Genomic DNA, 55,675 nt, shown 5'->3' with positions numbered 1-55,675 from the left:
CTGGGCCGTCAGGCCCTGTTCAACTACGGCGCCCTGACCTCCTTCCGCGTGGAAGGCGGCGGGGTGCGCGGGCTGGACCTGCATCTGGAGCGTCTGAACCGTTCGGCGATCGAACTGTTCGGCGAGGCTGTGGCGGAAAATCGCCTGCGCGATCAGATGCGGACGGCTCTGGCCGGACGGACCGAGGCCTGGCTGCGCATCAGCCTGTTCTCCAGCGAACTGTCCCTGCGCCAACCGGACTGGATCGGCGCGCCGCAGGCGATGATCAGCGTCTCGGCGCCGCCATCGCCCCTGCCGGACGGGGTGCGCCTGCAAAGCCAGACCTATGCCCGCGAGGCGCCGCATCTGAAGCACGTCGCCACGATGGGCCTGTTGCGCGCGCGGCGCCGGGCGCGGCTGGCGGGTTACGACGACGCCCTGTTTACGGACCAAGCGGGCCGGATTTCCGAAGGCTCGCTGTGGAATATCGGCTTCATCGAGGGGGATGCGGTGGTCTGGCCGGATGCGTCCATGCTGGACGGCGTGGCCCAGGCCCTGATCCGCGAGGCGCTGGACCGCGCCGGATCGCCGCAGCGGACCGAGGTCGTGCGCCTGTCGGACTTGTCTCGCTTCGACGCCGCCTTTTTGTGCAACAGCGCCACGCCGGCTGCGGAAATCGTGGCCGTCGACGCCTATGACTTCCCCGGTTCGCCGGGCGTAATTCAGCGTATCGGCGAGCATTGGCGATCACAGCCGCGTCAGAAAATCTAGGCCGTTCATTTCGCACCTGCTAAACGGACCCAAACGATGGGGAGGCCGCCGGCCATGCGTATCGGACTTTATCCGGGCACCTTCGACCCGGTGACCAACGGCCATCTCGATATCATCGGGCGGGCGGTCAAGCTGGTGGACCGCCTGGTCATCGGCGTGGCCCAGAACGACGACAAGGGCCCGCTCTTCTCCACCGCCGAGCGGGTTGAGATGATCAAGGCCGAGGTCGCGCGCTTCAACGCGGACATCGAGGTGCGGCCGTTTTCCAGCCTTCTGATGCACTTCGCCGAGGAACTGGACGCCAGCGTCATCGTGCGCGGCCTGCGCGCCGTCGCCGATTTCGAGTATGAGTTCCAGATGACGGCGATGAATCAGCGCCTCAACAGCGACATAGAGACGGTGTTTCTGATGGCCGATCCGCGGCATCAGGCCATCGCCTCGCGACTGGTGAAGGAAATCGCCCGGCTGGACGGCCGGATCGACAGCTTCGTCAGCCCGGCGGTCGCTGCGAGCGTGTTGGCCAAGGTCAAGAAGGGTTGAGGTCGGGTTTGAAGATCAAGTCTGTGATGACGCTGGCGGCGGCGACCGCGCTGCTGGCCGGTGGAGCGATGGCCCAGTCGGGCGACTGGCGCACCGTATCGTCCGAAAATCTGTGGGTGATCGACACGGCCAAGGGGCGCGTGCTGGTGGAGTTGGAGCCGCGCGTGGCGCCGAACCACATCGAGCGCATCCGCACCCTGACCAACCAGGGGTTCTATGACGGGCTGAAATTCCACCGGGTCATCCCGAACTTCATGGCTCAGACCGGCGATCCCCAGGGCACCGGGGCCGGCGGCAGCGAACTGCCGGACCTGAAGGGCGAGTTCACCTTCCGGCGCGGCCGCGACAGCGGCTTCGCCCCGGTCGAGAACAGCGGCGCGGGCCTGCGCGGCGTCATGGGCTCCATCCCCATCGTGACCCAGCCGGACGCCCAGATGTTCGTCACGGCGGACTTCAAGACTTCGGCGCAAGGGCTGTTCTGTCCCGGCGTGGCGGGCATGGCGCGCGCCGGTTCACCCGACAGCGCCAACAGCCAGTTCTTCCTGATGACGGGCCAGAACGATAATCTGAACGGCGGCTACACGGTGTTCGGCCGGGTGGTGCAGGGCCTGGATGTCGTGCGCGCGCTGAAGGCGGGCGACGAGGCCCAGGACGGCGCCGTCGGCCCCGACGCCGACGTCATGACGCGGGCGCGTCTGGCCTCGGCCATGCCGGAGGCCGAGCGTCCGACGATCCGCGTGGCCGTGCCCGGTTCTGCCCCGTTCAACGCCGCCGTCGAGGCGGCGAGGGCTGAGAAGGGCGCATCCTTCAACATCTGCGACGTCCAGCCGCCCGTGCAAGGCGGCTGAGCGTCGCGCGTCGCGCCGGGGAGGGGCGAGGCATGAGGCAGGGATTTCGGATCACCGGCGCGGCCCTGGCGGCTGCGCTTCTGGCGGGCGTGACGCCGGCTTCGGCTCAGGACACGACGCCGTCGCCCAGTGAGGCGGCTCCAGCGATCGCCGCTGACGACTGGCGCACGGCGGCGCCCGACAATCTTCTGGTCATCGACACCAACAAGGGCCGCATCCTGGTCGAGATGACTCCCGAGGCGGCGCCCGGCCACGTAGCCCGCATACGCCTGCTGGCCAAGGCGGGCTTCTATGACGGCCTGCCCTGGCACCGTGTCATCGACGGCTTCATGGCCCAGACGGGAGATCCTCTCGGCACCGGCGAAGGCCAGAGCTGGCATCCCGATCTGAAGGCCGAGTTCACCTTCCGCCGCGACGCGCAGACGCCCTTCGTCGCCGTGGCCGCCCCGGCGGGCGCCCTGATCGGCTTCGTCCAGTCCCTGCCGGTCCAGACCCAGCCGGACGCCGTGATGGCGACGACGCCTGACCGCAAGGTGCACGCCTGGGGTCTGTATTGCCCCGGCGTCGCGGGCATGGCGCGCGATGACGCGCCCGACAGCGCCAACAGCCAGTTCTTCCTGATGCGCCATCCCTATCCGGCGCTGGACAAGCGCTACACCGTCTGGGGGCGGGTGGTGTCCGGCCTCGACGTCGTGCGCGCCCTCAAGTTCAGTCCGAACCCGGACGGAATCGTCACCGATCCGGATCGCATGACGCGCGTGCGCGTGGCGGGCGACCTGCCCGAGGGCGAGCGCCCGACGGTGCGTGTCTTGAGCACGAGCAGCGCGCCGTTCCGCGCCCTGGTCGAAGACACGCGGGCGGCGCGGGGAGCCGACTTCTCGGCGTGCGACATCGAACTGCCGGTCGAGGTGAATTAGTCGCTTCAAAGTCCGTCTCCCCTTGTGGGAGAAGGTGGCAGGCGCAGCCTGACGGATGAGGGGTTGTTGGACGCTCAACCCATCGTCAGCATAAGGCGTGGCGAGACCCCTCATCCGGCCCTACGGGCCACCTTCTCCCGCAAGGGGAGAAGTGCGATTACTGGTCGCCGCCAGGGCTTCCGCCGCCGCTCCCTGCGGCGCGCTTGCGTCGGCGCCGTCGGCGCGGCTTCGGCTGACGGTCTTCGCGCATCTTTTGCAACAACAGGCCTTCGCGCAGGCCGCGGTCGGCCACGCGCACCCGTTCGCACGGCCAGGCGCGCTGTACGGCTTCCAGAATCGCCGCGCCGGCCAGAACCAGATCAGCGCGGTCCGGTCCGATGCAGCTTTCCGCCGCGCGTCCGGCGGGACCGAGGGCGATCAGGCGGTCGGCGGCCTTTTCGCAGTCGCCGCGCGTCATCCACAGACCGTCGACCAGATCGCGCTGATACCGCCTCAGACCCAGGTGGATCCCGGCCAGGCTGGTGATGGCGCCCGAGGTGCCGACCATATGGCCGCGCCCGGCGCCGACGCGCGTCAGGAAGTCGGGGCCTTCGGGGCCGCCCGCAGCGATGGCGGCGCCGAAGTCGGCGACCATGGCCTCGTACCATTCGGGCGGGCTGCCCTCCGGCTCGGGGTGGCGTTCGGCCAGGCTGACCACGCCCAGCGGCGCCGACATCCAGGCTGCGGTCTCGAAGCCGCGCGGCCCCTTCATCAGCCAGGACAGTTCGGTCGAGCCGCCGCCCACGTCGATCACCAGCACCGCCTCGGCGCGGGGGTCGAACAGGTTGAGGCAGCCCGCCACCGACAGGGCGGCCTCTTCGGCCGGATCGATGATCCTGAGCCGCAGGCCGGTGCCGTGTCGCACACGCTCGACGAAAGCGGGGCCGTTCTCGGCCATGCGGCAGGCCTGGGTGGCGACGGCGGTCAGGCGCTTGGGGTCGACGCCCTTGCGCACCAGGCGTTCGGCGCACAAGGCCAGGGCGTCATAGGCCCGGTCCATCGCCCGATCGTCCAGACGACCGGTGCGCGACAGGCTCTCGCCCAGGCGCACGATGCGGCTGAAGGAATCCACCACGCGAAAGCCGTCACGCGACGGGCGCGCGATCAGCAGGCGGCAATTATTGGTCCCCAGGTCGAGCGCGCCGTAGAGGGGCGATTCTCGATCGAAAGGCCCGCTGTTGCGGGGCCTTCGAGGCAGGGACCGCGTGTCGCGCCGTCCGGGCGCGCCAGGGGTCTCCGGCATGGGCCGAGTTCTCATGTGGGCGGTCCGAAGCGGCGCCCGTCCGGAACAGGTTAAACCGCACTGGCCTGTTGCGCCAAGCCGTGATGTGCGAGGGCCGTCCTTGAGACTCCTAGCGGCGGCGTGGACTGAGGATGTCGCCCAGCCGATCCGGCGTGCCCGGAATCCGCTCAAGCCGCGGGTAGCGCAGCCCGTCGTGATAGTCGAAGTCGACGGTGCGATAGCGGTCTGCGTTCTTGAGCAGCAGGCGGATCGGCGCGTCGGCTCCCTTGGCGGCCGTGACGGCGTCGCGCAGTTTTTCGGCCGAGGCGGCGACGTCGTTGACGGCGACCAGCTCCCAGCCCGGTCCGATGTCGGCCTCGAAGGCGCGGCCGCCCCAGCGGACGCCCGTCAGCCTGTTCGACGAGGACAGGGTGAAGCCCAGGGAATACTGGAAGTCGTTGGCCCAGCCCGACTGGATGCGCTTCTCCTCGGCGGTCAGGCTGTCGGTGTAGGTCAGGCGGTAGCCGCCGCGCGCCAGCCCGTCCAGCGGGGCCTTGGCGTCCGGCCCGTTGGCGTCGAGGCGCGTGCGCAGGAAAGTCGCCCAGTCGTGCGGATGGACGGCGTTCAGGCCTGCGACCACGTCCTCGAACACATAGCCGCGCGGGGCCCAGGAGCCGTCGTCGCCGCCGAAGAAGCCCTTGGCGAAGTCGTCCAGCGACTTCTTCCCGTCGGTCGCCTCGCGGATCAGGGTGTCGGCGTCCAGCCAGATCAGCAGGGCCTCTCGGTAGTAGTCGCCGGTGCCGCGCATCCACGAGGAATAGGGGTTCGAGGTGCGATAGCCGAGCAGGTTGTGGTTGTTCGTATCCTGCAGCGGACGCCATTCGCGTCCGGGTTGGTTGTCGTAGAAGGCCGCGACCTCGGCGAAGCTGGTCAGGATGTCGGTCTTGGAGGCCAGCCCCGAGCGCGCCGTCAGCACGTCGCCCCAGTATTCCGTCTGGCCCTCATAGACCCACAGAAGGGTGTTCTGGGTCGGTATGTTGTGGTTGGCCGTCAGTTCGTCGGCGGGGCGCTGGCGCTTGCCGTTCCAGGCGTGGGTGAACTCGTGCGGCAGAAGGCCGACGGCGCCCAGGCTCTTGCCCCAGTTGGTGAAGAAATCGGCCGGGACCGAGTTCTCGGACGAGCGGTGATGCTCCAGCCCGATGCCGCCCAGCTTGGCCGTCGCCGCCAGCAGGAAGTCGTAGCGGTCATAGGGGCGGGCGCCGAACAGACGGTCGGTCTGCGTCACCAGATTTTCGAACCAGCCCAGTTGCTCGGCCGTGGGGGCGAGGTCCTTGGCCGTATCGGCGACGATGTTCAGGTGGACGGCGCCTTCGCCGTTCCCCCGGCGCGGGTCGATGGCGATGCGCTGGAAGTGGGCGCCGCCGAACAGGGGGCTGTCGATCAGGGTGTAGAGGTCAGTCGGCGCAAAGGTCGCCAGGCCATCGACGAAGCTTTCGGTGTCGAGGGCGACGCCGTATTTCCAGCCCTGCGGCAGGCGGATCGACGGGGCGAAGGTGATGCCGGTCGAGCGGTAGCCCGCCGGATAGAGCAGGGCCTTCTCCCACTGCAGATTGACCATTTCGGGGGTCATGACGACGCGCCAGGCCGAGTTGTCCGGCTGGGTCAGCCACTGGAAGTCGACGGTGATCTCGCTGACGCCCTGCGGCACCTCGATGTGGAAGGCGTAGGGATCGATGGTGTCGCGCAGCCAGTCGATGCGCTGTCCGCCGCCTTGGACGGTGACGCCGGAGAGCAACTGGATCGGGCCGGTGGCGGCGTGGTTGCCGGGCAGGAATTTCGGATAGAGCAGGACCAGAGGGCCGGGCGTGACCGGAATGGTCTGGCGCACGCGGACGATCTTCTTCTCGACGTCGGTGGCGTCGACCTCATAGCGGATGACGCCGGGATAGGCCTCGGCCGTCGGCGCCGGGATCGGCGGCAGGGCGCGGGGCAGGGCCAGGGGCGTGTTCTGCGGCGTCGGCGCGGCGGGCGCCAGCGGTCCGGTCCAGTCCTGGGCGAGGGCGGTCGAGGCGGCCGAGGTCAGCAGCAGGGCGAGGGCGGCGGCGGGCAGGCGTCGAGTCAGGGTCATATTGTTCTCGTAACCCTTCTCCCCTCGGGGGAGAAGGTGGGCGGCGGAGCCGCTCGGATGAGGGGGCGGTTTCAGCAGGCAGAACGGCTGACGGAGGCGCGCGAAGCGGACGCTCCCCTCATCCGTCTCGCTCCGCGAGCCACCTTCTCCCCCGAGGGGAGAAGGCGGTTTTGACGGTGTTCTCTATCGACGACGCGCGCTTAGGATGTCGCCCAGCCGGTCGGGCGTCCCCTCGATCCGCTCCAGGTGCGGGTAGCGCAGGCCGTCGTGGTAGTCGAAGCGCACCGTCTTGAAGGCGTCGCCGTTCTTGAGGATCAGCTCGATCGGCTCGGACGTGCCCTTGGCGGCGGTGACCGCCTCCTTCAGCACATCGGCTGAGGCCGCGCGGCCTCCGACGGCGACGACTTCCCAGCCCGAGGTCAGGCCCTGTTCGAACGCCGGGCCGCCCCACAGGACCGAGGTGATTTTGTTCGACCCGTTCATCATGAAGCCGAGCGAATAGGTGAAGTCGTTGCGGCCCAGCTCCTTATACAGGGCGCCCATGTAGCCGGAGGGCTCCTCCTTGAAGACCAGGCGGTAGCCGCCCCGTTCGATGCCGTCGAGCGGGCCGCGCGAGCCGGGGCCGACCGCGTCCAGCCGTTCGCGCAGGAAGGCGGCCCAGTCGTTCGTCTGCACCCCGTTCAGCGTCGAGGTCACGTCGGTGAAGGTATAAGGGGCCGGGTCCCAGTTCCCGTCCTCGACGCCGAAGAAGGCGCGGGCGAAGTCGTCCAGCGACTTCTTCCCGCCCGTGCGCTCGCGGATCAGGGTGTCGGCGTCCAGCCAGATCAGCGAGCCTTCGCGATAATAGTCCTCGCTGCGCTGATAGCTGCTCCACGGCTGGGGGCGGCGCTGGCTGATGATCGGGTCGTTGGTGGTGTCCTGCATGGCGCGCCACTGGCGGCCGGGGATGTTCTGGAAGCTGGCGGCGGTCATGGCCAGCACGTCCAGAGCCTGCTGCTTGCTCATCAGCCCCGCGCGGGCCGTCAGGACCAGACCCCAATACTGCGTCTGGCCCTCATAGACCCACATCAGAGAGTTCTGCAGCGGCTCGTTCAGATTGGGCGTCAGCTGGTCGGCCGGGCGGCGCCATTTGCCGTTCCAGCTATGGGTATACTCGTGACCCAGCAGGTCGCGATCGGCCAGGGTCGCCTCGCGATCGGTGAAATACTTCACATCGGCGCTGTTCTCGGACGAGCGGTGGTGCTCCAGGCCGATGCCGCCCAGCTTGTCCGTCACCGCCAGCAGGAAATCGTAGTGGTTGAAGTGGCGCGCGCCGAACAGACGGTCCGCCTGCTGAACCAGATTGCGGTGCAGTTGGATATGCTCGTCGCTCGCCTCCAGCATCTTGGCCGTGTCCGCCACCACGTTCAGGCGCACCGGCGAGCGGCCGCCCGGATCCAGGTCGATCTGGCGATAGTGGGCGCCGGCGAAGACGGGGCTGTCTGCTAGATGCTCCAGCGTGATGGGCGCGAAGGTCGCCAGGCCGTTCTCGAAGCTGACGGTGTCCAGAGCGGCGCCGTAGTTCCAGCCTTGGGGCAGTTTCAGCGTCGGCTGGAAGGTGATCTGGCGCGAGTAATAGCCCGCCGGATACAGCAGGGTCTTGTCCCACTGGACGTTGACCATTTCCGGGGTGACGGTGACGCGGCCCTGGGCGCCCTCGATGGGCGTCAGCCACTGGAAGACGGCCTGGACCTCGGTGACGCCGGCGGGAACTTCGATCTGATAGGCCCAGGGCTGGACAGTGTTGCGCACCCATTCCAGCCGCTGTCCGTCGGCGGTGAAGGTCAGGCCGCCGACGTTGGCGACCGGGCCGACCGGGCCGTGATGACCGGGAATCCACTGCGGATAGAAGAGGATCAGCGGGCCGGGGCCGCTGACGGGAATGGTCTGGCGCACCTGGATCAGGCGGCGGTCGATGTCGGTGGCGTCGACATCCAGCCTGATGACGCCGGGATAGGCCTCGTCCTTGGCTGTCGGGATCGGCGCCAGGGCGACGGGCAGGGCGGGCGTGCCGACCTGCGCCAGAGCCGAACCGGCGCTGAACAGCAAGGCGGAGGCGCAGGCGGTGACAAGTAGGCGGGTGGCGGGACGCATCATCAGGGGGACTTTCCGGCAAGGCGGCGAGGACGCCGCAGATCACTGCGCGTCGAGGCTATGGTCAAGCCCGACGTGGGCGGATGAATTCGCCGTCATGTTTGGGTCGTCTGCGCGCAGACGGATTTCGCCGGCTCCGATTGCGTACTAGCGTGACGGCGGCATCACAAGGCGAGGGAGATCACATGGACGGGAAGCGGATTCTGGCGAGCGTCGCCGCTGTGCTGGCGATCTCGGCGCCATCGTCGACAGGCGCGGCCCAGATGGCGCCTGATCGCGCCCGCCACGAACCCGTGATCGAGACCGGCGACGTCGACCGCTTCTATGCGCTTTACGACAGCGCCGCCGGGCGGCCGACCGCAGATCAGCTTCAGGCTTATCTGGATGAGGGCTCCACCGGTCTGACGCACCTGGCGAAGGTGCGCAGGGTGACGGGCGCGAGGATGGCGGACGCCATGGCTGCTCGGCCCGAAATCTATGTCGAGGCGCGGGCCTGCGCCGACCACCTGCCGCGCGTCCGTGCGCGGGTCGCCGAGGGGCTGGCCCGCTTCATCGATCAATATCCCGAGGCGCAGTTTCCGTCGGCGACCTTTGTGATCGGCCGTGGCCGCCCGGTCGCGGTCGGCAGTCCGGTGGATGGAATCCAGGTGGGGTTGGAGGCGCTCTGCGCCACCGACTTCATCAATCCCGATATCGAAGACCGGTTCGTGGGGGTTCTGATCCACGAATATGTTCACACCCAGCAGGCGCCCGAACTGACCGAGAAGGAGCAGTTTACGGTGCTGGAGGTGTCGATGGCGGAGGGCGTCGCGGAGTTCGTCACCGAACTGATGATCGGCGCGCCGGCCTATGCCTATCTCGCGCCGCAGACTCGAGGTCGCGAACTCGAGATCGAGACCGCCTTCGTCGCCGATCAGGACAAGACCGACCTGTCGGCCTGGGTCTACAATTCGACGCCTGAGAAGCCGGGGGACCTCGGCTACTGGGTCGGCTACCGGATCGCCAAGGCCTATTACAGGAACGCGCCGGACAAACGCGAAGCCTTGCGGCAGATCCTGCAGATCACGGACGTCAAGGCGTTCATGGCGGCGAGCGGCTGGCGGCCCGGCATGGACCTGAGTTAGCCCGCCGGATTCACTTCCAGCAGTTCGACCGTGAACCGCAGGGCCGAGTTGGCCGGAATTTCCGTCCCCATCCAGCGCGAACCGTAGGCCAGGTCGGCGGGGATGACGAACTCATAGGTCTCGCCCTCGCGCATCAGGGCCACGCCCTCGGTCCAGCCCTTGATGACGCGGTTCAGAGGGAAGGTCGCCGGCTCGTTGCGCGAATAGGAGCTGTCGAACTCGCGCCCGTCGATGAAGGTGCCGCGATAGTGGACCTTGACCCTGTCGGTCGCAGTGGGTTGCGCGTCCTCGGGGTTGGCCTTGCTGACGAGGCGATATTGCAGGCCGGACTCGGTCGAGGTCCAGCCGCGACGCTGGCTGTTCCACATCAGATAGGCGGCCTGGCCGACCTCCCAGTTCTCCTGGGTCGCGGGGCCGACCGCCTCTCGCAGGCCGGGATAGCCGACATCCGGCGTCGAGGCGCAGGCGGCCAGAGACAGGGACAGCGATAGGGCGGCGAGAGCGGGCAGGGCGATGTGCTTCATAAGGCTAGGCTTATCACGCTGATCGAAACTGTCGACTGGGCGTGTGAAGGGCCTTTATTTCGCCGAAGAAGGGCGTATATATGCGCGCTCCGCAGATTCCATGAATCCCGCGCGAAAGCGCCGAGGCCCGGTTTGTCGCCCTCCGACCGGTGCGAAGGCGTCGCCCCTCCCCAAGGGGGCGGATACATCCAGGCGTCCTGATCCGCTCGCGGATCGAGGGTGGACGCCGAGAGACATTTACGGTCACGGATCGCCGGTCGGCGCGCCGTGGCTGCTGCATTGAGAGCGGGCCTCGCAAGGGGCCGCGATTGGGAAAACAGAATGGCCAAGTCCACCGACGGTCTCGCCTTGGGTAAGATCGCTGCCGCCACGTCGTTCACCGGCAAGAAGCGCATTCGCTACAGCTTCGGGCGCATCCCCGAAGCCGTGCAGATGCCGAACCTGATCGAGGTTCAGCGCGCTTCTTATGAGCAGTTCCTGCAGCGCGAGTCGCGCCCGGGTCTGCGTAACGACGAGGGCATTGAAGCGGTCTTCAAGTCGGTCTTCCCGATCAAGGACTTCAATGAGCGCGCCGTCCTGGAATACGTCTCCTACGAGTTTGAAGACCCGAAGTACGACGTCGAGGAATGCATCCAGCGCGACATGACCTATGCCGCGCCGCTGAAGGTCAAGCTGCGCCTGATCGTGTTCGAGACCGAGGAAGAAACGGGCGCCCGTTCGGTCAAGGACATCAAGGAGCAGGACGTCTACATGGGCGACATCCCGCTCATGACGGACAAGGGCACCTTCATCGTCAACGGCACCGAGCGCGTGATCGTCTCGCAGATGCACCGCTCGCCGGGTGTCTTCTTCGACCACGACAAGGGCAAGACCCACTCCTCGGGCAAGCTGCTGTTCGCCGCCCGCGTGATCCCGTATCGCGGCTCGTGGCTGGACTTTGAGTTCGACGCCAAGGACATCGTCTACGTCCGCATCGATCGTCGCCGCAAGCTGCCCGCCACCACCTTCCTCTATGCGCTGGGCATGGACGGGGAAGAGATCCTCAAGACCTTCTACGAGACGGTTCCGTACGAGAAGCGCGGCGAAGGCTGGGTCACGCCCTACAAGCCGGAACGCTGGCGCGGCGTGAAGCCGGAGTTCGACCTGGTCGACGCCGACACCGGCGAAGTGGTCGCCCCGGCCGGTCAGAAGATCAGCGCCCGCGCCGCCAAGAAGCTGGCCGACGGCGGCCTGAAGTTGCTGTCGCTGGCGGCTGACGCCCTGCTGACCAAGTATCTGGCTTCGGACGCCGTCAACTTCCAGACCGGCGAGATCTACGCCGAGGCGGGCGACGAACTGGACGCCGCCACGATCGAGCTGCTGGAAGCCAACGGCTTCACCACCATCGACGTGCTGGACATCGACCACGTCACGGTCGGCGCCTACATGCGCAACACCCTGCGCGTGGACAAGAACACGGGCCGCGAGGACGCGCTGTTCGACGTCTATCGCGTCATGCGCCCGGGCGAGCCGCCGACGCCGGAAGCGGCCGAGGCCATGTTCAACTCCCTGTTCTTCGACGCCGAGCGCTACGACCTGTCGGCCGTCGGCCGCGTGAAGATGAACATGCGTCTGGAAACCCCTGAGGTTTCTGACGAAATCCGCGTCCTGCAGAAGGACGACGTGCTGAAGGTGCTGCAGATCCTGGTCGGCCTGAAGGACGGCCGCGGCGAGATCGACGACATCGACAACCTGGGCAACCGTCGCGTGCGTTCGGTCGGCGAGCTGCTGGAAAACCAGTACCGCGTCGGTCTGCTGCGCATGGAACGCGCCATCAAGGAGCGCATGAGCTCGGTCGATATCGACACGGTCATGCCGCACGACCTGATCAACGCCAAACCGGCCGCCGCCGCGGTTCGCGAGTTCTTCGGCTCGTCGCAGCTGTCGCAGTTCATGGACCAGACCAACCCGCTGTCGGAGATCACCCACAAGCGCCGCCTCTCGGCGCTTGGCCCGGGCGGTCTGACGCGCGAGCGCGCGGGTTTTGAAGTCCGCGACGTTCACCCGACGCACTACGGCCGCATCTGCCCGATCGAAACGCCGGAAGGCCCGAACATCGGTCTGATCAACTCCCTGGCCACCCACGCCCGCGTCAACAAGTACGGCTTCATCGAAAGCCCGTACCGTCGCGTGGTCGAAGGCAAGGCGACGGACGAGGTGGTCTACATCTCGGCCATGGAAGAGGCGAAGCACGTCATCGCCCAGGCCAACATCGACCTGAAGGACGGCGAGATCGTCGAGGAGCTGGTGCCGGGCCGTATCAACGGCGACTCCCAGCTGCTGACCAAGGAAACGGTCGACATGATGGACGTGTCGCCGAAGCAGGTCGTTTCGGTCGCCGCCGCCCTGATCCCCTTCCTGGAAAACGACGACGCCAACCGCGCGCTGATGGGCGCCAACATGCAACGTCAGGCCGTGCCTCTGGTGCAGTCGGACGCGCCGCTGGTCGGCACCGGCATGGAAGCGGTCGTGGCCGTGGACTCCGGCGCTGTGGTGATCGCCCGTCGTGACGGCGTGGTCGAGCAGATCGACGGCACCCGTATCGTCGTGCGCGCCACGGGCGAAGTGGACGCCGGCCGCTCGGGCGTCGACATCTATCGTCTGTCGAAGTTCCAGCGCTCCAACCAGTCGACCTGCATCAACCAGCGCCCGATCGTGCGCGTGGGCGATGAAGTGAAGACCGGCGACGTGATCGCCGACGGTCCGTCGACGGACCTGGGCGAACTGGCTCTGGGGCGCAACGTCCTGGTCGCCTACATGCCCTGGAACGGCTACAACTTCGAAGACTCCATCCTGATCTCCGAACGCATCGTGCGCGACGACATCTTCACCTCCATCCACCTCGAAGAGTTCGAAGTGATGGCGCGTGATACGAAGCTTGGGCCGGAAGAAATCACCCGCGACATTCCCAACGTCGGCGAGGAGGCCCTGCGCAACCTCGACGAGGCGGGCATCGTGGCCATCGGCGCGGAAGTCCAGCCGGGCGACATCCTGGTCGGCAAGGTGACGCCGAAGGGCGAAAGCCCGATGACCCCGGAAGAGAAGCTGCTGCGCGCCATCTTCGGCGAGAAGGCTTCGGACGTGCGCGACACCTCGCTGCGCCTGCCGCCCGGCGTCGCCGGCACCATCGTCGACGTGCGCGTGTTCAACCGCCACGGCATCGACAAGGACGAGCGCGCCATGGCCATTGAGCGCGCCGAGATCGAACGTCTGGGCAAGGACCGCGACGACGAGCTCAAGATCCTTGAGCGCAACGTCTACGGCCGCGTGAAGCCGCTGCTGCTCGGCAAGACCGCCGTGTCCGGCCCGAAGGGCATGGGCCGCGGCGAGGTCACCGAAGAGAAGCTGGCCGAAGTGTCCAAGGGCCTGTGGTGGCAGGTCGCCCTCGATGACGAGAAGGCGATGGGCGAGCTGGAGGCCATGAAGAAGCAGTTCGAGGACGCCCGTAAGGCCCTCGACCGTCGCTTCGAAGACAAGGTCGAGAAGCTGCAGCGCGGCGACGAGATGCCGCCCGGCGTCATGAAGATGGTCAAGGTCTTCGTGGCCGTGAAGCGCAAGCTGCAGCCGGGCGACAAGATGGCCGGCCGTCACGGGAACAAGGGCGTCATCTCCAAGATCCTGCCGATCGAGGACATGCCGCACCTGGACGACGGCACCCACGTCGACATCGTTCTGAACCCGCTGGGCGTGCCGTCGCGCATGAACATCGGCCAGATCTTCGAGACCCACCTGGGTTGGGCCGCCGCTGGCCTGGGCAAGCAGATCAAGGGCTTGCTTGAGCAGTGGATGGACGGCGGCATGCGCGACGCCCTGGTGTCGCGTCTGACCCAGATCTACGGCGCCGACACCCCGCTGCCGCAGAGCGACGAAGAGCTGATCGAACTGGCTCAGAACCTGTCGAAGGGCGTTCCGTTCGCGACTCCGGTCTTCGACGGCGCGCGCATCTCGGACATCGAGGACCTGCTGGAATCGGCGGATCTGGATCGTTCGGGTCAGTCGATCCTGTACGACGGTCAAACCGGCGAGCAGTTCAAGCGTCCGGTCACGGTCGGCTATGTGTACATGCTGAAGCTGCACCACCTGGTCGACGACAAGATCCACGCCCGCTCGATCGGCCCGTACTCGCTCGTCACCCAGCAGCCGCTGGGCGGTAAGGCGCAGTTCGGCGGTCAGCGCTTCGGGGAAATGGAGGTCTGGGCTCTGGAAGCTTACGGCGCCGCCTACACCCTGCAGGAAATGCTGACGGTGAAGTCGGACGACGTGGCCGGCCGGACCAAGGTCTACGAGGCCATCGTCCGCGGCGACGACAGCTTCGAGGCCGGCATCCCCGAGTCCTTCAACGTGCTGGTGAAGGAAATGCGCTCGCTGGGCCTGAACGTGGAGCTGGAAAACAGCTGATCGGATCAAGCGCCCTTCCTCGCCTCGGCGGGGGAGGGCGGTCCGCCTGTTCTCCTCTCTGAATGATTTTCGCGGGGCAGCCCCGCAGAAGGAATAAAGATGAACCAGGAAGTCCTGAACATCTTCAACCCGGTTCCGGTCACGCCGACCTTCGACCAGATCAAGATCGCCCTGGCCTCGCCGGAGAAGATCCGTTCGTGGTCGTTCGGCGAGATCAAGAAGCCGGAAACCATCAACTACCGTACGTTCAAGCCCGAGCGTGACGGCCTGTTCTGCGCCCGTATCTTTGGCCCGACCAAGGACTACGAATGCCTGTGCGGCAAGTACAAGCGCATGAAGTACAAGGGCATCATCTGCGAGAAGTGCGGCGTTGAGGTCACCCTGGCCCGCGTCCGTCGCGAACGCATGGGTCACATCGACCTGGCCGCTCCGGTCGCCCACATCTGGTTCCTGAAGTCGCTGCCGTCGCGCATCTCGCTGATGCTGGACATGGCGCTGAAGGACGTCGAACGCGTCCTGTATTTCGAGAACTACATCGTCACCGAGCCGGGCCTGACCCCGCTGAAGCAGAACCAGCTGCTGACGGAAGACGAATTCTATCACTATCAGGAAGAGTTCGGCGACGACGGCTTCACCGCCGAGATCGGCGCCGAGGCGGTCCGCAACCTGCTGATGGCGATCGACCTGAACGCCGAGGCCGAGAAGCACCGCGCCGAACTGGCGGACAATCCGTCGGAGCTGAAGGCCAAGAAGGCGTCCAAGCGCCTGAAGCTGCTGGAAGCCTTCATCGAGTCGGGCAACAAGCCCGAGTGGATGATCCTGACCATCGTGCCGGTCATCCCGCCGGAACTGCGTCCGCTGGTGCCGCTGGACGGCGGCCGCTTCGCCACGTCGGACCTGAACGACCTGTATCGCCGGGTCATCAACCGGAACAACCGCCTGAAGCGCCTGATCGAGCTGCGCGCGCCGGACATCATCATCCGCAACGAAAAGCGGATGCTGCAGGAATCCGTCGACGCCCTGTTCGACAACGGCCGTCGCGGCCGCGTGATCACGGGCGCCAACAAGCGTCCGCTGAAGTCGCTGGCCGACATGCTGAAGGGTAAGCAGGGCCGCTTCCGCCAGAACCTGCTGGGCAAGCGCGTCGACTACTCGGGCCGTTCGGTCATCACCGTGGGTCCGGAGCTGAAGCTGCACGAGTGCGGCCTGCCCAAGAAGATGGCGCTGGAGCTGTTCAAGCCGTTCATCTACGCGCGTCTGGACGCCAAGGGCCTGTCGGGCACCGTCAAGCAGTCCAAGCGCATGGTCGAGCGCGAACAGCCCGCCGTCTGGGACATCCTGGACGAGGTCATCCGCGAGCACCCGGTTCTGCTGAACCGCGCGCCGACGCTTCACCGTCTGGGCATCCAGGCGTTCGAGCCCAAGCTGATCGAGGGCAAGGCCATCCGCCTGCACCCGCTGGTCTGTACGGCGTTCAACGCTGACTTCGACGGCGACCAGATGGCCGTGCACGTCCCGCTGAGCCTCGAGGCCCAGCTGGAAGCGCGCGTGCTGATGATGTCGACGAACAACATCCTGTCGCCCGCCAACGGCAAGCCGATCATCGTGCCGTCTCAGGACATCGTCCTGGGCCTGTACTACCTGTCGCTGGTCAAGGAGAACCAGCCGGGCGAAGGCAAGCTGTTCGCCAACATGGGCGAGATCGACGCCGCGCTGGACGCCCAGGTCGTCAAGCTGCACACGAAGATCAAGGCGCGCTGGACCGAGATGAATGCGGACGGCGAACTGATCACCAAGGTGATCGACACCACGCCGGGCCGGATGAAGCTGGGCGCCCTGCTGCCGCACAACCCGAACATCGGCTACCGCCTGCTCGAGAAGAACCTGACCAAGAAGGAAATCGGCAACCTGATCGATCAGGTCTACCGTCACTGCGGTCAGAAGGCGACGGTCATCTTCGCCGACCAGATGATGCAGATGGGCTTCCGCGAAGCGGCCAAGGCCGGCATCTCGGTGGGCAAGGACGACATCGTCATCCCCGCCAAGAAGGAAGCCCTGGTCAACGAGACCCGCACCCAGGTCGAGGAGTACGAGCAACAGTACGCCGACGGCCTGATCACCAAGGGCGAGAAATACAACAAGGTCGTCGACGCCTGGGCCAAGGCCACGGACAAGATCGCCGATGAGATGATGGGCGAAATCGCCCAGCCGCGCGTCCTGATCAAGGGGCAGGAGCCGGACATCAACTCGGTCTTCATGATGGCCAACTCGGGCGCCCGTGGTTCGCAGGCTCAGATGAAGCAGTTGGGCGGGATGCGCGGCCTGATGGCCAAGCCCTCGGGCGAGATCATCGAGACGCCGATCATCTCGAACTTCAAGGAAGGCCTGACCGTCCTTGAATACTTCAACTCGACCCACGGCGCCCGTAAGGGTCTGGCCGACACCGCCCTGAAGACCGCCAACTCGGGTTACCTGACCCGTCGTCTGGTGGACGTGGCGCAGGACTCCATCGTCACCGAGGAAGACTGCGGCTCGACGCGCGGCATCACCCTGCGCGCCGTGGTCGAAGGCGGCGACGTGCTCGTCTCGCTGGGCCAGCGCGTCCTGGGCCGTTACGCGGCCGAGGACATCAAGGAGCCGGGCGGCGAGGTCCTGTATCCTGCGGACACCTATCTGCAGGAAGAGGAAGTCGAGATGATCGACAAGGTGGGCGTCCAGTCCATCAAGGTCCGCTCGGCCCTGACCTGTGAAGCCGACACCGGCATCTGCGCGACCTGCTACGGCCGCGACCTGGCGCGCGGCACCAACGTCAACATCGGCGAAGCGGTCGGCGTCATCGCCGCCCAGTCGATCGGCGAGCCGGGCACCCAGCTGACGATGCGGACCTTCCACATCGGCGGTACGGCCCAGGTGGCGGAAACCTCCTTCTTCGAGGCGACCAACGCGGGCGTCATCAAGGTCGTCGGCCCGACGGTTATCGCCGCTCACGGCGACCCGGTGGCCATGAGCCGCAACGTCGTGGTCACCGTTACCGTCGACGGCAAGGATCGCGAATCCTACAAGGTGCCTTACGGGGCGCGCCTGCGCGTCAAGGACGGTGGCGAGGTGGCCAAGAACCAGCGCCTGGCCGAGTGGGACCCGTACACCACCCCGATCCTTACGGAAGTCGGCGGCGTGGTGCGCTTCGAGGATCTGGTCGACGGCCTGTCGGTCAAGGAAGAGACAGACGAGGCCACGGGCATCGCCCAGCGCGTGGTCTCCGACTGGCGCGCCAGCCCGCGCGGCGCGGACCTGCGTCCGGCCATGGGCGTCACCCAGGGCGACAGCTACGCCAAGCTGTCGAGCGGTTCTGACGCGCGCTATCTGCTGCCCGTCGGCGCCATCCTGTCGGTGGCCAACGGCGACGAGACCAAGCCGGGCGACATCATCGCCCGTATCCCGACCGAAGGCGCCAAGACCCGCGACATCACCGGCGGTCTGCCGCGCGTGGCGGAACTGTTCGAAGCCCGTCGTCCGAAGGATTGCGCGGTCATCGCCGAGATGGACGGTCGCGTCGAGTTCGGTCGCGACTACAAGAACAAGCGCCGCATCAAGATCACCCCGGAAGTCGACGCAGACGGCAACCAGGGCGAAGCGGTCGAGTTCCTGATCCCGAAGGGCAAGCACATCTCCGTCCACGACGGCGATCTGATCCAGAAGGGCGACTACATCATCGACGGCAACCCGGATCCGCACGACCTGCTGCGCATCCAGGGCGTCGAGGCGCTGGCCGAGTATCTGGTGAACGAAGTGCAGGAGGTCTACCGACTGCAGGGCGTGCCGATCAACGACAAGCACATCGAGGTCATCGTCCGTCAGATGCTGCAGAAGGTCGAGGTCATCGACTCGGCCGAGACGACGCTCATCAAGGGCGACCACGTCGATCGCGTCGAAGTCGACATCGAGAACGCCAAGGTCGAGAAGCGCGGCGGCCGCATCGCCACCGTGCAGCCGGTCCTGCTGGGCATCACCAAGGCGTCGCTGCAGACCCGCAGCTTCATCTCGGCGGCCTCGTTCCAGGAGACGACCCGCGTCCTCACCGAGGCTTCGGTCCACGGCAAGAAGGACACGCTGGAAGGCCTGAAGGAGAACGTGATCGTGGGTCGTCTGATCCCGGCCGGCACGGGCTCCTACCTGCGCAGCCTGCAGAAGATCGCCAACGAGCGTGACGCTGAGCTGACCCAGGCCCGCGAAGATGCGGTCGAGCCGCTTCCTGCGGATCTGGCCCTGGAGCTGGAGCAGTCGGCCGACTGATCCGGGTTCAGACCTGAAAGACTGAAGAGGGCGGCGTCGAAAGGCGCCGCTCTTTTTTATGGCCTACCGCGCTGCGCGCTGCTTGAGGCCGTGAGGCGGGCGCTGGCCGTGCGCCGGACGCCTACTGCGGCTTCATCGGTTCGCGCGTGTTGGCGGCGCCGGGCGTCATCGGGCGGCCGGAGGCGGGAGCGCCGTCGCGGCGGGTCTGGACATTGCGGTTGGAGTCCATCTGCATCGAGGAATCCAGGTGCGCGCCCGCGCAGCCGGTGCCGAAGTTGGAGCCTGGGCAGTCCTGAGGCGCGAGCACTCCGACCCCGCCGCTGAGCGGTCGACGCTGGGCCTCGTAGCGTTGCATCTCGCGCGCGCCTTCGCGGGCGAAGCGGGCGTCGCGCTCTGCGTTGCCGGTGCCGGTGATGCGGCCGTTCTCTGCGCCCTGCGCCGCCCGGGCGTTGAACCGTTCCTCGCAGATGATCTCTTCGCCTCGACGAAGCAGTCGGTCCGCAGGGCATCCGGCGGGGGAGGTGCGCAAGGCGCGGGCGTTGCGCCCGGACTGACCCTCAGGCGTCACGCGCCAGGCGTCGGAAATGCCGTCCACGCCTGACGCGGCGGCTGAAGGCGCGCCCGGCGCGGGAGCGGCCAGGCGCGGCGCCGGCGGAGCGGGCAGGCCGTCGCGGCCCTCCTCCTCGTCCTTCTTGCGCGGACGTATGGGCGTGATCACGGCGGGCGCGACCGGCGCCTGCTCCAGTGCGGCGGCCGGCGGCGCGGGCGCCGCCTTGGACGCCGGGGCCGGCAGGGGCGGAGCTTGCGGGGCGGTCCGAGGGACGGAAGCCGCCTGAGCAGGGGCGGGGGCCGGCGCAGGCGTAGGCTCGGCGCTGGGTCTCTGAGGCAGCGGCGATTCCATGGGCGCCGGCGCCGGCGTCGGGACAGGCGTCGGCGCAGGAAGGGGAGGCCGCGGTTGCGGCGGAACGAACGGGCGCTCCAGTTCCACGTGGATGATCGGCGGCGGCGGCGTGGGGAGGGATTCGCGACGGTCGCCCGCCGCGTAGTGGGCCATGCTGCCCAGGACGATCGCGTGCATCAGCACCGAGGTCCCCGCCGTCAGGGCTCGCTTGAGGCCCGGACGGGTTCGCTTCGTCGGGCCTTCGGGCAGAACGGCGATGCTCATGAAGGCTCCCCCATCGTCCGAACGAATGATGCCTAGGCAAGCATGGCGATATCTAGGCGCAATATCATCGATCCCTGAACAGGATACGAACACGACGCCCTGAACGTCGGCCCGCGCGTCTCTCTTGACCTGTTAATGGATCGCGCGTAGAAGCCGCGCACTTTCGAGACGTGGGCGGTTCGCCGTCCGCTGAGATCGTGACAATCGAACGGACGGGCTGTGTCCCGCCGGAACGCCCGAAGCGCGCGTTCCGGTTTTTCTGTTTGGGCGTCCTGACCTCGGCTCGATAACACCCGGGCGGGGCTTCGGTCCCGTTCAAAAGAAGGCTCATGAGGCGCTCCGGTCGAAAGACACACGCCTCCACATCGAAAAGAGACGAATTCGAATGCCCACGATCAACCAGCTGATCCGCAAGCCCCGCAAGCCGAAGCCGGTCCGCAACAAGGTCCCGGCCCTGGAGGGTTCGCCCCAGCGTCGCGGCGTCTGCACCCGCGTCTACACCACGACCCCGAAGAAGCCGAACTCGGCTCTGCGTAAGGTCGCCAAGGTCCGTCTGGCCAAGAACGGCGTCGAAGCCGTGTGCTACATCCCCGGCGAAGGCCACAACCTGCAGGAGCACTCGGTCGTGCTGATCCGCGGCGGCCGCGTGAAGGACTTGCCCGGCGTTCGCTACCACATCCTGCGCGGCGTGCTCGACACCCAGGGCGTCAAGGACCGCAAGCAGCGTCGTTCGCACTACGGCGCCAAGCGTCCGAAGTAATCCGCTCCTAGCGCCCTACAGATTTAAGAGGATACATCCATGTCCCGTCGTCACCGCGCTCAGAAGCGTGAAGTCCTGCCGGATCCCAAGTTCGGGGACCTGATCGTCACCAAGTTCATGAACTACGTCATGTACGAAGGTAAGAAGGCCGTCGCCGAGAACATCGTCTACGGCGCCTTCGACATCCTGGCCGAGAAGAAGAAGGAGCAGACTGCGGTCGAGACCTTCCACATCGCCCTGGAAAACGTCGCCCCGGCGGTTGAAGTCCGTTCGCGTCGCGTCGGCGGCGCCACCTATCAGGTCCCGGTCGAAGTCCGTCCGGACCGTCGTCGCGCCCTGGCCATCCGCTGGCTGGTCAACGCCGCGCGCAACCGCGGCGAAAACACCATGACGGAAAAGCTGGCCGCCGAGCTGCTGGACGCCGCCAACAACCGCGGCACCGCGGTCAAGAAGCGCGAAGACACCCACAAGATGGCCGAAGCCAACCGCGCCTTCAGCCACTACCGCTGGTAAACGTCTTAAAACCGTCCCTCTTCTTCGGATAATGGGGCGGTCGCTCACGAAGACGATCCGGCGCGGGCGTTCAGACTGAACCGCCCGCGCCGTCATATCCGACACCCCAGGGCGCTCGCCGCGTCCGCGAAGCTCCCGGAAGGCAACTTCAATGCCCCGCACACATAAAATCGAAGACTACCGCAACTTCGGCATCATGGCCCACATCGACGCGGGCAAGACGACGACGACCGAGCGGATTCTGTTCTACACCGGCAAGAACCACAAAATGGGCGAGACGCACGACGGCGCGTCCACCATGGACTGGATGGACCAGGAGCAGGAACGCGGCATCACCATCACGTCGGCCGCCACGACCGCCTTCTGGCGTGAAAAGCGTCTGAACATCATCGACACCCCCGGCCACGTGGACTTCACCATTGAAGTCGAGCGTTCGCTGCGCGTCCTCGACGGCGCCGTGACCGTTCTGGACGGCAACGCCGGCGTCGAGCCGCAGACGGAAACCGTCTGGCGCCAGGCCGACAAATACAACGTCCCGCGCATCGTCTTCGTCAACAAGATGGACAAGATCGGCGCCGACTTCGAGAAGTCGGTCGAGTCGATCCGCGACCGCCTGGGCGCCAAGGCCGTGCCGATCCAGCTGCCGATCGGTTCGGAATCGAACCTGAAGGGCGTGGTCGACCTGGTCGAGATGAAGGCCCTGGTCTGGGAAACCGATCAGGTCGGCGCCTCGGCCGACGTGCGCGACATCCCGGCCGATATGGCTGACGCCGTGGCCGCCGCTCGCCAGTACCTGGTCGACAACGCCGTCGAGATCGACGACGAGGCCATGGAAGCCTACCTGGAAGGCAATGAGCCCTCGGTTGAAGTGCTGAAGCGCTGCATCCGCAAGGCCGTCATCACCGGCGCCTTCTATCCGATCCTCGCCGGCTCGGCCTTCAAGAACAAGGGCGTCCAGCCGCTGCTCGACGCCGTCGTCGACTACCTGCCGTCGCCGGTCGACATCCCGCCGACGCCGGGCATCGACTTCAAGACCGAAGAGCCGATCGTCCGCAAGGCTTCGGACGAAGAGCCCCTGTCGGTTCTGGCGTTCAAGATCATGGACGACCCCTTCGTCGGTTCGATCACCTTCTGCCGCCTGTACTCGGGCAAGATGGAGACCGGTCAGTCGCTGCTGAACTCGTCGCGCGACAAGCGCGAGCGCGTCGGCCGCATGCTGCTGATGCACTCCAACAACCGTGAGGACATCAAGGAAGCCTACGCCGGCGATATCGTCGCCCTGGCCGGCCTGAAGGAAACCCGCACGGGCGACACCCTGTGCGACCCGCTGAAGTCCCCGGTCATCCTCGAGAAGATGGAATTCCCGGCGCCGGTTATCGAGATCGCCGTCGAGCCCAAGACTAAGGCCGACCAGGAGAAGCTGGGCGTCGCCCTGGCCAAGCTGGCTTCGGAAGATCCGTCCTTCACCGTCTCGACCGACCACGAGTCGGGCCAGACGATCCTGAAGGGCATGGGCGAGCTGCACCTGGACATCAAGATCGACATCCTGAAGCGCACCTACAAGGTCGAAGCGACCATCGGCGCGCCGCAGGTAGCCTATCGCGAGTCCATCAGCCGCAAGGCCGAGATCGACTACACCCACAAGAAGCAGACCGGCGGTACGGGCCAGTTCGCCCGCGTCAAGCTGGTGTTCGAGCCGGGCGAGCCGGGTTCGGACTTCGTCTTCGAGTCGGCCATCGTCGGCGGCGCCGTGCCCAAGGAATACATCCCGGGCGTGGAAAAGGGCCTGAAGTCGGCCAAGGACAACGGCCTGCTGGCCGGCTTCCCGGTCATCGACGTCAAGGCCACCCTGGTGGACGGCGCCTTCCACGACGTCGACTCCTCGGTCCTGGCGTTCGAAATCGCCTCGCGCGCCGCTTTCCGCGAACTGAAGGAAAAGGGCGGACCGAAGCTGCTCGAGCCGATCATGGCCGTCGAGGTCGTGACCCCGGAAGAGTACCTGGGTTCGATCATCGGCGACCTGAACGGCCGTCGCGGCATGATCCAGGGTCAGGACATGCGCGGCAACGCCGTCGTCGTGAACGCCTTCGTGCCGCTGGCCAACATGTTCGGCTATGTGAACACGCTGCGCGGCATGTCGCAGGGTCGCGCCCAATTCACGATGCAGTACGACCACTATGAATCGGTGCCGCAACACGTCGCCGACGAAGTGATCAAGAAGTACGCCTAAATCCGTCTTTCCGACGGACCCACTTGAAAACGGGGCGGTTTGACCACAAATCGCCCCACCTATCCCCAAACCCATTTGGACCCCCGCTTTGGGGATGCCAGGAGCTAGAGAATGGCCAAGGAAAAGTTCGAACGCACGAAGCCGCACGTGAACATCGGCACGATCGGTCACGTTGACCACGGCAAGACGACGCTGACGGCGGCGATCTCGATGACGCTGTCGAAGGCCGGCGGCGGCAAGGCGATGAACTACGCCGACATCGACAACGCGCCGGAAGAGAAGGCGCGCGGCATCACGATCAACACGTCGCACGTGGAATATGAGACGGCGAACCGTCACTACGCGCACGTGGACTGCCCGGGCCACGCCGACTACGTGAAGAACATGATCACGGGCGCGGCTCAGATGGACGGCGCCATCCTGGTGTGCTCGGCCGCTGACGGCCCGATGCCGCAGACGCGCGAGCACATTCTGCTGTCGCGTCAGGTCGGCGTTCCGGCGCTGGTGGTGTTCCTGAACAAGGTCGACATGGTCGACGACGAGGAGCTGCTGGAGCTGGTCGAGATGGAAGTGCGCGAGCTGCTGAGCTCGTACCAGTTCCCGGGCGACGACATTCCGGTGATCAAGGGCTCGGCCCTGGCCGCGGTGGAAGACCGCGACCCGCAGATCGGCGCCGAGCGCGTTCTGGAGCTGATGGCGGCGGTCGACAGCTACATCCCGCAGCCGGAACGTCCGATCGACATGCCGTTCCTGATGCCGGTGGAAGACGTGTTCTCGATCTCGGGCCGCGGCACCGTGGTGACGGGTCGCGTCGAGCGCGGCATCGTCAAGGTCGGTGAAGAAGTCGAGATCGTCGGCATCCGTCCGGTCCAGAAGACGACCTGCACGGGCGTGGAAATGTTCCGCAAGCTGCTGGACCAGGGCCAGGCCGGCGACAACGTGGGCGTGCTGCTGCGCGGCACCAAGCGTGAAGACGTCGAGCGCGGCCAGGTGCTGTGCAAGCCGGGTTCGATCACCCCGCACACCAAGTTCGTGGCTGAGGCCTACATCCTGAACAAGGAAGAAGGCGGGCGTCACACGCCGTTCTTCACGAACTACCGCCCGCAGTTCTACTTCCGCACGACGGACGTGACCGGCATCGTGCGCCTGAAGGAAGGCGTCGAGATGATCATGCCGGGCGACAACGCCGAGCTGGACGTCGAGCTGATCACGCCGATCGCGATGGAAGAGAAGCTGCGCTTCGCCATCCGCGAAGGCGGCCGCACCGTCGGCGCCGGCGTCGTGGCCAAGATCGTCGAGTAATCGACGATCCTCGCCACGCGAGACTAAAGCCTAGGCGGGAGCTGCTCCCGCCGGGGCCAAGATCGTCGAGTAATCGATGAGCGGCCCCTGAGGCCGCACAGTAAGAGTATGCGTAAGCGTACAGAGCGGCCCCCGGAGCGATCCGGGGGCTGTTTTGCAATGCGCTATTGCGTTGAATCAAAAGGAGACGCCCGACTTTGGTCTAGCGGGGCGGTTAAGGGATTCTCAGCCATGGACGCGCCATGTGCCGGGCTTGAAAGGACCCTTTATGACTGACGTCGACTGGCCCCGCCGCGCCGGCCTCTCCGCCGCGCTTGACGAGGCCGCCATCGTGGCGATTACGGATCGCGCGGGCCGCATCCTGTATTGCAACGACAAGTTCGAGGCGGTCAGCGGCTATTCGCGCGCCGAGCTGATCGGCCAGACGCACAGGGTGGTGAACTCGGGCGTTCATGCGCGCGACTATTTCCGCAACCTGTATCGGACCATCGCGCGTGGCGAAGTGTGGCGCGGCACCATCCAGAACCGCACCAAATCGGGCGAGGCCTACTGGGTGGACACTACCATTGTTCCGAACCTCGGGGCGGATGGACAACCCGAGACCTACACCGCCATCCGTTTCGAGGTGTCGGACCACGTTCGTGCGCTCAGGGCCCTGGAGCTGGCGCAGGCCGAGGCGCGGCAGGCCGCAGAGGTGCGTGACCGCTTCTTCGCCAACGTCAGCCATGAGGTGCGTACGCCGCTGAACGCGGTGCTGGGCCTGGCCTCGGCCCTGGCGCACACGACATTGACGCCGCGCCAGAGCGAGATGCTGAACCTGATCACCGGGGCTGGCGACTCCCTGCGCCGGGTGCTGGACGACATGCTGGACCTGTCGAAGATGCAGGCCGGTCAGTTCAGCCTGTCGCCGGCGTCGTTCGACCTCAGGGGCGACATCGAGGCGGTGGTCGAGATGCGTCGCGCGCTCGCCGAGGACAAGGGCCTGGCGCTGGAGGTCGTCTTCACGCCGACCGCCCGGGGCGAGGTGATCGGAGACGGGGTGCGCATCACCCAGATCGTTTCCAACCTTGTATCCAACGCAGTGAAATTCACCGCTGAAGGCCGCGTTTCCGTCCAGGTCGATGTGCGGGCGGTCGAACGCCAGGAGCGCCTCGTGATCGAGGTGCAGGACACCGGCATGGGCTTCGACGCCGAGGCCGCCCAACGCCTGTTCAAGCCTTTCGTCCAGGCGGATGACGCCATCTCGCGTCAGTTCGGCGGCACGGGTCTGGGCCTGTCCATCTGCAAGTCGCTGGCGGAACTGATGGGTGGAACGATCACCGTCGAGTCTGCGCCGGGCGAGGGCAGCGTGTTCAGCGTGGACCTGCCGATCCAGCGCCCGCCGTCGGCTTCGGCGGAGGCGGTTGGGTCGGTCGTCGAGAAACCCGAGGAGCCCGCGCGACTGCGCATTCTCGCGGTCGAGGATAACCCGGCCAATCAGATGGTCGTGCGCTGTCTGCTGGAGCCGCTGGGTTTCGAGATCGTCACCGCCGACAACGGGCTGGAGGGCGTGCTGCGATTTCAGAAGGAGCGTTTCGACGTGGTGCTGATGGACATGCAGATGCCGGTCATGGACGGGCTGGACGCCATGCGCCGCATCCGCGCCGAGGAGGCGCGTCTGGGCGCGGCGCGCACACCCATCGTCATGCTAACGGCCAATACGACCGAGGCTCATCATCTGCAGGCGGCGCAGGCCGGCGCCGACCATCTGGTGGCGAAACCGGTGACCTTGGAGATCCTGCTGCAGGGCATGGAGCGAGGCGTCGCTGTCGCCGCTGAATGGTCGGACGAGAGCATGCCCTCGGCGGCCTGATCGGGGAACTCGGTTGCCGCGTCTCGCGTTCAGGGCGGGTCGTCAATGACCGGTTAACCAAGATGATCCGCGCTGCACGTCTGGGCCTGCTGATAGGTCTGGTGATCGGCCTTAGCGCCTGCGCCGCGCAGACCGGAGGCATGGGGCAGGGCGGCGCCGGCACGGGCTTCTACGGCGCCGTCGAGACGGGCCGATCAGGCTGAACGCCGCAGTTTCGACAAGAAAGCTGGCGCAGGGGCGGCATCGCCTTTACTATACGCCTCGCGGACGCCGTTAGTCGCGCCGCGTCAGGGCTTCTCCCTTTTCGATGTTGACCATCGCTATCGTCGTCGTGCTGCTGCTTGTGGTGCTGAACGGCCTTTTCGCCATGACCGAACTCGCGGTCGTGTCTTCCCGCAAATCCAAGCTTCAGAGCCGTGCCGAACGAGGCGACCGCGGCGCACGCGCTGCGTTGAAACTCGCTGAGGAGCCGACGCAGTTCCTGTCCGCGGTCCAGGTGGGCATCACCCTGATCGGCATTCTGGCCGGCGCCTACGGTCAGGCGGCCATCGCCGGCGAACTGGACGACATCCTGACGGCGAACCTGCCGGCGCTGGCGCCCTATTCGCAGATCATCGCCACCGGCGTGGTCGTGGTGCTGATCACCTATGTCTCGCTGATCGTCGGCGAACTGGTGCCCAAGCGCCTGGCCCTCATCTTCCCCGAGACCATCGCCTCCAAGATGGCCGGTCCGATCTCGACCCTGGCCCTGGTGATGAAGCCGTTCGTGCTGCTGCTGACGGCGTCGACCTCGGGCATCCTCAAGCTGCTGGGCGTCAAGGATCGCGACGGTTCGGACGTCACTCAGGAAGAGGTGGAGAGCATCCTGGCCGAGGGCACGTCCGCAGGCCTGATCGAGCCGGAAGAGCAGGAGATGATCGAGGAGATCCTGCGCCTGGGCGACCGGGCCGTGCGCGTGGCCATGACGCCGCGCCACGAGGTCTATTGGATCGCCCTGGACGATTCCGAAGAGACGCTGCGCGAGGAAATTCGCACCTGTCCCTATTCGCGCATCGTGGTGGCGCGCGACAACGACATCGATAATCCGCTGGGCGTGGTCCACAAGAAGGACCTGCTGGACAGTCTGCTCGACAACGGCGAGTTCAATGTCGAGAAGCTGGTGGCCGAACCGGCCTTCATCCCTCAGTCGACCTCGGTGCTGAAGGCGCTGGAGATCCTGAAGGGCTCGAAGGTTCACATGGCCTTCGTGGTCGATGAATACGGCGCCTTTGAAGGCGTGGTCACGGCGACGGACCTGCTGGAGATGATCGCCGGCGACTTCAACGAGAGCCATGACGAGGTCGAGACGGCCGTGCGCAAACGCGCCGACGGCACCTGGGCCGTCGATGGTCAGATCGATCTGGATGAACTGGGCGAAGCGCTGGGCGAGGACTTCGGCGAGCATGAAGGCTTCCACACGGTTGCGGGCCTGGTGCTGCACCATCTGTCGCGCGTGCCGAACGAGGGCGACGTCCTGCAGCTGGGACGTTTCGAGGTCGAGGTCATCGACATGGACGACCGACGCATCGACAAGCTGCTGTTCCGCCCTGTGATCAAGGGCGAGGAGACCGACGCCGCCTGATCAGGCGGCGCCGTCGTGGCGGCTCAGGTGCGGTCCAAAGGCTGGGGCGACCCGATAGGGACGCATGGGGCCGCCCGGCTCGGCCAGGGAGACGTATTCCCCCGGCACGAAGCGTTCGCTTTCGAGGCGGAAGCCGACGGCGTCGGCGTCCTCGCCGGGGAAGTCCAGCACCCAGCGGCCGTCCGCGCCCCGGGTCAGTTGGCCGACCGCCAGCGTCTCGCCGTCGCGGAAACGGCGGACGCGCGTGCGTTCGGGCGCGGCGAGCAGGGCCGGAGCGTCCAACCGGGAGTGTTCGTCCAGCGTCATGACCAGGTCATAGCCGTCGCCCGGATCGCCATGCGGCGCATCGGCCTCGCGGGCCAGCTCCAGCCGGATGTGATGCAGCGTCATGGTCAGCGCGCCTTGCGGTCGGCCAGATTGCTGTTGATCACGCCGTAGGCCATGGCGGCCATGAAGGTGAGGAAGAAGGCGCCCATGGCGGCGACGGGAGCGATGATTTCTGAGGGCATGGCAGTTCTCCTATGCCGACAGCAGAGCTCACCGTCCGTGGCCGCGCCTTGATGGAGATCAAAGGTCGGCTGGTTCAGGCGACGGCGCGAAGGGGACCGATGCGTGCCTGAACATGACCATCCGGGGCGATGCCGCTGACGGTCAGGGTCTGGTCACACAGGGCCAACGGGGCCGGGCGATGGCTGACCAGGATCAGGCCCTGGCCGGTGCGCTGCAGGCGCTGGGCCAGCCGGTCCAGAACCTTGGCCTCTGTCGCGGCGTCGAGCCCTTCGGTCGGTTCGTCCAGCACCAGCCAGGGCGCGGGGCGCAGATAGGCGCGGGCCAGGCCCAGCCGCCGCCGCTCGCCGCCTGACAGCCGCGCGCCGTTCTCGCCCAGAGGCGCGTCCAGCCCGCCCGGCGCGGCGCGGATGCGGTCGGTCAGGCCGGCGTCCTCGAGCACGGCCCAGAGCTGATCGTCATCGGCCGAAGGGGCGGCCAGGCGAAGATTCTCGCGCACTGTTCCGGCCATCAGAACCGCCTGTTGCGGCGCATAGGCGAATAGCGGGCGCACCGCGCCCGAGGACAGGGCGGCGCTGTCGATATCGGCGAAGGCGACCTCGCCCGGAACAGGCGCGCGCAGATGCATCATCCGCTCGATCAGGGTGGTCTTGCCTGCGCCGGAGCGACCCACGACGGCCAGGCGCTGAGGCGGGGCGAGACGCAGATCGGCCGACGACAGGCGAAGGGCAGGCTCGGCGGCGGACGTCGCGATGGGCGCCTCTCCATCCAGCAACTCGCCCAGACGCTGAACGGCGACGGCGACGGCGCCGTTCTGGCGCAGGGCGTTCAGCAGATTGCCCGCGCTCTCGACCGTGGCGACGGCGGCCAGCATGGCCAGGGCGGTTAAAGCGGGGGAGGCGGAACCGGCGGCCAACGCTGCGCCCATGACGCCCAGCGCCATGGACAGGGTCTGCCCCGCCATCAGCCAGCCTCCAGCGCGGGCCAGGGCCTCGGCGGCGGCTTCGACGGCGCCGCCCTGACGGGCCAGACGATCCACGGCCCAGTCCTTCATGCCGTAGGCCTGAAGCTCGGGCGCGGCGGCGGACATGGCGGCGAAGTCGGTCTTGAAGTCGCCCATCGCCTCCTGCAGGCGGCGGCCCGCAGGTTCGGCCAGACGGCGGCCCAGGACGACGCCCAGCGCCACGCTGACCAAGGCCGACAGGGCGACCGCGACGGCGGCGCGCCATCCGGCCAGCGAGGCCATCACCATGCCCGTCAGAAGCCCCGCGCCCGCGCTCCACGGCGCGGACAGGCGCACGAAACGATCCTGAACGGCGTCGACATCCTGCACCAGTCGGGCCGAGGCCTCGCCGCCCGCCAGCAACAGGGCGCGCGTCGTGGGGCCGCGCGCCAGGCCGTCGAACAACTGGGGACGCAGGGCGGCCAGCGCCTTCAGCGCCGCCTCATGCCCGGTGATGCGCTCGCCATAACGGGAGGCGGTACGGACGATGGCCAGGAAGCGGATGACCGCGCTGGGGACCAGATAGTTGAACACATGGGCTGCGGCCGGTCCGGCCGCGCCGGCCAGTGCGGCGGCGGTGATGAACCAGCCCGAGACGCCCAGCAGGGCCACGGCCCCGGCGGAGACCAGGGCGCCTGTGACGGAGGCGGCCAGCAGGCGCGGGAACTGGGCGCGCTCCTGGGCGCGGATCATGGCCTTGAGGCGGACGACGCCGGGAGAGGACTGAGGCTTCACAGGCGCACCACCACATCGGCCAGTTCGGCCACGGCGTCGGAATGGGTCGCGATCAGGGTCGTGCGTCCGCGCGCCGCCTCGCGGATGAGCGGCAGCAGGGCGGCCTCGGCCTCGGCGTCCAGATTGGCGGTCGGTTCGTCCAGCAGCAGCAGGGGCGCGGGCTTGAGGAAGGCGCGGGCCAGGCCCAGACGGCGACGCTCGCCCCCCGACAGACCGCCGCCGCGCTCGTCGATCCGGCGATCCAGCGCGCCGTCGAGGCCCGCCTTGCGCGCGGCCTGTTCGATCTCCGCGGGCGTAGCGTTGCGGTGAGCCAGGGCGATGTTCTCGGCCAGGGTTCCGCGGATCACGACCGGCGCCTGACCGGCCCAAGCGATCCAGGCGGTCAGGTCGGGGGCGCCCGACAGGCGCGCGTCGCCGACCTCGACCTCGCCGCCTGACAGGGGCGCAAGGCCCAGGAACAGGTTGAGCAGGCTGGTCTTTCCCGCGCCGCTGAGGCCGGTCAGGGCGACGATGGAGCCGGGCGCGACGGTCAGGTTGAAGCCGCTGAGCACGGGCGTGTCGTCATAGGCGATGGTCACGTCGCGGAAATGCATCGCGGGCGCGGACGAAGGAAGAGGCGCACGAGGTCGCGGCGTCTCATCGATCTGTTCCAGGCGGCTGAGGCTGGGCGCGGCGGACTCGGCGGCCTGACGGTCGTGATAGGCGGCGGCGAGGCGGCGCATCGGCTGATAGACCTCGGGCGCCAGGGCCAGGACGAAGAAGGCCTGCGCCAGGCTCAGTTCGTCCGGCGCCGGAAACGGCAGCAGCTTCAGCAGGTTGAAGCCGCAGTAGACGGCGACCAGCGCCACGGCCAGGGCCGAGAAGAACTCCAGCACCGCCGAGGACAGGAAGGCGACCTTCAGCACCTTGCCGGTGCGGCGGGCCAGATCGTCCGAGGCGCGGGCGATGACGCGGGTCTGTTGGGCCTCGGCCTGGAAGGACAGGATGGCGGGCAGGGCGCGCACCCGGTCCAGAAACAGGCCAGACAGACGCTCTAGCGCCAGGAACTGACGGCGGCTCTCGGCGCCCGCCGCCATGCCGGTCAGGGCCATGCCCAGGACGAAGGGCAGCATGGTGAAGATCAGGATGCCGGCGGTGAAGGGGCTGACCACGCCAGCGGCCACGATCAGGATCAGGGGCGAGGCGGCCGCCGCCGTGCGGGCGGGGGTGAAGCGGACGACTTGGCCGTCCAGGGCCTCGACGCCCTCGGCGGCGGCGGTCATGGCGGCTGCGTCCGACAGGCGGCCGGCGAGGGCGCCCTTCAGGGCCCGGCGACGAAGACCGTTCTTGGCGGCGCGGGCGGCGCGGGTGTTGACGAAGACCGCGCCCTGACTCAGCGCGGCGCGTACGATCAGGGCGGCGACCGCCAGAACCAGGCCGGGGACGGCCTCGGCCAGGCCGCGCGGCAAGGCGCCGACGGCCAGGGCCAATCCGGCGGCGAAGCCGACGGCCGGGACCGTGTCCGCGATCACCAGGGCTCCGCCCAGGTTCATCAGGCGACGCCAGGGGGACAGGGCGGCCTTCAGCCAGGCCGCAGGCGCAGCCGTCTCTGCGATTCTCGGGGAACTCGCCTGCTGAGGGGCGACCGGCTGGGCCGTCATCATGTCTCCAGGTGCGCCATTTTGAGAATAAGAGTCCGATCCGCCCTCATCCAGCGTGATCGACGACAATAGAGGATGGGGCAAAAAGCCTATGTGGCGAAAGGTCTTTGGGCGAAACGCCCTCTAGTTCAAGTCGCTGCCTCTGGCTTTGATCAGGATCAAGGCGCGCCAAACGACGCGGCTTTAGGTTAGAGTAGAACGCCGGTCGATGGGGGCTGGCGGTCAGGAGCCTGGAACGATGATCGACCTGGCGGTCGTAGACCTTTCACGCCTTCAGTTCGCACTGACGGCGCTATACCACTTTCTGTTCGTGCCCCTCACATTGGGCCTCTCCTTCATGCTGGTCATCATGGAGAGCATCTATGTGATGACCCGTCGGCCGATCTGGCGGACGATCACCCGTTTCTGGGGCGTGATCTTCGGCATCAACTTCGTGCTAGGCGTCGCCACCGGCCTGACGATGGAATTTCAGTTCGGCATGAACTGGAGCTACTACTCCCACTATGTCGGGGACATCTTCGGGGCGCCGCTGGCGATCGAGGGCCTGATGGCCTTCTTTCTGGAGGCGACCTTTGTCGGTCTGATGTTCTTCGGCTGGGACAAGCTGAAGCCGCACGCCCACCTGTTCGTCACCTTCATGGTGGCCTTGGGCACCAATCTGTCGGCTCTGTGGATCCTGATCGCCAACGGCTGGATGCAGAATCCGGTCGGCGCCGCCTTCAACCCCGACACCATGCGGATGGAAATCACCGACTTCATGGCGGTGATCTTCAACCCGGTGGCCCAGGCCAAGTTCGTCCACACCGTGTCGGCCGGTTACGTCTGCGCCGCCGTGGTCGTGCTGGGCATCTCGGCCTTCTATCTGTTGAAGGGCAAGCACAAGGGCTTCGCCAAGCGGTCGATGACCGTGGCCGCCGCCTTTGGTCTGCTGTCGTCGCTGTCGGTGGTCGTTCTGGGCGATGAGTCGGGTTACGCCCTGACCGACAACCAGAAGATGAAGCTGGCCGCTCTGGAAGCCATGTGGCGCACCGAAGAGGCCCCGGCCGGTCTGACCCTGTTCGGCCTGCCGAACCTTGAGGACCGCCACACCCACTTCGAGGTCAAGGTGCCCTATGTTCTGGGCCTGATCTCGACGCGCAGCATCGACAAGCCGGTCGAGGGCATCCTTGAACTGGTCGCCGTCGCCGAGGACCGCATCGAACGCGGCGTCGTCGCCTATGACGCGCTGGAAAAGGTCAAGGCCGATCCGACAGACATGGCCGCCCGCGGTCAGTTCGAGACGGTCCGCAACGACCTGGGCTACGGCCTGCTGTTGAAGCGTTACGTCGAGGACCCGCGCGCCGCGACGCCGGATCAGATCAAGCAGGCCGCATGGTCGACGGTTCCGAACGTGCCGCTGATGTTCTGGGTGTTCCGTTTCATGGCCGGCATCGGCTTCCTGATGATCGGCCTGTTCGGAACGGCCTTCATCCTGTGCACCCTGCGCAAGCATGAGACGAAGTGGTTCCTGCGCCTGGCCGTCCTGGCCATACCGCTGCCGTGGATCGCTATCGAGTCCGGCTGGCTGCTGGCCGAAGTGGGGCGTCAGCCCTGGGCCGTGGAAGGTGTGCTGCCGACCTTCCTGGGCGCGTCCAGCCTCACGGTGGCCCACCTGTGGACCACGATCATCTGCTTCACCCTGCTGTACGGTGCCCTTGCCGTCGTCGAGGTCGGCCTGATCCTGCGCGCGGTCAAGAAGGGGCCGTTCGCCGAACAGGAAGCCAGCGAAGAAGACGCCGCTGCTGAAGGCGAGCCCGCGGTCGCCTGACCCGGTCGTTGAAGGAAAAAGAGAGATGGAACTTCCCCTCGACTACACCACCCTCCGCCTGATCTGGTGGGGACTGTTGGGCGTGCTGCTGATCGGCTTCGCCCTGACCGACGGGTTCGACATGGGCGTCGGCGCCCTGTTGCCCTTCGTCGCCAAGAAGGACGAAGAGCGCCGCATGGTGATCAACACCATCGGCGCGACCTGGGAAGGCAACCAGGTCTGGTTCATCGTCGGCGGAGCGGCGATTTTCGCCGCCTGGCCGCAGGTCTACGCCGTCAGCTTCTCGGGCTTCTACCTGGCCATGTTCGTGGTCTTGTCCGCGCTGATCCTTCGGCCCGTGTCGTTCAAGTATCGCTCGAAGCGGCCCGAGGCGCGCTGGCGCTCCATGTGGGACTGGGGTCTGTTCATCGGCAGCTTCGTCCCGGCCCTGGTGTTCGGCGTGGCCGTCGGCAACGTCCTGCTGGGCGCGCCCTTCCGCCTGACCAGCGACCTGCGCAGCTTCTATGAAGGCGGCCTGCTGGGTCTGTTCACCCCCTTCACCCTGCTGTGCGGCCTGCTGTCGGTGTCCATGCTGGTGCTGCACGGCGCGGCCTGGCTGGCGATCAAGGGCGAAGAAGGACCGGTGCTGAAGCGCGCCCGCGCCATCGGCACCGTCGCCGGCGTGGTCAGTCTGGTGCTGTTCGCGATCGGCGGCGCCATGGTCGCCTTCGGCGACATGGGCTTCCGCATCACCGGCGTGGTCGACACGGCGGGCGCCTCCAACCCGCTGCGCACGGCGGTCGAGGCTGCGCCCGGCGCCTGGATGGACAACTACGGTCGTTATCCGTGGATGATCATCGCTCCGGTTCTGGGCTTCGTCGGCGCCGCGATCGGTCTGCTGGGCATGTGGCGCAAGTCGGCGGCGCTGGCCTTCGGCGGCTCCTCGGCCTCGGCGGTCGGGATCATCTCGACGGTCGGCCTGTCGATGTTCCCCTTCATCCTGCCCAGTTCGATCGACGCCCAGTCCAGCCTGACGGTGTGGAACGCCTCGTCCAGCCATACGACCCTGTTCATCATGCTGATCGTGGTGGCGGTCTTCCTGCCCTTCGTCCTGCTCTACACCGCCTGGGTCTACAAGGTGCTGTGGGGCCGCTCGACGACCGAGGCGCTGAAGACCAACCCCGACCTCTACTGATCCCGCGAAAGGAGATCATCCCATGTGGTATTTCGCTTGGATCCTGGGCCTCGGCCTGGCGGTGGCCTTCGGCGTCCTGAACGGCCTGTGGCACGAGTTCCGCTTGTTCGATGAAGGCGACGAGGGTCACTCGGAACCCTGACCCCCGTCATCTGACGGACAGACGAAAGATCCCCTTCGGCGCTGGCCGGAGGGGATTTTTCATGGCCCCTACAACCGCTCATCCCGGCGGACGCCGGGATCCAGTGAGGATGCAAGCCAGATACCTGGCCGTTCAGAGACGCGCCTTGAAGCCAAAACACTGGATCCCGGCGTCCGCCGGGGTGAGCGGGAATAAGAAGATATTTTTATAAATATCCGTAGCTTGCGCTGGATCAAGGCGGAGTGAGGCGAGCAGGCGCAAGGTCATGATGACATCGAAGCCGGGCCCTCTCCCGACCCGGCGAATGTCGGGGATTGCACCGATGAAAACCACAGCCGCATTGATCGCTTCCGTCAGCCTGCTGGCCGTCGCGGGCGCCGCCTCGGCCCAGAACGCCGCGCCTGAGCCGGTGGGCAAGGGCTCGCTGATCGTCACCGCCCGCATGACCGGCGTCCTGCCTCAGGCCGACGACGCCATCGTCACCGCCGCCGGGGCCGACAGCGGTCTGAAGGTGGATGTGGGCGACGACTGGATGCCGACGCTGGGCTTCACCTATTTTGTCGCCGACCACTGGGCCGTCGAGGCCATCCTGGGCGCCACCCAGCACGAGGTCCGCGCCAAGGGCGGCGCGACCGATGTGGCCGTGCATGAGACATGGGTTCTGCCCCCGGTGGTGACGCTGCAATACCGGCCGACGTCGAACGCGACGGTCAGCCCCTATGTCGGGGCGGGCGTCAGCTACATGGCCTTCTTCAGCGGCAAGGATAAGAACGGCTTCGAGGTCGATCTGGACAACGGCTTCGGCGTCGCGCTGCAGGCCGGCGCCGACTGGAACATTTCCGGCCCGTGGACGCTGAATGTGGACGCCAAGAAGGTGTGGTTCGACACGGACGCCAGGATCAACGGCGGCGCGCTGAAGAGCAGCGTCAGCCTGGACCCCTGGGTCGTGTCGGTCGGCGTCGGCCGTAAGTTCTAGAGCCGATGCGGGGAGGGGCGCGGAACGTCAGGCCGCGTCCCCTTATCCCTTTGGCCGGAATGGATCAGGCGGAGCCTTCGCCCAGGGCCTTCAGCGCGGCCGGGTCGGGCAGGGCGACGTCATTGCCCGGCAGCAGCCGGATCAGGCCCGAGGTCTTGAACTGGGTGAAGACCCGGCTGACCGTCTCGATCGTCAGGCCCAGGTAGTCGGCGATGTCCAGCCGCGTCATCGGCAGATGGACCTGCCCCTCCGGGCCGCCCAACTGCACCTGGCGCTCTGACAGGCGGGTCAGGAAGCTGGCCAGCCGCTCGCGCGCCGTCTTGCGGCCCAGAAGGACGATCTGCTCCTGCGCCGCCATCAACTCATCCCCGGCCAGGGCCACCAGTCGGTGCTCCAGCGCAGGCAGAGCGTTCAACAGTTGATCGAAGTCGCCGCGCCGGAAACGGCAGGCGTTCAGCGGCGTCAACGCCTCGGCCGTGAAGCTGGAGGCCCCGCGCCCGCCCAGACCCAGAAAGTCGCCCTGGAACAGGAAGCCGGTGATCTGGCGCCGTCCGTCGGGCAGCAGGCGGTACAGCTTCACCGCCCCGTCCACCACGTTGAAGACGTAAGGGTTTGGATCGCCTTCATGGAATAGAGCTTGTCCCGGCTGGGCCGAGACGCTCTCGCTGGCGCAGGCCATGCTCTGAAGCTCGTGCCCCTTGAGGTCCGCGCAGACGCCCAACGGACGGGCGCCGCAGCTGGCGCAAGGATGGACGTCTTCCAGACGCACCTTTTCGAGTTCGGCCTGAGCCGCAGCGGTGTTCACGAACGTCGTCTCCCGGATGACGCGGCAGTCTAGGCGATAAGAGGCTGAATCCGAATAGGTCAGCCTGTCCTAGCCGCCAGTTCCGCGGCGCAGTCCGGCGCAGCGGCTTCCTCGGCATAGCGCAGCCGCGCGCCCAGCTGGCGGGCGAGGGCTGTCAGCTCGACCGCCAGGCTCTGACGCACCAGGGGGCGCACGCCCATTTCGCGCACCACGAAGGGACCGGCCCACAGGGTTTCGCCGTATTCCAGGTCAGGCTGCCGCCACCAGCTGACGAAGCCCAGCACGCCGCCGCGCCGATTGCGCGCGCTGAGGATGCCCCGGCTTTCCGGGGCGGCGCGCCAGGCCGACAGGAAGGCGTCCCACTGGGCCGGCTCCAGATTGGGCCGCCACAGACGCGCCAGGGCGAAGGCGGCCGGCGCCTCCGCTTCGCTGAGGGGGGCCACCTCCAGACGAGGCGTATCGGACGCGAAGCGGGACTCTGTCATGAGAGTATTGGAACCGAAGCGGCGTCCAGTCGCCTTGATCTGCGTCAAGGCTGCGTCGAAGCTGCCAAGCCAGTCTGTTGGACCCGTCCGCTCTCGTATCCTCTGGAGAAACGCCATGAGCTCGACCTCGCGCATCACCCCGATCCACGGCGGCGCGGTGGCCGCCATTCTCAAGCTGCTGGACAGCCAGAAGCTGATGACTCTGGCGGTCAACCGGGCCGACGGGCGGCCGCAGGCGGCGACTCTGGGCTATCTGAACGACGGGCTGAACCTCTACTTCGTCACCGCCCGCGACAGCGAGAAGCTGAAGAATCTGACCGCCGACCCGCGTGTCGGCGTCGCCGTGCGCGGCGTGGGCCAGGAGGGTGAGGCGGTCGGCGTCTCCATCGACGGCCGCGCCGAGGAGGTGACGGACGGCGACGAGGTGAAGCGGCTGAACGACCTGATCATCGCCCGCTCGCCCGACATCAGCCCCTGGGCGCCGGGCGGCGACGCCGTCGCGGTGGTCAAGGTGATTCCCGAGGAGATCGAGGCGGTGGCCGTGATCGACGGTCGCAGTCGGGCCCAGACCTTCTCGGTCGGCGATTCCGACGCCCTGGTGAAAGGGCTGAGCTATGAGCCCAGCGCCGTGGCCCGTCTGTTCTGAGGAAAATCCGCGACTTCGCGCGCCTGCGGCGCAGATGGCCCTTGAAATGACCGTGGCCCTCGGGCATACGCCCCCCTCTGGCGAGGGTCGCGCCGCTGGGTGAATATCCACGGCGCGCTGATCTTTGTCCGGGACACTAGGAGTGTAGCTCAGCTGGTAGAGCATCGGTCTCCAAAACCGAGGGCCGGGGGTTCGAGTCCCTCCACTCCTGCCATTCCCCCTGTTGCGATCGCCTGGGACTTCCCATGTGGGGCAGCAGGATCCAGAGGTTGAAGAGACGTCAAATGGCCAAGGCGAAGACCCCGGGCGGCCGCCGCTCCACGGGGACCAAGACCGCAGCAGCCGCGCAAGGCGCAGCGACCGTGGCCGTCGACGCGCCCGCGCCGAAGAAGAAGACGTCCATCCCGCAGTTCATCAACGAGGTTCGCGCCGAGGCGCGGAAGATCGTGTGGCCCAGCCGCAAGGAGACCTGGATCACTTCGGTGATGGTCTTCATCATGGTGCTGATCGCGGCCGCCTTCTTCTGGATCGTCGACACGGGTCTCGGCTTCGCGTCCCGCATCATCCTCAGCCTTGGCCAATAAAGGAGACGCGCACATGACCGATGCAGCGCCCAAGCCGGCGGCCAACCCCCGCCACAAGTGGTATATCGTCCACGCCTATTCGAACTTCGAAAAGAAGGTCGCCGAGCAGTTGCGCGACCAGGCCAAGCAACAGGGCCTGGAAGACGCCTTCTCCGAAATCCTGGTTCCGACCGAGGACGTCGTCGAGATCCGCCGCGGCAAGAAGGTCAACGCCGAGCGCAAATTCTTCCCCGGCTATGTGCTGGTGAAGATGGAGATGACCGACGAGGCCTATCACCTAGTCAAGAACACGCCGAAGGTCACGGGCTTCCTGGGCGCCGCGGGCGGCACCAAGCCGCTGCCGGTCTCGGAGCGTGAAGTCCAGAACATCATCGGCCAGGTGGAAGAGGGCGTCGAGCGTCCGAAGCCCACCATCCGCTTCGACATCGGCGAGAACGTCAAGGTCACCGACGGCCCGTTCGCCAGCTTCGACGGTCAGGTCGAAAGCGTCGACGAAGAGAACGCCCGCCTGCGCGTGGCCGTCTCCATCTTCGGCCGCCCGACCCCGGTGGACCTGGAATACAATCAGGTGGAGAAGGTCAGCGCCTGATCGGCCTGACGTTTCTGCTAAGTATGCAGCGGCGGCCTCCGGGCCGCCGTTTTGCGTTTCGACCGGTGTTTCCCTCTCCCGGCGGGAGAGGGCTTGAGCGCACGAGAGCGGAGCGATCGTTCTGGCGCGAAAGGGTGAGGGGCTTGTACCTTCAGTCGGCGTAAGCCGTAGCATGACCTCAGATGCGGCCTTCGGCCGACCTCAGCCGCGAACCCTCACCCTTTCGCCTGAGCCAATCGCTGACGCTCTTGGAGGCTCAAGCCCTCTCCCATCGGGAGAGGGGGCTGCACCTCATTTGCCTTCCATCCCACCTCCTGCTAAACGCGCGCCTTCGCTGGACGGCCTTCGAGTCGCCCGGCGGCAAATCCGTGGAAGGCAGCCATGCCGGACCACGGCTCACCGGCCCGACGCATCGTCATCGGGTCATTCATAGGAGAGACCAATGGCCAAGAAGATTCTCGGCTATATCAAGCTGCAAGTGCCGGCCGGTTCGGCCACGCCTTCGCCCCCGATCGGCCCGGCTCTGGGTCAACGCGGCGTGAACATCATGGGCTTCTGCAAGGAGTTCAACGCGCGGACCGAGAAGGAAGCCAAGGGCACCCCGCTTCCGACCGTCATCACTGTCTATCAGGACAAGTCGTTCACCTTCATCACCAAGACGCCGCCGGCGACCTGGTATCTGAAGCAGGCCGCTGGCATCAAGTCGGGCTCCAAGCTCGTCGGCCGCGAGTTCGCCGGCAAGGTCACGCAGACGCAACTGCGCGAAATCGCCGAGAAGAAGATGAAGGACCTGAACGCGAACGACCTGGACGCCGCGTCGCGCATCATCGAGGGCTCGGCCCGCGCCATCGGCATTCAAGTGGTGGAGGGCTAAGACATGGCTAAGCTGACCAAAGCCCACAAGGCCCGCACGGGTGTCACCGAAGACCTGCTGGCCTTCAACGAAGCCATCAAGCTGGTGAAGGACAACGCCAAGGCCAAGTTCGACGAGTCGATCGAAATCGCCGTCAACCTGGGCGTCGACCCGCGTCACGCTGACCAACAGGTCCGCGGCGTGGTGAACCTGCCCTCGGGCACCGGCCGTGACGTCCGCGTCGCCGTCTTCGCCAAGGACGCCAAGGCTGATGAAGCCAAGGCGGCCGGCGCCGAGCACGTCGGCGCTGAAGACCTGTACGAGAAGATCGCCGGCGGCTTCATGGACTTCGACCGCGTGATCGCGTCGCCGGACATGATGGCCCTGGTCGGTCGTCTGGGTAAGGTGCTGGGCCCGCGCGGCCTGATGCCGAACCCGAAGGTCGGCACCGTGACCCCGAACGTCGCCCAGGCCGTCAAGGACGCCAAGGGCGGCGCCGTTGAGTTCCGCGTCGAGAAGGCGGGCATCGTCCACGCCGGCATCGGCAAGGCCTCCTTCACGCAGGACGCCCTGGAAGCCAACGTCAAGGCCATCGTGGACGCCCTCGTCCGCGCCAAGCCGTCGGGCGCCAAGGGCACCTATGTGAAGCGCATCGCCCTGTCCTCGACGATGGGCCCGGGCTTCAAGATCGACCCGGCTTCGCTGGGCGCCTGATCCGGCTTCACGGCTAAGAACGACGACGGCCCCGGAGAGACATCTCCGGGGCCGTTTTCTTTGGTCGCGGCCTATCGTGCTTCGAGGCCTGACTTTCAGTAGCCGACGGTGAAGCGGGCGCGCGGATGACGGGGCGTCTCGATCTCGTCGGCCATGGCGATGGCGTAGTCGGGGAAGGAGATGCGGCTGTTGCCCTGAGCATCCGTCAGCAGGGCGTCGCCGCCCAGCCGGAAGACGCCGGTGCGCTCCGACCCGTCGAACAGGGCCGAAGGGGACAGGAAGGTCCAGTTCAACTCGGGCTCCACACGCAAGGCGTTCAGGAAGCGGCCGCCCGCCAGGGCTTCGGCCTTGTAGGCTTCGGGGAAGTCCGGCGTGTCGACGAGGCGCTGGCCCGGCGCGATTTCCAGACTGCCGGCGCCGCCGACCACCAGGTAGCGCGGAACGCCTGCATCCTTGATCGCCTGGATCAGCAGGGCTGGATCGCTGTCCACGAACATGACGGCGCTGACCACGGCGTCGGCGCCGACCAGGGCCGGGGCGAGGGTTGCAGGCTGGTTCACATCCCCGGCTACCGCCGTCACGCCAGCCCCCGCAGGGACCCGGTCAGGCCGACGGGCCACGCCCGTCACCTGATACCCGCGTCGGGCCAGTTCCTTGACGATTTCCGATCCGACGCGGCCGCTGGCGCCCAGGACAGTCACTTTCATGGGTATGCTCCTTGTGGTTACCAATGGGAACCAGGTGTGTTAAAGGAAGCGATCATGCAAGAAGGCACTTTTCTCTCACCAGGTTCCCCGATGGTGACCGCCTCCAGCGGGGGCGAGCGCGGAAACGTCTACGCCGCCGACTGCCCGACCCGCCTGTTGCTGGACCGGATCGCCGACAAGTGGACGGTGCTGCTGCTGACGACCCTGTCGGACGGCCCGATGCGCTTCAACGCGCTCAAGCGTCGAATAGAGGGCGTGTCGCAAAAGATGCTGAGCCAGACCCTGCGCCAGATCGAACGCGACGGCCTGGTCACGCGCCGGGTCGAGCCGAGCGTGCCGGTATCGGTGACCTATACGATCACGCCCTTGGGCCAGGGACTGGTTCAGGCCCTGAGGCCGATGATCGACTGGGCCGAGACCCGGATGAGCGAGGTGGCGGTCGCCCAGTTAGCCTATGATCAGGCGCGCGGCGACTGATCCATGATGAAGTCCCTCTGTGCTTTCATCATCTCGGTGATCAGCCGTTTCTCGCCGTCGTCGAGATAGGGGTTCCAGACGTCGAAAATCAGGATGACGCGCATGGCGTCGGCGTCGTTCCAGGCTTCATGCTCGATGGTGTCGTCAAAGACCCAGGCGCGACCCATCTCCCAGTCGCGAACCGTATTGCCCACACGGAAGCGGGCCGGTCCCGGCAGGATCAGCGGCAGGTGGGTCAGCAGGCGCACGTTTGATGAGCCGGTGTGCGGCGGAATATGCGTCTTCGGCTGAAGCGCCGAGAACATGGCGGTGGGAGAAAAGCCCTCCTGGTCCGCCATGGGCAGACTTTCCAGCAGGGCGGCCGTCTGGGGGGCTCGCGCGCAGATTTCGTCCTGGCGGCGCCCATCCTTCCATAAGAAGAGGGAGCTCCACTTGCGCGAGTGGTTCAGCTCTCCCCACTGATTGACCGGCGCCCCCTTGGGATAGGCGATGTAGGGCGAGAACTCGTCGAATGCCGTCTCAAGCAGGGTCGCCAGCTCGGCCTGGATGACGGGAGTCGCTTCTTCCAGCCGCGCCAGCCACGGAAACAGCGTGCGGTCGTAGAAGGGGATGGCGGGCAGGCGCGGATAGTTGAGCAGCAGCGGTTGCTGCCTGGGCGGCTGTTTGAGGCCGGCGTAGATTTCCAGGCCTTCCTCGAAACGTTCGCGGCTGGCCTCGCCCAGTTCAGCCTTCAGCGGCGCGATGCGGTCCTTCATGAAGTCGGCCAGGGCTTGGGCGTGCCGGTCGATCAGGCGGCTGGCGTAATCCATCTGGCTGACGACGCCGGGCGGACAGGACGCGCGCGGCGGGGCGATTTTCAGGGCGTTGCGATACACCTCAACCGCCGCCTTGGTCTGATTGACCTTCTCCAGCATGGCGCCCTTGGCCAGCAAGGCCATGAAGTCATAGGGACGCATCTCCAGGGCGTCGTCCAGAACGCTTAGGGAGGCGTGGTAGTCGCCCAGCAGACGCAAGGCGACGGCGCGGTTCAAGGTGGCGTTGTGCGTCCTGCCGAACCGATCCGCCTGATCCAGCAGTTGAAGGGCCGCGCGAGGGTCGCGACGAGCCAGAGCCTGGCCGGCTTCGACAAGCAGGCGTTCCTGCTCTGCAGGGTAGGTCATGACGATTTACGCCGTTATTTAGACACAAAGATGACACTTTCTTCATGCGCCTGAGCGGACCTCCGCGTCAATGGGCAGGGGAGAAATCCGAGAATCCGTATGCGGATGACTTGACGCGAGCGTCGGAAGCCGGGAGTTGGGGCCCCGGTCCGGTTCTCGATGTGCGCGACACGGCCTTGCGGGAGATGCCCATGCTCAGCTGGTTTCAGGCGCTGCTGCCTAAGGAAGACAACTTCTTCCGCCTGTTCGACGCCCATGCCCAGTCTCTGGTTCATGGCGCGAGCGCGCTGCGTCAGATGATGAACGGGGGGGCGGCGACCGGCGAATGGTGCGCCAAGGTGGTCGCCCATGAAGAAGAGGCCGATGAGATCGCGCGCGAGGTGCTGTTCGCCGTGCGCCGCAGCTTCATCACTCCGTTCGACCGCGCGGATATTCGGGGTCTGACGAACTCGCTGGATGACACCATCGATCAGATGCAGAAGGCCGCCAAGGTCGTCACCCTGTACGAGATGCGCGACTTCTCGCCCAAGATGCAGGAGCTGGCGGACATCGCCGTCGAATGCGGGGCGCTGACGCAGGAGGCCTTCACCCTGCTGCCGGCCATGCGCAAGAACCATGAGCGGCTGGCGATCCTGACGGAGCAGATCACCAATCTGGAAGCCCGCAGCGACGACCTCTATGACGCGGGCATGAAGGCCCTGTACGAGGCGCACCGTCACGACATGACGGGCGGCAACACCCTGGGCTTCATCATCGGCAGCCAGTTGCTGGACCACCTGGAGAAGGTGATCGACCGGTTCGAGGACGTCGCCAACCGTATCAACGGCGTTCTGGTCGAGCACCTGTAGGACGGTCATGGACCACGCCCTCCTGATCCTGGCCTTCCTGATCGGCGTCGCCCTGCTGTTCGACTTCCTGAACGGTCTGCACGACGCGGCCAACTCGATCGCCACCATCGTCGCCACGCGCGTCCTGCCGCCGATCTATGCGGTGGGCTGGGCGGCCTTCTTCAACTTCATCGCCTTCCTGTTCTTCGGCCTGCACGTCGCCGACACCATCGGCCGGGGCATCATCTCGCCGGACATCATTTCGGATCAGGTGATCTTCGGCGCGCTGATGGGCGCCATCAGTTGGAACGTCATCACCTGGATTGCGGGCATTCCCTCGTCCAGTTCTCACGCCCTGGTCGGCGGCCTGCTGGGCGCGGGCGTGGCCAAGGCGGGCGGCGGGGCCATCGTGCTCAGCGGCGTGCTGAAGACGGTCGGCGCCATCTTCATGTCGCCCGCGATCGGCTTCCTGCTGGCCCTGTTGCTGGTGCTGATCGTGTCCTGGCTGTTCGCCAAGGCCAATCCCAACTTCGCCGACCGGGTCTTCCGCGGTTTGCAGTTCGTGTCGGCCTCGGCCTATTCCCTGGGGCATGGGGGTAACGACGCCCAGAAGACGATGGGGATCATCGCCATCCTGCTTTATTCGCGCGGCATGCTGGGCGGCGAGTTCCACGTACCCTTCTGGGTGGTCATCACCTGTCAGGCGGCCATCGCCCTGGGCACCCTCTTCGGCGGCTGGAAGATCGTGCACACCATGGGATCCCGGATCACGCGTCTGTCTCCCCAGCAGGGGTTCTGCGCCGAGACCGGCGGGGCCATCACCCTGTTCGCTGCGACCAGCCTGGGCATTCCGGTGTCGACCACTCACACCATCACCGGCGCCATCATCGGCGTGGGCGCGGCCAAGCGTGTCTCGGCCGTGCGCTGGAGCGTGGCGCGCAGCATCGTCACCGCCTGGTTCATCACCATGCCGGCCGCCGCCGCCATCGGCGCCCTGTTCTACGCCCTGGGCGGGCTGTTCCTGACCTGATGTCGAACAAGCCTCGCACCTTGTCATCGGAGACCCGCCAGGTCGCAGCCTTGCCCTGGCGGCATGGCGCCGACGGCGTGGAGATCATGATGATCACCTCGCGCGAGACGCGGCGCTGGGTCATCCCCAAGGGCAACCGCATGGCGGGCAAGACCGACGCCGAGGCCGCCGTGATCGAGGCCTACGAGGAGGCCGGGGTCCAGGGCGACGTCATGGGCGCGCCGATCGGCTGGTTCCGATACGGCAAGCGGCTGAAGTCCGGGCGGGTTCAGGCCACCATCGCCAGCGTCTATCCGCTGGAGGTCTTCATCCAGCTGGGCGCCTGGCCCGAGGACGCCCAGCGCGAGCGCCGCTGGATGTCCACCGAAGACGCGGCCGTCGCCGTGGACGAGGTCGAGCTGGCCGAACTGATCCGCGACTTCAGGCCGAGCCGCGGGGCGGAGTAGGGCGTTTCGCTTTCAATAGAGAACCTTGTTCACTATGAATGCGGCGTCGCTATGGAGAATCCGATGTCGTCCTTTCTGTCCGCCGCCTGTCTCGCTCTTGTCGTGACGGGCATGACCCTCTCGGCGCCCGTCCAGGCCCATGAGTCGCTTGAGGGACAGGCCAAGGCTTCGGCGCAGGTTTCCGATAATCGCGCGGCCCTGACCCGTCGTTATCTGGAACTGACTACGGGCGGCATCGACAAGATCGTACAGCAGTTGATCAGCGAGGAGCTCGCAGGCATGGCGGACGAGATGCCGGCTGAGCAATTGGCGTGGTTCCGCGCCAATACCGTCATCATCATGCGGCCCCATATGGATGCGCTGATCCGGAGCTTGAGCGACGATATCCAGACACGCTTCACCGAGACCGAACTGGAAGCCCTGGTCGGCTTCTACGACACGCCGGAGGGGCGTGCGATCGCCGCCAAGCAGATGGAGATGGGCGGAGCCATGAGCCAGGCCATGCAGAGCTTCGAGATGTCCTATCTGCAGGATCTGATGACCAAGTTCTGCGGCGCCTTCGACTGCGGAGCCATAGCGCAGGAGGCGGCGGGCGCGACCAAGCCCGCCAAGCGTTGATTTTCCCGTTGGGCCGTGTATAGAACCCGCATCTCGTCAGGGCCTCGGTTCTGATGATGCCTGTCCGAGAACTTCGGGATGCGGGGGTCGCCCGCGTCATAATCGTCAGAAGGCCTTCTGACGCCGTGGGGAGATGGGGATGCAAAGACCTTTTGCCTGCTGGAATCCGGCGGGCGGGCCACGCTTCCTTCGGACAATAAGACCGGCCTGAACGCTGTGCAGCGATGCATGGCGCTTAAGCCAAATCCGTCGTCGGGAATAAGCCCGGCGGCGAATACCAAAACTGGAGACCACAATGGACCGCGCACAAAAAGCCGAGTCGATCGAATCGCTGAAGAGCGTGTTCGCCGACGCGGGCGCCGTGGTCGTGACCCACAACCTGGGTCTGACCGTTGTGGAGATGGAAGACCTGCGTGGTCGTCTTCGTAAAGAAGGCGCCGCGTTCAAGGTGGTGAAGAACCGTCTGGCGCTCAAGGCGCTGGGCGTCGAGGAAGGCAGCGAGTACCACAGCCTGTTCAAGGGCCCCGTGGGCATCGCATACGCCGCCGATCCCGTCACCGCCGCCAAGGTCACGGCCGAATTCGCCAAGGGCAACGACAAGTTCGTCATCCAGGGCGGTTTCATGGGCGACAAGGTTCTGGACGCCAAGGGCGTCGAGGCCCTGTCCAAGCTGCCGTCGCTGGACCAACTGCGCGGCAAGCTCATCGGCCTGCTGCAAGCCCCGGCGACCAAGGTTGCCGGCGTTCTGCAAGCGCCTGCCGGCCAGCTGGCTCGCGTCTTCAACGCGTACGCGACCAAAGACGCCGCCTAAGCCCCGTCATCTCTGCATATCTCTCTGAACCTCATCCTACCGAAGGAAGACTAACATGGCTGATCTCGCCAAAATCGTTGAAGAACTGTCGGCTCTGACCGTCCTGGAAGCCGCTGAACTGTCGAAGCTGCTGGAAGAGAAGTGGGGCGTTTCGGCCGCCGCTCCGGTCGCCGTTGCCGCTGTCGCCGGTGCTGCTGAAGCCGCTCCGGCTGGCGAAGAGCAAACCGAGTTCACCGTTGTCCTGGTTGACGGCGGCGACAAGAAGATCAACGTCATCAAGGAAGTCCGCGGCGTCCGCACCGACCTGGGTCTGAAGGAAGCCAAGGACCTGGTCGAAGGCGCTCCGCAGCCGGTCGTCGAGAACGTCTCGAAGCAAGCTGCTGAAGAGCTGAAGAAGAAGCTGGAAGAAGCCGGCGCCAAGGTCGAAATCAAGTAAGATTTCGAAACTGGCCTCTGGATCTCCAGAGACAGCTTTCAAAGCGAAGCGGGTCGGAGGGAAACCTCCGGCCCGTTTTCTTTTGCGCCGCGCCGTGTCGGGCAAGCGCGGCAACAGGCGTGCGTGACGCGGGCGAGGTGGCGCGCTAATCTGCCCCGAAAGGCCATCAGAGCCGTGAGGAGCGTTCCCATGTCCGACTTCGAGCACGTTTTCGAGCAGCCGCCGGAAGGCGCCGCCGCCGACTGGACCATCCCGCAGAACTGGTCCGGCTATACCGAGGTCGAGCACCAGACCTGGAACACCCTGTACGAGCGGCAGATGAAGATCCTGCCGGGCCGCGCCTGTGAGGCCTTCATGCGCGGTCTGGACGCGCTGGACCTGAATGCGGGCGGCATTCCCGATTTCGAGATCATCAACCCCAAGCTTCAGGCCCTGACCGGCTGGACCGTGGTCTGCGTGCCGGGGCTGGTGCCGGACGAGGTCTTCTTCGACCACCTGGCCAACCGTCGCTTCGTCTCGGGCCAGTTTATCCGCAAGCCGGACCAGCTGGACTATCTGCAGGAGCCGGACATCTTCCACGATGTGTTCGGCCACGTTCCGATGCTGACCGACCCCGACTTCGCCGCCTATATGGAGGCCTACGGCAAGGGCGGGCAGCGGGCAGCGTCGCTGGGGATGCTGTCGAACCTGGCGCGGCTTTACTGGTACACGGTCGAGTTCGGCCTGATGCAGGAGGCGAACGGTCTGCGCATCTATGGCGCGGGCATCGTGTCGTCGGCGACCGAGAGCGTCTTCAGCCTGGAAGACCCCTCGCCGAACCGCCTGGGCTTCGACCTGGAGCGGGTGATGAAGACGCTGTACCGCATCGACGACTTCCAGCAGGTTTATTTCGTCATCGACAGCATCGAGGCGCTGAAGACGGTGACGTTGCAGGACTTCGGCCCCGTCTATGAGCGGCTGAAGGGGGCCGAGGCCTTGCCGATCGAAGCCGTCCTGCCGACGGACAAGGTGTTCACGCACGGCACCCAGGCCTACGCCGCCAAGGGCGGGCGCTTCGCGGCATAGACGGCGCATCTTCTCCCTCCCCTTCATGGGGAGGGTGGTCGCGTAGCGACCGGGTGGGGAGGGCGAGTGGTCCAAGAGCTGCGATCAGCTTGCTTTGACGCCCCCACCCGGCTTCGCCTGACGGCTCAGCCACCCTCCCCATGAACGGGAGGGAGAAAAAACAGAGTCCAATTCGTCTGAATCGTCTGAAACGCTCCTCTGCGGTGGCGCGGGGGAGGGATGATGACATGAGTGCAGGCGGCGGTAGGAAAGCGAAGGTCTGCGAGCGCCGACGCCGGGAATTTCCTGCGTTTGAACGGTGAGGATGCGCTGACGCTTCCTTCTGTCCGTCACCCTCGGGACAAGCCCGAGGGTGACGGTGTGCTCAGACCCTGAACCGCTCCCACGGGCCGGTGACGGCCAGGGTCATGCCGGGCGAGTACAGGTTCACGAACATGGTCCGGCCGTCCGGCGCCCAGCAGACGCCGGCGAACTCGGTGTTCGATTCATCGGCGTCGTGGCGCATGGCGTTGCGGGCGATGGCGTAGACGCGGCCGTCGGGGGTGACGCCCTTCACATGCTGGGTGCCGACCTGCTTGTCCTCGCAGCCGATGACGTGGCCGTTCGGGGCGATGGCGATGTTGTCGACATAGTCCAGCACGGCGCGGTCGCCCGCCTCGACGAACAGCTCCAGCATGCCGGGTTGGGCGGCCTCGTCCGACTGGCCCTCGCGCGGGCTGGGGACGTAGCGCATGATCTGGCCGTGACGGCCGACGCCGCCCGAGGTGCAGGTGAAATAGAGGTGGTCGCCGGCCCAGTGGACGCCTTCGCCGCGCGCGAAGATCGCCGCGCCCGAGGCGTGGCCGCGCAGGGACAGGTCGCCGTCGGGACTTTCGACGTGATCCAGGTCGACCCAGCGCACGGCCAGGCGCTGGCCCTGACGCCACAGGACATCGTTCCAGTTGCGGGTGTCGCCGCGCGCCTGATCGACCAGGGCCAGGGCCTGAAGGCGGCCGCCGGCCTGTAGACGGCGCGGGTCGGTCGGCAGGTAGCGGTAGAAGAGGCTCTCGCCCGTGTCCTCGGTCATGTAGACGACGCCAGTGCGCGGATCGATGCAGGCGGCCTCGTGCTTGAAGCGGCCCATGGCGCGGATCGGGGTCGGATCGACCAGGCCGGTGGCGCGCGACGGCACCTCGAACACCCAGCCGTGGTCCTGGGGCAGGCCGTCCTTGGTCCCGGCCACGATCTCTTCGCAGCTCAGCCACGAGCCCCAGGGGGTGACGCCCCCGGCGCAGTTGACCGCTGTGCCGCCCAGGCTGAGGTGCTGGCGCTCGGTGCGGCCGGTCCTGAGGTTGTAGACGACGGTGGTCGTGCCGCCGCCCAGCGGAGCGACCGCGCCGGTCTCATCGGGATAGACGCCATAGACGCGGGCGCGGTCCAGGTCGCCGACCAGACGATGGTTGGCGCCCCAGGCGCTGGCGTTGAACTCCAGCGGATTGACCTCGTGGTTGCGGACCAGGATCACCCGATCCTCGTCCAGCCCGAAGCAGCCCATGCCGTCGAACTTGTCGGGGGTCAGCAGGCCGTCGGCCATGGTCTCGCCCGCCTGGGACACCACGCGGTAGGAGAAACCCTCGGGCAGGTCCAGCAGGCCGTAAGGGTCGGCCTTCATGGGGCCGTAGCCGAACACCTCGTTGCGCGAGGGGCCGTCGACGAAGCCGCCCGGTTCGGCGGCGACGGCGTGGGCGCGTTTCGCGTAGCCCGACAAGGCGAGGGCGGCGGCGGAGGCCATGAAGGCGCGGCGTGAAGCGATCATGCGCCGTGCTTACGAGCGGCGCATTACGGTCCGATGACGACGGTTTGACCGCAGCGTGACGCGGGCTGCGGCCGATGGTCCTGTCTGACGGTCAGATCCGTTGGAACGGATAGAAGCCGCCGCCCAGGTTCAGGATCTGCGTCAACTCGTCCAGCGCGCCGCGCGTTTCGTCCAGCAGGGCGGGATCGGCCAGGTCGTGCGCCGTCAGGCTGTCGCGATACCAGCGGCGGCCCCAGTCGGACAGGCGGGCGTGCAGGGCGTCGGTCAGGCGCATGGCCGGATTGGTCGCCGCCAGCTCGGCCTCGGTCAGGACGACCCTGAGACGGAGACAGGCGGGGCCGCCGCCGTTGCGCATCGACTGGCGCACGTCGACGTATTCGACATGGCCGATCGGGCCGTTGGAGGCGGAGAGCCCTTGCGCGACTGCATGGCTGCGCGGGTTGTCGCGCGTCTCGGTCGGGCAGATCAGGGTCAGGCGATCCTGGCCCGGAACCCGGATCAGCATGGAGTTGAACAGATAGGAGCTGATGGCGTCGGCCAGCGGCAGGTCGGCGGCCGAGACCTCGACGAACTGCGGCTCGAAGCCGACGGCGGCGGCGCGGATGGCGGCCTTGGTCGCTTCCGTGTCCTCGAACGCCAGCTCATGGAAGAACAGGGTGTCCAGCGCCCCGACGCAGACCACGTCGTTGTGGAAGGCGCCGCCGGCGATGGCGGCCTTGCCCTGACGCGCCAGGACGGCGCCGGACGCAGCGTGGCGGCGCATGATCGCCTCGGACGCCTCGCGTGTCTGGCGGGCGGGGTAGGGGCCATCCCAATGCTCCCAGGCCTCGCGGCCCCAGACCATCAGATTGACGCCCGCCTCGCCGTGATCGCGGCACAGGCGGACGTGGTTGGCCGCGCCCTCGTCGGCCAGATGGGCGACCGAGGGCAGGGCGTCATGGACGGCGAAGCGGCTGGCGTCGGGGAAGAGGGCGTCCAGCGCGCGCCTGGTCTGATCGTGCTCCAGACTGCGGTGCAGGTTGGTGATCAGGTTGGCGGGGGTGAAGTGGACGCGGCCGTCACGTGCGTCGGCGCTGGGCGTCACCGTGGCGGCGTTGGCGGCCCACATGGGCGAGGCCGAACAGGCGGCGGCGGCGAAGGACGGCGCGTCCTTCCATGCGCGTTCCAGCACCTGGGCGTCGGAGCCCGAGAAGCCGAGGTCGCGCAGGAAGGGGATGTTCGGTCGCTCATGCGGGGGCAGGACGAACTGGGGCAAGCCCAGATCGGCCAGGGTCTTCATCTTGTCGAGGCCCTGCAGCACGGCCGCGCGCGGGTTCGACGCCTCGCCCTTGTTCAGGCTGGACGCCAGATTGCCCGGCGACAGCCCGGCGTAGGAGTGCGTCGGCCCGATCAGGCCGTCGGCGTTGGCCTCGACAGCGGAAATCATGCGCGTAAGCCCTTGATCTCGCTTTCGATGTTCTTGACCGAACCGGCCTCGAAGCTGGCGACCGGATAGGCGCAGTAGTCGGCGGCATAGTAGGCGCTGGGACGGTGGTTGCCGCTGGCTCCCAGCCCGCCGAAGGGCATGTCGCCCGCCGCGCCCGTGGTCGGACGGTTGAAGTTCACCACGCCCGCGCGGATGCGGTTGATGAAGCGATCCCAGTTCTTCGCGTCGTCTGAAACCAGACCGGCCGACAGGCCGTATTTGGTGGCGTTGGCGGCGGCGATGGCGGCGTCGAAGGTCGGGACGCGCAGCACCTGCAGGAAGGGGGCGAACATTTCCTCATCCTCGACCGCGACGCCGGTGACGTCGATGATCGCAGGCTTCACGAAGGCGCCGGGCAGGTTGTCGATCGGGCCTGAGGCGCGGATGACCTTGGCGCCCGCGTCGATGCGTTGTTGCAGGGCGGCGAGAGCGGCGCTGGCGGCCTTCTCCGAGATCAGCGGCCCGGCGTAGGGCTCGGGGTCGCTGTCCCACGGGGCGAAGTTCAGGCGGTCGGATAGGGCGGCCACGGCCTCGACGATGGCGTCGCCCTGGGCGCCTTCCGGCACGATCAGGCGGCGCGCGCACGAGCAGCGCTGGCCGGTGGTGACGAAGGCGGACTGGACCACGATGCCCGCGACCGCTTCGGCGTCGGCGGCGTCCCAGACGACCAGCGGGTTGTTGCCGCCCAGCTCCAGAGCCAGGATGACGTGCGGGTCATCGGCGAACTTGCGCCGGAAATGCGCGCCCGCCGCGCCCGAGCCGGTGAACATCAGGGCGTCGATCGGCTGATCCAGCAGGGCCGCGCCGGTGTCGCGCCCGCCCTGCACTAGGTTGAACACGCCCTTGGGCAGGTCGGCAGCCTCAAGGCATTCGGCCATCAACTGGCCGGTCAGGGGCGTTTCTTCGGAGGGCTTGAACACGACGGTGTCGCCCGCCAGCAGGGCCGGGACGATGTGGCCGTTGGGCAGGTGGCCGGGGAAGTTGAACGGGCCGAGCACCGCCGAGACGCCGTGCGGACGGTGACGCAGGACGGCGCGGCCGAAGGCGGTGTCGTTCGACCGTTCGCCGGTGCGCTCATCATAGGCGCGGATCGAGATGTCGACCTTGCCCGCCATCGAGGCCAGTTCGGTCTTCGTCTCCCACAGGGCCTTGCCGGTCTCGCGGCTGATGGCCTCGGCCATTTCGGGGGCGCGCTCTTTCAGGACGGCCTGATAGCGTTTGACCGCGTCGATGCGGTCCTGGCGCGGGCGGTCGGACCAGTCGGGGAAGGCAGAGCGGGCGGCCTCGACGGCGGCGCCGACCTGCTCGACGGAGGCGGCTTCGCCTTCCCAGACGGTTTCGCCGGTGGCGGGGTTGGTGGAGGTGAAACGGGTCATTTGAGTTCTCCCCTTCTCCCCTTGTGGGAGAAGGTGGTCGCGGCAGCGACCGGATGAGGGGTTGCGGCGACGTCTGACAGGGCGGCGCTGGAGCTAAGATAAGAGGCGGACGTCGCGGCGACACCCCTCATCCGACCTGCTTCGCAGGCCACCTTCTCCCACAAGGGGAGAAGGGGGCTCATCACGACTTCACCCGTACCGTGGCGCCGTCCTTGATCTTCAGGGCGGCGGCGACGTCGGGGGTCATGCGGGCCAGGTCGCCGTCGACCAGGACGCGGGCGCGCACGGCGCGGAAGGCGGCGACGCTGTCGGTCGAGACGAGGGAGGGCAGGTCGGCTTCGACCTCCTTCTCGATGCGGGCGGTCAGGACGCGGGCGTCGCGCACGGTGCGGATGTTGTCGCGGCCGCAGGCCACGGTCGGACCGGCGTCGAAGATGTCGACCAGGCCGTTGGGGCGGAAGCCTTCGCTTTCCAGCAGGGCCATGGCGGGCACGCCCTGGGGGTGGACCTTGCCGATCACGGCGCGGGCCGGTTCGGGCAGCAGGTCGATGTAGATGGGATGGCGCGGCGCCAGGTCGAGGATGAACTGCTTGTCGGTCGAGCCGGTCATGCGATCGGCGTCGTCGAAGTCCATCGGGAAGAATTTGTGCGCCACATGGTCCCAGAAGGGGCAGTAGCCGTCGGGCGTGAAGACGCCGCGCAGTTCGGCCAGCACATTGTCGGCGAACAGGTCCGGCTGGGCGCCGATCAGCATGTAGCGCGACTGGCTGAGCAGGCGCCCCGCGCCGCCCTTGCGCCGGTCGGCCTTGAGGAACAGGGAGCCGACCTCGGTCCAGCCGGTGCATTCGTTGACCAGCACCAGCGTCTGATGGTTCAGCTTCACGCTCAACGACGGCGACTGGACGGTGTTGTTGACCACGCGGAAGCTGAAGAAGGGCCGCTTCAGCCCGACCGTCGCCTTGACCGACCCGATGCCGTCGATGTCGCCCGTGTCGCCGTCTTCCAGCATCAGGGTGTACCAGGCTTCTTCGGGCGCGATCCTGCCTTCAAAGCTGGCCTTGCTGAGCTCCAGCCGCTCGCTCAGGACATCGGCGTCCTCGGGCAGGCTGGTGAAGCCGGGGCCGGACAGGATGGCCAGTTCGAGCAGGTGATGAAGGTCGGCGGGACCGGCGGGGCGAACAACGAGCATGCGGTTACATCGTCTCCAGTCGGAGCTGTTTCAGTTTGAGGGCGTCGATCTCGCCCGAGGCGATCTTGCACAGGATCAGGGCGGACAACTGGGCGCGCTCGACGAAGCTGGCGGGCCAGGCGAATTCCTGATCCGAGTGAATCTCGCCGCCGACCACGCCCAAGGTGTCGACGTTGGGCAGGCCCGCGGCGTGCAGGTTGTTGCCCTCGCAGACGCCGCCCGAGGGCTTCCAGGCGATGGTCTGGCCGAGCAGGTCGCCTGCGTCGCGCACGGCGTGGAACAGGGCCGTCTGGCTGGCGTCCATCGGCTTGGGCGCGCGGGTCATGCCGCCGTGCAGGTCCAGCGTCAGGCCGGGGAAGGGCGGCTCGGCGGCGAGGGCGCGCACCGTTTCGTCGATCCACGTCGCTCCTTGCGCGTCCGGCACGCGGACGTTGAAGCGGATGACGGCGTTGTCGGCGACGACGTTGAGCGGCCCGCCGCCGGCGATCTTGGCGACATTGACGGTGACGCCCTCGCGCTGGCCGTTCAGACCATGCAGGCGGGCGGCGATGATGGCGGCGCCCGCGACGGCGTTGGCGCCCTCGTGGAAGGCGCGGCCTGCGTGGGCGGCCTTGCCGGTGACGATCAGGTCGAAGTTGCCGCTGCCCTTGCGCTCGCCTGCCAGGGTTCCGTCGGACAGGGCGGGTTCATAGGTCAGGCCGACGTGGCCGCGCCCGCCCAGTTCCGCCAGCAGGGGCGCCGAGGCGGGCGAGCCGATCTCTTCGTCGGGAGACAGCAGCACGGTCCAGCCGACGCGGGCCTTGTCCGGATGGGTCTCGAAGGCTTCCAGCGCGGCCAGCATGACGCTGATCCCGCCCTTCATGTCGGCGATGCCGGGGCCGTTCAGGGCGCCGTCGTCGCGCGTGACGACCCGCTGGAAGGCGCTGTCGGCGGGGAAGACGGTGTCGTAGTGGCCGGTCAGCACGACCTGAAGCGGGGCTTCGGGCCGGGCGGTGATCTTCAGGCAGTCGGCGTAGGATTCGGCGATCACCGCGCCGCTGTCGGCGACGGTGGTCGAGCCTTGGGTCGGCACGCGCTCGACCGTCGCCGCCGCACCGAAGGCGGCCCGCGCCGTGGCGTCCAGAACGTCGAGAACCCGCGCCAGCCCTTCGGCGTGGCGGCTGCCTGAGTTGATGTCGGACCAGTCGATGGCGCGTTGAACAATGGCGTCGCCAC

49 protein-coding genes and 1 tRNA gene (2 of these 50 only partly in view) are annotated in these 55,675 nt (G+C 66.8%); 32 read left to right on the top strand and 18 right to left on the bottom strand.

Translation table 11 applies throughout. The features are described from left to right. The 4 genes in view from ACWIDZ_RS02385 to ACWIDZ_RS02370 are tightly spaced (at most 54 nt apart) and all read left to right on the top strand, a layout consistent with a single transcriptional unit that may run on beyond the window. A protein-coding gene (locus tag ACWIDZ_RS02385) for an aminotransferase class IV (RefSeq protein WP_453988407.1) crosses the window boundary here: on the top strand, positions 1–750 show its 3' portion. The gene continues 54 nt to the left of window position 1, outside the view; 750 of the gene's 804 nt are visible here — the last part of the coding sequence; its start codon lies beyond the left edge, outside the window; its stop codon occupies positions 748–750. A gap of 54 nt (positions 751–804) precedes the next feature. After that, a complete protein-coding gene (gene coaD / locus ACWIDZ_RS02380; protein WP_291776195.1) occupies positions 805–1,290 on the top strand; it encodes a pantetheine-phosphate adenylyltransferase in 486 nt (161 codons plus the stop codon). A 26-nt stretch (positions 1,291–1,316) separates the two neighbouring features. After that, positions 1,317–2,138 (top strand): peptidylprolyl isomerase, encoded by an 822-nt coding sequence (locus tag ACWIDZ_RS02375; protein ID WP_453988716.1) that lies wholly within the window; start codon positions 1,317–1,319, stop codon positions 2,136–2,138. A 32-nt stretch (positions 2,139–2,170) separates the two neighbouring features. Beyond that, complete coding sequence (locus tag ACWIDZ_RS02370; protein WP_453988408.1) at positions 2,171–3,055, top strand: peptidylprolyl isomerase; 885 nt, start codon at positions 2,171–2,173, stop codon at positions 3,053–3,055. 157 nt (positions 3,056–3,212) lie between these two features. Here ACWIDZ_RS02370 and ACWIDZ_RS02365 read toward each other — a convergent pair whose 3' ends face one another. The 3 genes from ACWIDZ_RS02365 to ACWIDZ_RS02355 all read right to left on the bottom strand — a co-directional run bounded on the left by ACWIDZ_RS02365 (position 3,213) and on the right by ACWIDZ_RS02355 (position 8,577). After that, positions 3,213–4,337 carry a Ppx/GppA phosphatase family protein gene (locus tag ACWIDZ_RS02365; RefSeq protein WP_453988409.1) on the bottom strand — a complete coding sequence of 375 codons (1,125 nt, stop codon included), beginning with the start codon at positions 4,335–4,337 and terminating at the stop codon, positions 3,213–3,215. Positions 4,338–4,446: 109 nt separating this feature from the next. After that, the gene (locus ACWIDZ_RS02360; RefSeq protein WP_453988410.1) at positions 4,447–6,444 is read right to left on the bottom strand and encodes a M61 family metallopeptidase; all 1,998 of its coding nucleotides are present in this window, start codon (positions 6,442–6,444) and stop codon (positions 4,447–4,449) included. A gap of 183 nt (positions 6,445–6,627) precedes the next feature. After that, entirely contained in the window at positions 6,628–8,577 is a 1,950-nt protein-coding gene (locus tag ACWIDZ_RS02355; protein WP_453988717.1) for a M61 family metallopeptidase, read from the bottom strand. A 185-nt stretch (positions 8,578–8,762) separates the two neighbouring features. Here ACWIDZ_RS02355 and ACWIDZ_RS02350 point away from each other — a divergent pair, with 185 nt between their 5' ends. Next, positions 8,763–9,701, top strand: a complete 939-nt coding sequence (locus ACWIDZ_RS02350; RefSeq protein WP_453988411.1) for a DUF2268 domain-containing putative Zn-dependent protease — start codon at positions 8,763–8,765, stop codon at positions 9,699–9,701. Here the strand turns inward: ACWIDZ_RS02350 and ACWIDZ_RS02345 are convergent. Further along, positions 9,698–10,225 (bottom strand): FKBP-type peptidyl-prolyl cis-trans isomerase, encoded by a 528-nt coding sequence (locus ACWIDZ_RS02345; protein ID WP_453988412.1) that lies wholly within the window; start codon positions 10,223–10,225, stop codon positions 9,698–9,700. The genes ACWIDZ_RS02350 and ACWIDZ_RS02345 overlap by 4 nt on opposite strands. A gap of 321 nt (positions 10,226–10,546) precedes the next feature. On the opposite strand from ACWIDZ_RS02345, the gene rpoB reads away from it, so the two are divergent. Further along, the gene (gene rpoB, locus ACWIDZ_RS02340) at positions 10,547–14,662 is read left to right on the top strand and encodes a DNA-directed RNA polymerase subunit beta (protein WP_453988413.1); all 4,116 of its coding nucleotides are present in this window, start codon (positions 10,547–10,549) and stop codon (positions 14,660–14,662) included. Between the two features lie 99 nt (positions 14,663–14,761). Then, positions 14,762–18,955, top strand: a complete 4,194-nt coding sequence (gene rpoC / locus ACWIDZ_RS02335; RefSeq protein ID WP_291776176.1) for a DNA-directed RNA polymerase subunit beta' — start codon at positions 14,762–14,764, stop codon at positions 18,953–18,955. 121 nt (positions 18,956–19,076) lie between these two features. Here the strand turns inward: rpoC and ACWIDZ_RS02330 are convergent, their stop codons facing one another. After that, a complete protein-coding gene (locus ACWIDZ_RS02330; RefSeq protein ID WP_453988415.1) occupies positions 19,077–20,120 on the bottom strand; it encodes a hypothetical protein in 1,044 nt (347 codons plus the stop codon). Positions 20,121–20,505: 385 nt separating this feature from the next. Here ACWIDZ_RS02330 and rpsL point away from each other — a divergent pair, with 385 nt between their 5' ends. The 7 genes from rpsL (at position 20,506) to ACWIDZ_RS02295 (ending at position 28,398) form a co-directional block, all read left to right on the top strand. Beyond that, entirely contained in the window at positions 20,506–20,880 is a 375-nt protein-coding gene (rpsL, locus tag ACWIDZ_RS02325; protein ID WP_003165508.1) for a 30S ribosomal protein S12, read from the top strand. A 39-nt stretch (positions 20,881–20,919) separates the two neighbouring features. Further along, positions 20,920–21,393, top strand: a complete 474-nt coding sequence (gene rpsG, locus ACWIDZ_RS02320) for a 30S ribosomal protein S7 (RefSeq protein WP_291776167.1) — start codon at positions 20,920–20,922, stop codon at positions 21,391–21,393. 151 nt (positions 21,394–21,544) lie between these two features. Beyond that, positions 21,545–23,623 carry an elongation factor G gene (fusA, locus tag ACWIDZ_RS02315; protein ID WP_343831320.1) on the top strand — a complete coding sequence of 693 codons (2,079 nt, stop codon included), beginning with the start codon at positions 21,545–21,547 and terminating at the stop codon, positions 23,621–23,623. Between the two features lie 111 nt (positions 23,624–23,734). Then, positions 23,735–24,925 (top strand): elongation factor Tu, encoded by a 1,191-nt coding sequence (tuf, locus tag ACWIDZ_RS02310; protein WP_338578415.1) that lies wholly within the window; start codon positions 23,735–23,737, stop codon positions 24,923–24,925. A gap of 268 nt (positions 24,926–25,193) precedes the next feature. After that, positions 25,194–26,777: an ATP-binding protein gene (locus tag ACWIDZ_RS02305; RefSeq protein ID WP_453988416.1), complete on the top strand. Its 1,584-nt coding sequence runs from the start codon at positions 25,194–25,196 to the stop codon at positions 26,775–26,777. Positions 26,778–26,839: 62 nt separating this feature from the next. Then, a complete protein-coding gene (locus tag ACWIDZ_RS02300; RefSeq protein WP_312220681.1) occupies positions 26,840–26,980 on the top strand; it encodes a hypothetical protein in 141 nt (46 codons plus the stop codon). A gap of 104 nt (positions 26,981–27,084) precedes the next feature. Next, positions 27,085–28,398: a hemolysin family protein gene (locus tag ACWIDZ_RS02295; RefSeq protein ID WP_346486479.1), complete on the top strand. Its 1,314-nt coding sequence runs from the start codon at positions 27,085–27,087 to the stop codon at positions 28,396–28,398. Here the strand turns inward: ACWIDZ_RS02295 and ACWIDZ_RS02290 are convergent, their stop codons facing one another. The 3 genes from ACWIDZ_RS02290 to cydD all read right to left on the bottom strand — a co-directional run bounded on the left by ACWIDZ_RS02290 (position 28,399) and on the right by cydD (position 32,286). Further along, positions 28,399–28,788: a hypothetical protein gene (locus ACWIDZ_RS02290; RefSeq protein WP_453988418.1), complete on the bottom strand. Its 390-nt coding sequence runs from the start codon at positions 28,786–28,788 to the stop codon at positions 28,399–28,401. A 193-nt stretch (positions 28,789–28,981) separates the two neighbouring features. After that, entirely contained in the window at positions 28,982–30,643 is a 1,662-nt protein-coding gene (locus tag ACWIDZ_RS02285; RefSeq protein ID WP_454071114.1) for an amino acid ABC transporter ATP-binding/permease protein, read from the bottom strand. Further along, positions 30,640–32,286 carry a thiol reductant ABC exporter subunit CydD gene (gene cydD / locus ACWIDZ_RS02280; protein WP_453988419.1) on the bottom strand — a complete coding sequence of 549 codons (1,647 nt, stop codon included), beginning with the start codon at positions 32,284–32,286 and terminating at the stop codon, positions 30,640–30,642. The genes ACWIDZ_RS02285 and cydD overlap by 4 nt, the downstream gene beginning before the upstream one ends. Positions 32,287–32,524: 238 nt before the next feature. Between cydD and ACWIDZ_RS02275 the strand changes: the two genes are divergently transcribed. From ACWIDZ_RS02275 to cydX, 3 genes are read left to right on the top strand one after another with little or no spacing between them, the layout of a single operon-like run. Continuing rightward, positions 32,525–34,090, top strand: a complete 1,566-nt coding sequence (locus tag ACWIDZ_RS02275) for a cytochrome ubiquinol oxidase subunit I (RefSeq protein WP_453988719.1) — start codon at positions 32,525–32,527, stop codon at positions 34,088–34,090. Positions 34,091–34,115: 25 nt separating this feature from the next. Beyond that, positions 34,116–35,264 (top strand): cytochrome d ubiquinol oxidase subunit II, encoded by a 1,149-nt coding sequence (cydB, locus tag ACWIDZ_RS02270; RefSeq protein ID WP_453988420.1) that lies wholly within the window; start codon positions 34,116–34,118, stop codon positions 35,262–35,264. Positions 35,265–35,286: 22 nt separating this feature from the next. Beyond that, positions 35,287–35,406, top strand: a complete 120-nt coding sequence (gene cydX / locus ACWIDZ_RS02265; RefSeq protein WP_024355286.1) for a cytochrome bd-I oxidase subunit CydX — start codon at positions 35,287–35,289, stop codon at positions 35,404–35,406. A 132-nt stretch (positions 35,407–35,538) separates the two neighbouring features. Here cydX and ACWIDZ_RS02260 read toward each other — a convergent pair whose 3' ends face one another. Further along, positions 35,539–35,673 (bottom strand): hypothetical protein, encoded by a 135-nt coding sequence (locus tag ACWIDZ_RS02260; protein WP_453988421.1) that lies wholly within the window; start codon positions 35,671–35,673, stop codon positions 35,539–35,541. A 55-nt stretch (positions 35,674–35,728) separates the two neighbouring features. On the opposite strand from ACWIDZ_RS02260, the gene ACWIDZ_RS02255 reads away from it, so the two are divergent. After that, a complete protein-coding gene (locus tag ACWIDZ_RS02255; protein WP_453988423.1) occupies positions 35,729–36,382 on the top strand; it encodes an OmpW/AlkL family protein in 654 nt (217 codons plus the stop codon). 64 nt (positions 36,383–36,446) lie between these two features. Here ACWIDZ_RS02255 and ACWIDZ_RS02250 read toward each other — a convergent pair whose 3' ends face one another. Together ACWIDZ_RS02250 and ACWIDZ_RS02245 are read right to left on the bottom strand one after the other, a co-directional pair. Next, the gene (locus ACWIDZ_RS02250; protein WP_453988424.1) at positions 36,447–37,187 is read right to left on the bottom strand and encodes a helix-turn-helix domain-containing protein; all 741 of its coding nucleotides are present in this window, start codon (positions 37,185–37,187) and stop codon (positions 36,447–36,449) included. A 59-nt stretch (positions 37,188–37,246) separates the two neighbouring features. Continuing rightward, positions 37,247–37,672 carry a hypothetical protein gene (locus tag ACWIDZ_RS02245; RefSeq protein WP_343829478.1) on the bottom strand — a complete coding sequence of 142 codons (426 nt, stop codon included), beginning with the start codon at positions 37,670–37,672 and terminating at the stop codon, positions 37,247–37,249. Positions 37,673–37,787: 115 nt separating this feature from the next. Here ACWIDZ_RS02245 and ACWIDZ_RS02240 point away from each other — a divergent pair, with 115 nt between their 5' ends. From ACWIDZ_RS02240 to rplA, 6 genes are all read left to right on the top strand, one after another. Further along, complete coding sequence (locus ACWIDZ_RS02240) at positions 37,788–38,318, top strand: pyridoxamine 5'-phosphate oxidase family protein (protein WP_312219156.1); 531 nt, start codon at positions 37,788–37,790, stop codon at positions 38,316–38,318. A 138-nt stretch (positions 38,319–38,456) separates the two neighbouring features. Continuing rightward, positions 38,457–38,532, top strand: a tRNA-Trp gene (locus ACWIDZ_RS02235). Between the two features lie 70 nt (positions 38,533–38,602). After that, on the top strand, positions 38,603–38,902 hold the full coding sequence (gene secE / locus ACWIDZ_RS02230; RefSeq protein WP_291774119.1) for a preprotein translocase subunit SecE: 300 nt from the start codon (positions 38,603–38,605) through the stop codon (positions 38,900–38,902). 13 nt (positions 38,903–38,915) lie between these two features. Further along, the gene (nusG, locus tag ACWIDZ_RS02225) at positions 38,916–39,491 is read left to right on the top strand and encodes a transcription termination/antitermination protein NusG (RefSeq protein ID WP_003168512.1); all 576 of its coding nucleotides are present in this window, start codon (positions 38,916–38,918) and stop codon (positions 39,489–39,491) included. Positions 39,492–39,933: 442 nt separating this feature from the next. Further along, the gene (gene rplK / locus ACWIDZ_RS02220; protein ID WP_312219155.1) at positions 39,934–40,365 is read left to right on the top strand and encodes a 50S ribosomal protein L11; all 432 of its coding nucleotides are present in this window, start codon (positions 39,934–39,936) and stop codon (positions 40,363–40,365) included. A gap of 3 nt (positions 40,366–40,368) precedes the next feature. Further along, positions 40,369–41,058: a 50S ribosomal protein L1 gene (rplA, locus tag ACWIDZ_RS02215; protein ID WP_312219154.1), complete on the top strand. Its 690-nt coding sequence runs from the start codon at positions 40,369–40,371 to the stop codon at positions 41,056–41,058. A 95-nt stretch (positions 41,059–41,153) separates the two neighbouring features. Here the strand turns inward: rplA and ACWIDZ_RS02210 are convergent, their stop codons facing one another. Further along, positions 41,154–41,765 (bottom strand): NAD(P)-dependent oxidoreductase, encoded by a 612-nt coding sequence (locus ACWIDZ_RS02210; protein ID WP_453988426.1) that lies wholly within the window; start codon positions 41,763–41,765, stop codon positions 41,154–41,156. Positions 41,766–41,855: 90 nt separating this feature from the next. Here ACWIDZ_RS02210 and ACWIDZ_RS02205 point away from each other — a divergent pair, with 90 nt between their 5' ends. Beyond that, complete coding sequence (locus ACWIDZ_RS02205) at positions 41,856–42,242, top strand: winged helix-turn-helix transcriptional regulator (RefSeq protein ID WP_453988427.1); 387 nt, start codon at positions 41,856–41,858, stop codon at positions 42,240–42,242. Here ACWIDZ_RS02205 and ACWIDZ_RS02200 read toward each other — a convergent pair. Next, on the bottom strand, positions 42,224–43,402 hold the full coding sequence (locus ACWIDZ_RS02200) for an aspartyl/asparaginyl beta-hydroxylase domain-containing protein (protein WP_453988428.1): 1,179 nt from the start codon (positions 43,400–43,402) through the stop codon (positions 42,224–42,226). The two genes, ACWIDZ_RS02205 and ACWIDZ_RS02200, sit on opposite strands and share 19 nt — an antisense overlap. A gap of 191 nt (positions 43,403–43,593) precedes the next feature. On the opposite strand from ACWIDZ_RS02200, the gene ACWIDZ_RS02195 reads away from it, so the two are divergent. From ACWIDZ_RS02195 to phhA, 7 genes are all read left to right on the top strand, one after another. After that, positions 43,594–44,250: a DUF47 domain-containing protein gene (locus tag ACWIDZ_RS02195; RefSeq protein WP_346486492.1), complete on the top strand. Its 657-nt coding sequence runs from the start codon at positions 43,594–43,596 to the stop codon at positions 44,248–44,250. 7 nt (positions 44,251–44,257) lie between these two features. Further along, complete coding sequence (locus ACWIDZ_RS02190; protein WP_291774143.1) at positions 44,258–45,259, top strand: inorganic phosphate transporter; 1,002 nt, start codon at positions 44,258–44,260, stop codon at positions 45,257–45,259. Beyond that, entirely contained in the window at positions 45,259–45,705 is a 447-nt protein-coding gene (locus ACWIDZ_RS02185) for an NUDIX hydrolase (protein ID WP_343829484.1), read from the top strand. The genes ACWIDZ_RS02190 and ACWIDZ_RS02185 overlap by 1 nt, the downstream gene beginning before the upstream one ends. Positions 45,706–45,768: 63 nt before the next feature. Further along, on the top strand, positions 45,769–46,323 hold the full coding sequence (locus ACWIDZ_RS02180) for a DUF2059 domain-containing protein (protein WP_453988430.1): 555 nt from the start codon (positions 45,769–45,771) through the stop codon (positions 46,321–46,323). Between the two features lie 295 nt (positions 46,324–46,618). After that, a complete protein-coding gene (gene rplJ, locus ACWIDZ_RS02175) occupies positions 46,619–47,134 on the top strand; it encodes a 50S ribosomal protein L10 (protein ID WP_003168522.1) in 516 nt (171 codons plus the stop codon). 55 nt (positions 47,135–47,189) lie between these two features. Next, positions 47,190–47,570, top strand: coding sequence for a 50S ribosomal protein L7/L12 (gene rplL / locus ACWIDZ_RS02170; RefSeq protein WP_046654319.1), 381 nt, complete (start codon positions 47,190–47,192; stop codon positions 47,568–47,570). 189 nt (positions 47,571–47,759) lie between these two features. Continuing rightward, positions 47,760–48,635 carry a phenylalanine 4-monooxygenase gene (gene phhA, locus ACWIDZ_RS02165; RefSeq protein WP_453988432.1) on the top strand — a complete coding sequence of 292 codons (876 nt, stop codon included), beginning with the start codon at positions 47,760–47,762 and terminating at the stop codon, positions 48,633–48,635. Between the two features lie 364 nt (positions 48,636–48,999). On the opposite strand, the gene ACWIDZ_RS02160 is transcribed toward phhA, so the two are convergent. The 5 genes from ACWIDZ_RS02160 to ACWIDZ_RS02140 all read right to left on the bottom strand — a co-directional run. Further along, positions 49,000–50,430, bottom strand: a complete 1,431-nt coding sequence (locus ACWIDZ_RS02160) for an alkaline phosphatase PhoX (protein WP_453988433.1) — start codon at positions 50,428–50,430, stop codon at positions 49,000–49,002. A gap of 91 nt (positions 50,431–50,521) precedes the next feature. Further along, positions 50,522–51,856, bottom strand: a complete 1,335-nt coding sequence (gene astB, locus ACWIDZ_RS02155) for an N-succinylarginine dihydrolase (protein ID WP_453988434.1) — start codon at positions 51,854–51,856, stop codon at positions 50,522–50,524. Beyond that, positions 51,853–53,271, bottom strand: a complete 1,419-nt coding sequence (gene astD / locus ACWIDZ_RS02150) for a succinylglutamate-semialdehyde dehydrogenase (RefSeq protein ID WP_453988435.1) — start codon at positions 53,269–53,271, stop codon at positions 51,853–51,855. Before astD ends, astB begins: the two co-directional genes overlap by 4 nt. 181 nt (positions 53,272–53,452) lie before the next feature. Then, complete coding sequence (locus ACWIDZ_RS02145) at positions 53,453–54,460, bottom strand: arginine N-succinyltransferase (RefSeq protein WP_453988436.1); 1,008 nt, start codon at positions 54,458–54,460, stop codon at positions 53,453–53,455. Between the two features lie 4 nt (positions 54,461–54,464). Then, positions 54,465–55,675, bottom strand: partial view of a hydrolase gene (locus tag ACWIDZ_RS02140; protein ID WP_453988438.1) — the 3' portion only. 49 nt of this gene lie beyond the right edge of the window; 1,211 of the gene's 1,260 nt are visible here — the last part of the coding sequence; its start codon lies beyond the right edge, outside the window; the stop codon is at positions 54,465–54,467.

It is taken from the genome of Brevundimonas sp. NPDC055311 (assembly GCF_053645695.1).
This window is presented reverse-complemented; position numbering and strand designations above follow the sequence as displayed.

What these genes read in the sequence shown, in the direction of transcription:
- coaD (WP_291776195.1), top strand. Translation starts at nt 805, where the DNA reads ATGCGTATCGGACTTTATCCGGGCACCTTCGACCCGGTGACCAACGGC.
- ACWIDZ_RS02375 (WP_453988716.1), top strand. Translation starts at nt 1,317, where the DNA reads ATGACGCTGGCGGCGGCGACCGCGCTGCTGGCCGGTGGAGCGATGGCC.
- ACWIDZ_RS02370 (WP_453988408.1), top strand. Translation starts at nt 2,171, where the DNA reads ATGAGGCAGGGATTTCGGATCACCGGCGCGGCCCTGGCGGCTGCGCTT.
- ACWIDZ_RS02365 (WP_453988409.1), bottom strand. Translation starts at nt 4,337, where the DNA reads ATGCCGGAGACCCCTGGCGCGCCCGGACGGCGCGACACGCGGTCCCTG.
- ACWIDZ_RS02360 (WP_453988410.1), bottom strand. Translation starts at nt 6,444, where the DNA reads ATGACCCTGACTCGACGCCTGCCCGCCGCCGCCCTCGCCCTGCTGCTG.
- ACWIDZ_RS02355 (WP_453988717.1), bottom strand. Translation starts at nt 8,577, where the DNA reads ATGCGTCCCGCCACCCGCCTACTTGTCACCGCCTGCGCCTCCGCCTTG.
- ACWIDZ_RS02350 (WP_453988411.1), top strand. Translation starts at nt 8,763, where the DNA reads ATGGACGGGAAGCGGATTCTGGCGAGCGTCGCCGCTGTGCTGGCGATC.
- ACWIDZ_RS02345 (WP_453988412.1), bottom strand. Translation starts at nt 10,225, where the DNA reads ATGAAGCACATCGCCCTGCCCGCTCTCGCCGCCCTATCGCTGTCCCTG.
- rpoB (WP_453988413.1), top strand. Translation starts at nt 10,547, where the DNA reads ATGGCCAAGTCCACCGACGGTCTCGCCTTGGGTAAGATCGCTGCCGCC.
- rpoC (WP_291776176.1), top strand. Translation starts at nt 14,762, where the DNA reads ATGAACCAGGAAGTCCTGAACATCTTCAACCCGGTTCCGGTCACGCCG.
- ACWIDZ_RS02330 (WP_453988415.1), bottom strand. Translation starts at nt 20,120, where the DNA reads ATGAGCATCGCCGTTCTGCCCGAAGGCCCGACGAAGCGAACCCGTCCG.
- rpsL (WP_003165508.1), top strand. Translation starts at nt 20,506, where the DNA reads ATGCCCACGATCAACCAGCTGATCCGCAAGCCCCGCAAGCCGAAGCCG.
- rpsG (WP_291776167.1), top strand. Translation starts at nt 20,920, where the DNA reads ATGTCCCGTCGTCACCGCGCTCAGAAGCGTGAAGTCCTGCCGGATCCC.
- fusA (WP_343831320.1), top strand. Translation starts at nt 21,545, where the DNA reads ATGCCCCGCACACATAAAATCGAAGACTACCGCAACTTCGGCATCATG.
- tuf (WP_338578415.1), top strand. Translation starts at nt 23,735, where the DNA reads ATGGCCAAGGAAAAGTTCGAACGCACGAAGCCGCACGTGAACATCGGC.
- ACWIDZ_RS02305 (WP_453988416.1), top strand. Translation starts at nt 25,194, where the DNA reads ATGACTGACGTCGACTGGCCCCGCCGCGCCGGCCTCTCCGCCGCGCTT.
- ACWIDZ_RS02300 (WP_312220681.1), top strand. Translation starts at nt 26,840, where the DNA reads ATGATCCGCGCTGCACGTCTGGGCCTGCTGATAGGTCTGGTGATCGGC.
- ACWIDZ_RS02295 (WP_346486479.1), top strand. Translation starts at nt 27,085, where the DNA reads ATGTTGACCATCGCTATCGTCGTCGTGCTGCTGCTTGTGGTGCTGAAC.
- ACWIDZ_RS02290 (WP_453988418.1), bottom strand. Translation starts at nt 28,788, where the DNA reads ATGACGCTGCATCACATCCGGCTGGAGCTGGCCCGCGAGGCCGATGCG.
- cydD (WP_453988419.1), bottom strand. Translation starts at nt 32,286, where the DNA reads ATGATGACGGCCCAGCCGGTCGCCCCTCAGCAGGCGAGTTCCCCGAGA.
- cydB (WP_453988420.1), top strand. Translation starts at nt 34,116, where the DNA reads ATGGAACTTCCCCTCGACTACACCACCCTCCGCCTGATCTGGTGGGGA.
- cydX (WP_024355286.1), top strand. Translation starts at nt 35,287, where the DNA reads ATGTGGTATTTCGCTTGGATCCTGGGCCTCGGCCTGGCGGTGGCCTTC.
- ACWIDZ_RS02260 (WP_453988421.1), bottom strand. Translation starts at nt 35,673, where the DNA reads ATGACCTTGCGCCTGCTCGCCTCACTCCGCCTTGATCCAGCGCAAGCT.
- ACWIDZ_RS02255 (WP_453988423.1), top strand. Translation starts at nt 35,729, where the DNA reads ATGAAAACCACAGCCGCATTGATCGCTTCCGTCAGCCTGCTGGCCGTC.
- ACWIDZ_RS02245 (WP_343829478.1), bottom strand. Translation starts at nt 37,672, where the DNA reads ATGACAGAGTCCCGCTTCGCGTCCGATACGCCTCGTCTGGAGGTGGCC.
- ACWIDZ_RS02240 (WP_312219156.1), top strand. Translation starts at nt 37,788, where the DNA reads ATGAGCTCGACCTCGCGCATCACCCCGATCCACGGCGGCGCGGTGGCC.
- secE (WP_291774119.1), top strand. Translation starts at nt 38,603, where the DNA reads ATGGCCAAGGCGAAGACCCCGGGCGGCCGCCGCTCCACGGGGACCAAG.
- nusG (WP_003168512.1), top strand. Translation starts at nt 38,916, where the DNA reads ATGACCGATGCAGCGCCCAAGCCGGCGGCCAACCCCCGCCACAAGTGG.
- rplK (WP_312219155.1), top strand. Translation starts at nt 39,934, where the DNA reads ATGGCCAAGAAGATTCTCGGCTATATCAAGCTGCAAGTGCCGGCCGGT.
- rplA (WP_312219154.1), top strand. Translation starts at nt 40,369, where the DNA reads ATGGCTAAGCTGACCAAAGCCCACAAGGCCCGCACGGGTGTCACCGAA.
- ACWIDZ_RS02210 (WP_453988426.1), bottom strand. Translation starts at nt 41,765, where the DNA reads ATGAAAGTGACTGTCCTGGGCGCCAGCGGCCGCGTCGGATCGGAAATC.
- ACWIDZ_RS02205 (WP_453988427.1), top strand. Translation starts at nt 41,856, where the DNA reads ATGGTGACCGCCTCCAGCGGGGGCGAGCGCGGAAACGTCTACGCCGCC.
- ACWIDZ_RS02200 (WP_453988428.1), bottom strand. Translation starts at nt 43,402, where the DNA reads ATGACCTACCCTGCAGAGCAGGAACGCCTGCTTGTCGAAGCCGGCCAG.
- ACWIDZ_RS02195 (WP_346486492.1), top strand. Translation starts at nt 43,594, where the DNA reads ATGCTCAGCTGGTTTCAGGCGCTGCTGCCTAAGGAAGACAACTTCTTC.
- ACWIDZ_RS02190 (WP_291774143.1), top strand. Translation starts at nt 44,258, where the DNA reads ATGGACCACGCCCTCCTGATCCTGGCCTTCCTGATCGGCGTCGCCCTG.
- ACWIDZ_RS02185 (WP_343829484.1), top strand. Translation starts at nt 45,259, where the DNA reads ATGTCGAACAAGCCTCGCACCTTGTCATCGGAGACCCGCCAGGTCGCA.
- ACWIDZ_RS02180 (WP_453988430.1), top strand. Translation starts at nt 45,769, where the DNA reads ATGTCGTCCTTTCTGTCCGCCGCCTGTCTCGCTCTTGTCGTGACGGGC.
- rplJ (WP_003168522.1), top strand. Translation starts at nt 46,619, where the DNA reads ATGGACCGCGCACAAAAAGCCGAGTCGATCGAATCGCTGAAGAGCGTG.
- rplL (WP_046654319.1), top strand. Translation starts at nt 47,190, where the DNA reads ATGGCTGATCTCGCCAAAATCGTTGAAGAACTGTCGGCTCTGACCGTC.
- phhA (WP_453988432.1), top strand. Translation starts at nt 47,760, where the DNA reads ATGTCCGACTTCGAGCACGTTTTCGAGCAGCCGCCGGAAGGCGCCGCC.
- ACWIDZ_RS02160 (WP_453988433.1), bottom strand. Translation starts at nt 50,430, where the DNA reads ATGATCGCTTCACGCCGCGCCTTCATGGCCTCCGCCGCCGCCCTCGCC.
- astB (WP_453988434.1), bottom strand. Translation starts at nt 51,856, where the DNA reads ATGATTTCCGCTGTCGAGGCCAACGCCGACGGCCTGATCGGGCCGACG.
- astD (WP_453988435.1), bottom strand. Translation starts at nt 53,271, where the DNA reads ATGACCCGTTTCACCTCCACCAACCCCGCCACCGGCGAAACCGTCTGG.
- ACWIDZ_RS02145 (WP_453988436.1), bottom strand. Translation starts at nt 54,460, where the DNA reads ATGCTCGTTGTTCGCCCCGCCGGTCCCGCCGACCTTCATCACCTGCTC.